The sequence below is a fragment of the Francisella uliginis genome, from assembly GCF_001895265.1.
GTDB classification, from domain to species: Bacteria; Pseudomonadota; Gammaproteobacteria; order Francisellales; family Francisellaceae; genus Francisella; species Francisella uliginis.
Genome location: NZ_CP016796.1, coordinates 1,384,114 through 1,441,784, shown reverse-complemented (window position 1 = coordinate 1,441,784; position 57,671 = coordinate 1,384,114). Strand labels below are relative to the sequence as shown.

The following is a 57,671-nucleotide window of genomic DNA, read 5'->3' as shown; positions in this document are numbered from 1 at the left end:
GCTTATAGAAAAAGAGACTGGTAAAAAAGTTTATAATATTCTGCAATTACGGCTACATGATTCTATTATCGCGTTAAAGGAAAAAGTTACAAAAGAGCTAAAAGAGAATCCTAACAAAATATATGATATAGATTTAACATACTTAACAAGTCGTGGTAAATGGTATTTTGAATCTTGGAAAAGTAAAGAAGATAAGTCTGGAGGTATAGCATCAAATATAGGTGTTCATTTTTATGATATGCTTTGTTGGATATTTGGAGAAGTAGAAGAAAATATCGTTCATATTAAGCAAGTAGATACAAATGCAGGATACTTCAAATTAAAGAATGCTACTGTTAGATGGTTTCTTTCTGTAAACTATGACTATATTCCAGAGGATGTAAAAGCAAAAGGTCTTAGAACATATCGCTCTATTACTGTAGATGGCGATGAAATAGAGTTTAGCGGTGGTTTTACTGATTTACATACTAAAAGCTATGAGCATATTCTAGATGGTGGTGGCTTTGGTCTTGATGAAGCTTATGGATCTATTCGCACTGTTTCAACTATTAGGAATCTGCCTGCTGTTGGCCTTGAAGGAGAGTATCATCCGTTTTGTGAGAAGGTTGTAGAAGGTAGAAGGTAGAAGGTAGAAGGTAGAAGGGAAATGGCAAGTAGTTATCGTGATTTAGTTGTGTGGCAAAAGGCTATGGAACTTACAAAACAAGTCTATGTAATTACAAATGACTTTCCAAAAGAAGAAGTTTATGGTTTAACTTCTCAAATAAAAAGATCTTCAATATCAATTCCTAGTAATATAGCTGAGGGAAAAGGTAGAAATACGGATAAAGAATTTGTAAGATTTTTACAAATATCTTTGGGCTCATTATATGAACTACAGACTCAATTAGAGTTAGCAAAGAGTTTTAAATATATAAACGATATAGAAAATATTCTAAAATTATCAATAGAGATTGAAAAAATGTTAAACAAGTTAATAACAGTAAAAGGAGGCAGAAATGTCTAATAAAAAATCTTCTTCCTTCTTCCTTCACCCGTCCTCCTTTATGGATGATAATGTAACAATTGGCGAAGACACAAAGATTTGGCATTTCTGCCATATTCATTCAGGTGCTAATATTGGATCTAAATGTTCATTAGGTCAAAATGTAAATGTTGGTAATAATGTCAAAATTGGTAATGGTGTTAAAATACAAAACAATGTTTCTGTATACGAGGGTGTAGAGCTTGAGGATTACGTATTTTGTGGTCCCTCAATGGTTTTTACTAATGATTTAACTCCTAGGGCAAAATACCCTAAAGGTAAAGAAGCATATAAGAAAACATTAGTTAAATATGGTGCATCAATAGGAGCAAATGCAACTATAGTCTGTGGTAATACTGTAGGTAGGTGGGCTATGATAGCTTCTGGAGCGGTTGTTACAAAGGATGTAGCTGATTATGCTTTAGTTGCAGGTATACCCGCTAAGCAAATAGGCTGGGCTTGTAAATGTGGTAGTGTACTTGAAAACATAAATAAATGTGATGATTGTAACAGAAAATATAAATTAGAAGATAATAAACTGGTGCAAATATAATGGAATTTAGAGACCTAAAAGCACAATATAAGTATTTAAAAAAAGAGATTGATACAGCTATTTTTAACGTTTTAGAATCTGGACAATATATTGGTGGGACTGAGGTTAAAGAGCTTGAGAAAGAACTAGCTGAATATGTCGGAGTTAAGCATTGTATTACATGTGCTAATGGTACGGATGCTTTGACTATATCACTTACAGCGTTAGGTATTGGTAAAGATGATATTGTTCTAGTACCTGATTTCACATTTTTTGCATCTGCAGAATCTGTAGCTTTTGTAGGAGCTACTCCGGTGTTTGTGGATGTCGATGAGCAAACATATAATATTTGTCCACAGAAAATTGAGGAAACTATTTTAGAGTTACAGCAAAAAGGTTATGGCAATCAAATAAAAGCTATAATGACTGTCGACTTATTTGGACTACCAGCAAATTATTCAGAGATCCAAAAAATAGCAGATAAATATAACCTTTTTATAATAGAAGATGCTGCTCAAGGATTTGGCGGTAGTATTAACGGTCAGAAAGCTTGTAGCTTTGGTGATGTTGCTACCACTTCATTTTTTCCAGCTAAGCCTTTAGGGTGTTATGGTGATGGTGGGGCTATATTTACTAATAATGATGAGTTAGCTACTTTTATACGCTCGTATGTGGTGCATGGTAAAAATGGCGATGATAAGTATGATAATATTCGTATAGGTGTTAATTCTAGGTTAGATAGTATTCAAGCTGCTGTTTTACGAGTTAAGCTAGAGGCTTTCAAAGATTATGAGCTAGATTCGGTAAATAAGTTAGCAGATAATTATAATCAAGAGTTAAAGGCTAAAGGCTATCAATTACCATATATTCCAGAAAGATATATTTCTAGTTTTGCCCAATATACTATTAGGTTAGAGTCAAAAGAAGCTAGAGATAATTTACAAAAAGAGTATGCTAATAAAGATGTACCAACTATGATTTATTATAATAAGCCGATGCATAAGCAAGGAGCTTTTAAAAATAAATTGATAGAGTTGGATTGTTTTACAGGTTCTCAAAACTTGTGTGATACTGTTTTGAGTTTGCCGATTAATTTATATTAATAATTAAACTATTTGTTTGAAGGTATCATAATGGATTTAAAAAGAGAAAAGGAATACTGGGATAATTTTTATAAAAGTAAAACTTTAGGTATTGAAAATATTCCATCGCAGTTTGCTGCCTTTGTTATGAGTGAATATAACTATGTTAATAAAGTATTGGAGATAGGCTGTGGAATGGGTAGAGATACATTTTTCTTTGGTTCACTTCATAAAAAAGTATTAGGTTTAGATGCATCTTCAAATGTAATTCAGTTATGTAATAAAAAAGCTAAAAATAAAAACATAGACGTTGATTTTCAAGAGTATGATATTTCAAGTCAAGACTATGAGTACTTAAGAGAATGGTTTAATAAAGAAAATGAAGCTATCAATATGATATATGCTAGATTTTTCCTGCATGCTATTGACGATGAGTTAGAAAAAGCCTTTTTTAAACTATGTAAATCTATTTGTAGAAATAATGATCTTGTTGCTTTAGAGTTTAGGACTAATAGAGATGAAAGTCAAAGTAAAGAGACAGATCTACATTATAGACGATATATATCTCCTCTCGATTTTATGAATCGTGTTATCAAATATGGTTTTAAAGTTGATTATTTTGTTGAAGGTTTTGGTTATGCTAAGTATAAAAGTGATGATGCTCATGTAGCTAGATTTATTTTAAGAGTTGATAATGAGTAATTTAGTAAAAAAAACTATAAAAAAGATATTAATCGTTCAGATTAAATATTTTTTAGGAATAGTCTCAATTTTTATTCCTCAAAAGAAAAATCTTTTTATATTCTCTATGCGGAATGATAGATACGCTGATAATCAGAAAGCTTTGTTTGAGTATATTTCAAAAGAAGAAACGAATATAGAAGCTGTATGGCTTTATGATAGATTAAAACCAAATATTGATAATAAAAGAATAGAGCCAAAACTTAAGTTTGTTAAAAAATATAGCCTTTATGGTTTTTACATGATATCAAGAGCAAGCTTAATTGTCATGTCGCATAGTTTTGGTGATTATGGATATTACTATTTTATAGTTAGACAGAAGAAAGTATTGATGCTTTGGCATGCAGTGACTACAAAATCTTGTGGTTTATTGGATAAAAAGTTCGATTCTGATAGAAAAAATCGATATATTAATCGAGAAACAAAGTATTATTCTGGAATTATTGCTTCGTCAAAAATAGATACATATTATACTTGTGCATATACAGGTTGTAGTATAGATAATGTTTACATTACTGGATTACCTCGTCATGATAGGATTGAAACAAGTTATAATAATAGAAAAACAGTAACTAGAGTGCTTTACGCTCCTACATTTAGAGATTATGATATATTAGGGGAAAGCTTATTTTTTCCTTTTAAAGACTTTTTATTAGATAGATTTATTAAATTTGCGAAGAGTAATGATTTAATCTTTATTCTTCGTCCCCATCCTAGTGATAAATCGTCAATAGATCATTTAAAAGAGTTAGTTAGCTTATATCCTCAAGTATTTGAAGATGGGTCTTCAGATGAGTTCGATGATAATATTGTTCTTATAAATGAATCAGATGCTGTCATAACTGATTATTCTTCTATATATATAGATTTTTTAGTAGCTAATAAACCATGTGCTTTTATACCTTTTGATTTTGATATGTATATGGAAAAAAGAGGTATGGCATATGACTATGAATGTATAAGTCCTGGCCCACTTATAAATTCATATAAAGATTTTGAGGGAGCATGTTTATCAATTATACAAAGATCTCCAGAATGGGAAGAAAAAAGAAACCATGTTAAGCAGATGTTTTTATCGTATGATGATAAGTTAGCTTGTAGTCGAGTTGTAGAAATAGCAAATAAAATAGTAATGGATAATTGATTCTTTATATGCATATTTTAGTATTACCATCTTGGTATCCTTTGTATGATGGAGATTTCTCAGGTTCTTTTTTTAAGGAACAAACCATAGCTTATAAAAACTATTTTCCTAATGCTAAAGTAGGTGTTATATATCAGCATTTTTATAGTTTAAGAAAGATAGGTCATAAATTAAATATTAATGATATTGATAATGGTGTATTAACTATCATAAAAACAGGAGTTTCCATCCCTAAGTTACGGCAATTTCAGGCAAAAAGATATGTAAATAAAACGCTCAATATATTTAAAGAATATGTAAAGCAAAATGGTAAACCTGATTTAATTCATGTACATTCTGCATGGCAAGCTGGACTTACAGCTTTGCAAATTTATAAAAAATATAATATTCCATATATTGTAACGGAACATAGTTCAGCTTTTCAAAGAGAAAAGTTTTCACAAAAGCAATTGTGTTTGATTAATATGGTTTTTAAATATAGCTCTAAAAATGTAGCTGTATCAAGTAGCCTTGCAAATTATCTTTCAAAATCTTTTAACAGTAATTTTATTTATATTCCAAATAGTGTTAATCAGATGTTTTTTGAAAAATTAAATAATGATAGAAATAGCAATTTTTTTGATTTTCTTAGTCTTGCGGGATTAAATTTAAATAAAGGTTTTGATATTTTAATTGATGCCTTTTGTAAAGTTTTTCAAAATATTGATAATGTTAGACTTATAATAGGTGGTGATGGAGTAGAAAGGAATAGTCTTGAAGAGTTATCTAAAGACTTGAAAGTATCTGATAGAGTAGTTTTTTTAGGTAAATTATCTAGAAAAGAAACTTTAAGTATAATGCAAAACTCAGATGCTTTTGTATTAGCTAGTCGTTATGAGACTTTTGGTGTTGTTTTTGTAGAGGCACTAGCTTGTGGTTTACCTATAATTGCGACAAAATGTGGAGGTCCTGAATCTATTGTCAATGAGGATGTAGGGTATTTAGTGGAGAAAAATAATATTGACGAATTAGCTAGTGCTATGCTGGATTTATATAACCATAAACGACAATGGTCTAATAAAAAGGAATTTATAAAAAAATATTGTAAAGATAATTTTTCTCAAAAAGTAGTAGCAAGTAAGTACCATCAAGTTTATAAGAGTGTATTGGAAAATAATGATTAAAAAATTTCTAACTTATGGAATTGGGTCAATAGGTTCGGCTGCTATTAGCTTTCTTACAGTTCCTTTTATAACTAGGGTTTTATCTCCTGATAATTATGGTATAGGCACACTATATATAACTATTATTACACTCTTATTTTACATATCTAATGCTGGTTTAGATATGGGATATATGCGTTTTTTTTATGAGCGTAAGACTAAAGAATATCAAATAAAACTTTTTTATCAGTGTCTTTTTATAGTTTTGATTTTAGCTCTTTTTGTTTCTGTAGTATTTTTCTTTACTAGAGTTTATATTTTAGAGTTTTTCTTTCAGTCAAATAGTTTTGTGTTATATCTAGCAATTATATATGGTTTGGCTCTTTTTATATTAAATCGTTTTGTAATGCTATCTATTCGTATACAGCAAAAAGCATTTCTATATTCATTAGCGCAGATTTTAAATTCTATAGGTTATTTAATAGGATTATTTGTTTTTTATTATATTTTCAAAATCTTTAGCTTTAAATTAATTATATATTCTCAAATAACCTCATTATCTCTTGTTTCACTATTTTTAATTCTGTTAGATTTGGATAAATGGAATTTGGTTAAATATCTTGATTCATCAGTATTTTACAAAGGATCATTAAAAGAAATATTTAAATATAGCTGGCCATTTATATTTTCTTTTATAACTATTTGGGGAATGCAATATATAGATCGATTATTTTTAATAAAATATGGTAGTTTTTATGAGTTAGGTATATATAGTGCTAGTTTTACATTAATTGCTCCTTTGGTTATCTTGCAGTCAACTTTTAGTACTATGTGGACTCCTATGGGTAATAAACTTTTATTGCATACTCCTAACAAAGCAAAAGTTATTTATTCATTTTTATACCAAAATTTAATGTCTTTATTCTTTGTTGGTATACTTTTTGTATTTTTGTTTAGAGAACCGTTGTCTTTTATATTAGGTGAGAAGTTCCGCGAAGCTATCAATATTTTTATGTGGCTTTTATTTATTCCATTTTTTAATCTTCTAGGGCAATTACTTAATGCAGGTATCATTAAAACTAAAAAAACTGTGTGGAATATTTGGGCAAGCGTTTTAGGATTCTTAGCTAATATAATAAGTTGTTTTATCTTTATACCTATGTTGGGAGCTGAAGGAGCTGCTTTGTCTTTGGTAATAGGGTCTTTGTTATTTTTCCTTGTAAAAATGTATAGTAATCAATATCTTTTTCCATATAGGTTGAATAATAAATTTTCAATTTTAAATATAGTATTATTCTGTATTCTATTTGTTATAAGTAGAGAGGAAAATTTAGGAGTAATAATTTACTTTATATGTTTTCTAATTTTCTTATTACAATTAACATTTTTATTTAAGAAAAAAAATATTCAGAGGTTTAAATTACTGAAGAAAACTTTGAATAAAATTTAGGTATTCTCATGTGTAATAATATTGTTATACTTAAGATATTTTTATTTAAATAAGGTTTTGTTTGTATGAAAACCTACATATTCGACTTAGATAATACACTTTATCCATACAACAATGGTTTATTTGATAACCAAATGGCGAGAATGAGTGATTATATTAAACTTAAACTAGATATCTCAGATACTGAAAAAGCTGATGCCATTCGAGATGAGTTATATTATGAATTTGGCTCTACTATGCTTGGTATGATGCGCTATCATGGCATTGAATCCAGGGAGTTTCTAGATTATATAGATGATATTGAGATTAGTCACTTCAAGCCAAATGAAAGGCTAAATAAGTATATAAATGATCTAAGAAAAGATAATCGTACTTATATTTTCACCAATGCTTCTAATTTTCATACAGATAGGGTACTTAAACAGTTAGGCTTAGATAACAGTTTTGATGGAATTTTGACTATTGAGGATACGGGTTTAGTCTCTAAACCAAAAACAAAATACTTTGAGATAGGCAGAGATAAGTTCGATATTGATTTTACCAATGCTATTTTCTTTGAAGACTCTTCACACAATTTAGTGCCAGCTAAGCATTTAGGAATGGAAACTGTATTAATTCATGCCGATGATCATAAGTCAGAGGCTAATTTCTATGATAATCAGGAAATTGATTATTATGTGAAAGATGTGGAGTCTTTTTTTGAAGGTAACTATTTAGCTAGAAGATAGTGAAAAAAGAATACAGTTATCTTGAACTGGCTGCTGAGCGTGGTTGAAGTACAGGATCTCCTAGATATGGTGATAGGTATAGAGATTCCGGATCAAGTCCGGAATGATCAAGAAATGTATAGTTATACCCGCGCACATTCGACTCCGCTCAGTGACCGAGGGGATCTTTTAGCTGATGGTTATGATTTATGAGATTCCCTCCTACGAGGGAATGACAAAGAATCTATGGTATTTACCAAGCTGTAACAGTTATCTTTTTATCTAGACCACAGTTCATTTTTGACTTGATTCTTTCTAGGCTTTCAGATGTTTGTAGTCCAGATTTTGCATCAGAATACTGAATTACATGACTAGCATTAATTAAAGCAAATTTTATAGAATCCTCAACGCTGTTTCCTTTGTAGATATTTGCACAGAATGTTGAACTAAATGCATCTCCAGCCCCAAGTGTATTTAGGACATTTTTGATACGCAATGATTCACTATGATATATTTTATCTTTAGTTGCTGCATAGACGCCATTTGAGCCATCAGTTACCATGATTAGTCTAACTCCTAGATCTAAACATATTTTAAAAAAGTCTTTTAATCTAAAAGTAGCGTTTAGAAAGTCTCTTCTTTCTTCATCATGTACTGTTTCTAACCTATCTTTTGATTCTGCTATCTCTTCATCATCTGAAGAAAGTAGAGAAAGCATAAGTTTTTGAGCTTCTTGATAATTTAAAACTAATATATCAATACCAAACATCGAATCTTTTATAAAGCTCTCACCAACACTTAGTTGACTTGAGCCTGGATTAATAGCTACTTTTGTATTATTTTCTGAGGCAAGTTGTACTATCTCAGGTAGTCTAGCAGCTGAAGATTTACTTAAAGATGTTATATATATAAAGTCACTGTCGATGATTGCTTGAGATGGTAGGTCATCTTTCAGTATATCTTTATTGGCACCTCTATAAGCAAAAATAGTTCTATCACCACTTAATGTTGGGATTACGTAAGATGTAGCCGTACCGTAATTATTAGAGTATCTTATATTTGATATATCTATACCAAAGTCTTTAAGCTCTTGAGCTATCTTTTCACCTGTAATATCCTTACCTATTTTTCCAAAAAAGCTAACATCAATATTTTGCTTTTTAAAAGAAACAGCTGCGTTAGTAGCTCCACCACCAGAAAAAGAGTTATGTTCTTTTACTTCTATTTTTGCTCCTTCTTCAAGTAACATAAAAGATTGAGTGGTATCTTTCTTTTGCATGTTCATGGTGAACATCTCTTCATACTCGATAATCGTATCTAGTGTCGCGCCACCAATAGTTAAAGCTTTAAGAGTTTTCATTTTAAGGTTTTATAGCTAAATAAATTATTTGCTAGATAGCATATCATCAAATAAAAGAGGCGTAAATGTTTTAAATACCTTAAAGATTTGAAAAAATAAACCTTTTTTATAGAAAAATTATTCATTAATTAGTATTATTTCACCAAAATGTTATTTTTTACTATAAAGATTTTTTAAATATTAAAGGAGATTTTAAAAATGCCTTCTAAACCAGTTAAAAAGGATCACCGTGGATTTATTATGCCTATCGGGGGTGGAGAAGATAAATTCGCAAGTCCTACAGTGTTGGAGAAGTTTATAGAGTTATCAGGTGGAGAAGATGCAAAAATAGCTGTAATACCTACAGCATCTAAGCTGCCAGATACTGGTGATATTTATGTTGATATTTTTAAAAAGATGGGTGTCAAAGATGCTTATAATTTAAAAATAGAAACTCGCCTTGAGGCTACTACAAATAAAGAGTATCAAGATTTACTCTCTCAGTGTACAGGTATATTTATGACTGGCGGTAACCAACTGTTACTTTCTACAACTCTTGGTGGTACTCCAATAGCTCAGCTTATTCGTAGATTAAATGCAAAAGGTGTTAATGTTGCAGGGACATCTGCAGGAGCAGCATTTATTTCTGGCTTTATGATTGCTGGAGGTCAAGCAGGACTTATGCCTAGATGTAATATGGTTAACTTAGCTCCAGGTCTTGGCTTAACAAATAAGCTTTTAGTAGATCAGCACTTTTCTCAAAGAGATAGATTAGGTAGACTTCTAGCAGCATTATCATATAATCCTTATATGGTTGGTGTGGGTATTGATGAAGATACTGCTGCATTATTGAACTCTGAGAATGTTATCGAAGTTGTTGGCTCAGGTATGGTAACAGTTATTGATTTCTCTCATTTAAAACATTCGTCATTACATAATGCTCGTAACAATGCGCCAATTAGTTTAGTAGATATTCGTATGCATATGTTATTAGAAGAACAAAAATTTGATCTAAATACTTGTTTAGTTGAATACTAATCTTAAAATTTCTTTTATAATCTTTATAAGTCAGTCAGACTAAACTTATTAATACTACTTTAACTTTTAATAGGATTTAAATATGCAGAAAATTATAATTCATGGTGGTTGTGGTGCTAGAGAGGATAAAAATACTTCCTTTGGCGATTATCATCAACATTTATTGCCTATAGTTGAAAAATCTTATGATTATCTCAGACAGGTAGATGATGCTAATCAAGCAGCAATATTTGCTGCAAAGCTTTTAGAGGATAATGAGATCTTTAATGCTGGTACGGGTTCTAGAGTTCAGCAAGATGGTCAAATAAGGATGTCTGCCTCAATAATGGATAGTCAGCATAAGAAATTTGCCGGCGTTATCAATATTCAGAATGTTAAAAATCCAATTGAGGTTGCAAGTAGGCTAATGCAACAACATCATAGTGTATTATCAGCGGAGCAAGCTACTACATTTGCTCATGATGTTATGAAACTTTCGAAGTATAATCCTATGACAGAAAAAAGATATCAAGAGTATCTTGAGCTTAAGAAAGGTTATACTGGCACTATAGGTGTAGTGGTTTTGGATTCTAAAGGAAAAATATGTGCTGTAACTTCTACCGGAGGAGCTGGCTTTGAGTATCCTGGTCGAGTGGGAGATAGCCCTACAGTTGCTGGTAACTTTGCAAATGATGAAATGGGAATATCTTGCACTGGTATTGGTGAACATATTTTAAATCAAGCAGTAGGAGCCAAAATTGCTACAAGAGTAAAAGATGGTATGAATTTATATGAAGCTGTAAATAAGTCGATCACAGAGAGTGATGAATTCGGTGACTATGTTGGTCTAATAGCAATAGATAAAAAAGGCAATATTTGCTCTGGATCTACATCAGTAGCACAGACTTTATATGCATATGCAGATGGTGAAAAGATAAAAACTTTTTATGATGAAAAAATCTTGTAAAAATGTGTTGACTTAAAGGCAAGATTACGTAATAATATACGTCATTGGCCTGATAGCTCAGTCGGTAGAGCAGAGGATTGAAAATCCTCGTGTCGGTGGTTCGATTCCGCCTCAGGCCACCATTATTTAGAAATTGTCGGAGCATAGCGCAGTTTGGTAGCGCATCTGGTTTGGGACCAGAGGGTCGGGGGTTCAAATCCCTCTGCTCCGACCATTATTTGTGCGTCCGTAGCTCATCTGGATAGAGCATCGGCCTTCTAAGCCGAGGGTAGCAGGTTCGAATCCTGCCGGACGTGCCATTACATAATTGATTGCAATTTGTAATGGTGGTTGTAGCTCAGTTGGTAGAGCCCCGGATTGTGATTCCGGTTGTCGTGGGTTCAAGTCCCATCAATCACCCCAGATATTGCGGACGTGGCGAAATTGGTAGACGCACTGGATTTAGGTTCCAGCGGGCAACCGTGGGAGTTCGAGTCTCCCCGTCCGCACCACTCTTTATCTTCATATTGTTTCAAAAAAATTAACTTGCAAAGATACTTCTCAAAGTATAAAGTTAGTTCTTTATTATATTTTCTAATTTTAAATTTTTAAGCTTGATGAATAAACTTTCAAAAAAACATATTTTATTTGCATCAGCTAGCACTATAGTTGAATGGTATGATTTTATGCTTTTTGCATATTTAACACCTGTTATTGCTCATATATTTTTTCCAGATGTTGGTAAGTATACTGCTATATTAATGACTTTTGGAGTTTTCGCCGCTGGATTTTTTATGGGGCCAGTAGGAAGTGTTGTAATGGGTAGCTTTGGTGACCGATTTGGTAGAAAGAAAGCATTAATTTTATCTATAACTATGATGATAGTACCAATGTTTGTCATAACGTGTTTGCCTGTATATAGCTCTATAGGAATTTTAGCACCACTAATATTAGTATTAATGAGACTTCTTCAAGGGTTTTCTATAGGTGGATCTTATGGAGGAGTAATGGTTTTTATGATTGAATCTGCTAAACCGAATCGCAGAGCCTTTGTCGCAAGTTTTGCTACTATGTCATCTGGAACAGGTGTTTTTTTAGCTTCTTTAGTTGTGATGTTGCTGTTTGGTATATTTAGTCAAGAAAGTATAAATTTATGGGGATGGAGAGTTGGATATATTATTGGATTAGTTTTAGCAATAATATCTTTGTTCATGAGGTTATCAATACCTGAGAGTTATTCTTTTGAGGAGTTGCAAGCCGAAGGTGAAGTATGTGCAACACCCGTTCGAGAAATGTTTAAAAAACAGACAAAGCCTTTATTTTTTGCTATTGCTTTATCAGCATATGCCAATATTATTTATTATTTAGTTCTTTCATATTTACAATCACATTTTACTGAATTGGATTATTCTGAATTTTATTCTTTAGCCATAGTTACTATTTTTAGTTTACTTTTTTCATTTTCAGCTCCTTTATGGGGATTTTTAAGTGATTATATAGGCAGAAAGCCTTTAATAAAGTTTTCTATATTTATTTATATATTCTTATCATATCCTTGTTTTATGCTAATGGGACAAGGACTTGTTTACCTTGTTATTTCTATGATCATTTTGAGTATCCCTTTAATGGCTGTTTGGGGATCTTACGGAGCTTTTGCGCCAGAGTTGTTTAAAACAAAATATCGCTATAGTGGTAATGCCTTAAGCTATAACATAGGTAACTCTTTCTTTGGAGGAACAATTCCTTTTATTGCAACTTCATTGGTAGTTTTAACAGGGAGTATGCAAGCACCAGCATGGCTCTTAGTTATAGCTTCGATTATAATGCTTCCAGTAGTATATCTCATGCCTGAGACTAGATAATATTAAACTTTAAATATAAATAATTTATAGGCTTTTATATAATATTTTAAGTGCTATAATTTAATAGATGTCTTAGGTAACAAGGTGGCTGCTTTGGATTTTTGGTTAATTATAGGTGTTTTTGTAGTTTTATGTTTATATTTGATAATAGAGAATATAATTCATAATATTAGTATCAAAAGTATTCCAGTTAGAATTCATGTCAATGGTACTAGAGGAAAATCTAGTGTTGCTAGGCTTATTGCTGCTGGTGTTAGGGCTGGTGGATATACAACTGTAGCGAAAACTACTGGAACTTTAGCAAGATATATCGATGTTGATGGTTCAGAAACCCCAGTATTTAGGATAGGTTTTAGTAATATTGCCGAACAAGTTAAAATTATGTTTAAGGCAAAAAGGGCAAAAGCAGATGCTATTATTATAGAATGTATGGCGTTACAGCCTTTACTACAATCTTTATGTGAACTTAAACTCATAAAAGCAACACATGGTGTATTAACAAATGCACGACCTGACCATTTAGATGTAATGGGGCCAACAGAAAGAGATGTTGCTAAGGCATTAGCAGGGACAGTTCCAGTTAATTCTAAATATTTTACAGCCGAAGATATTCATTTAGATTTCTTTGATTACGCATGTAAAGACAGAAATACTCAACTAATAGCAGCTACAGCTGATGATGCTGAAAAAATATCTGATGATGAAATTAATAAGTTTGTGTATTCAGAATTTAAAATCAATGTCGCCTTAGCTTTAAAGGTTACTGATGATCTTGGCATTCCTCGAGAAGTTGCACTTAAAGGTATGTGGGAAGCAACTCCAGATCCAGGGGCAATGACTGAGTATAATTTTGATGTCAAAGATTCTGAGATGAATTTTGCTAATGCATTTGCTGCTAATGATCCTGTATCTACTAAAATGCTGTGGGATAAGCTTTATGAAAAGTATCAAGAATGTGAAAAGAAAGTTCTTGTTGTAAACTGCAGAGCAGATAGGGAAGATAGATCTAAACAAATCGCAGAGGCTATTTTAGGTTGGGAAAAACCTGATTTAGTTACTCTTATTGGCACAGGAACAGATGTGTTTGTATCTTTTTACAAAAAATATGCTAAATCTCTAGGTGTAAAAACTGCAGAAGTTATAGTATGTGAGGATATGAAACCTTTAGAAATTCTTGAAAAAGTTTATGCAACACAAAAGGCTGAATCCTATATGCTTGTAGGGGTAGGTAATATTAAAGATATAGGTATGGATTTAGTAGATTACTGTGATCAAAGCCATAAGAATAAACATGATTTGTAATTTTTTAGAATATAAATAGGAGAAAATATGGATCCATTAACGCTCTCGATTGGGATCGGTCTAATAGTTGGACTGGTTTTTGTATCACTTTTAGGTTTATCTACTGGTGGTATGGTAGTACCTGGATATTTTGCTTTAGAAATGGGGGCTCCTGATAGGGTTATAGTCACTATTTTAATATCAATAGTAATATTTGGTATAGTTAGATTAATGTCAAAATTTATGATTATATATGGTAGAAGAAGAATTGCTATTACAGTATTGCTATCATTTATACTAGGTACTATATGTAATGCTTTGTTCTCACAATATCTAACTACTAGCTTTTATTCTAATAATCTTCAAGTAATAGGATATATTATTCCGGGACTTATAACTTTGTCTATAGATAGACAGGGACTTATTGAGACAATAGGATCTTTATTAATAGCTTCTATTGTTATACGTTTATTATTAATAGTTTTAATTGGACCTCAAATAGTAGGGATATAGTATGAAGACGATGTATTGGCACCGTAAATTTTTATCACGTTATATAATTTTGTTTTTAACAGTATTTATGATTATTTCATTATATATAGTTGAGGGCAATTTAGTTGTTGAAACAAAAGGATATACACAGAAGATACAAGCAGCAAAAATGACAGATAGAGCATTTGAGCTGACTGAAAGATTTTTTATGTCAAAAGGTTACCTATGTCAGAAAATGGGAGATATTTCTTGCACTGGCTTAATAGGCTTGTCAATGACAGAAATAACTACTGATTCTGGCGATTTATATGCAAAAAGATCTTCAGTAAACCCTAATATGTCAGCACTCTTTGTTGATTGGTTAAGTCAGCTTAATCTAAAAGAAGGCGATACTGTTGCTATCCAAGAGACAGGTTCTTATCCAGCTTTAGACATAGCGATGTTAGCAGCAATAAAAACACTGAAATTAAAGCCTTTAGTTATTTTTTCTGCTGGTGCTTCGCAGTTTGGTGCAAATAGACCAAACTTTACTTGGCCAGATATTTATCATAATTTGGTTGAGAAAAAATTATTTGATTTTGATGTGTTAGGCATAACTTTAGGAGGTTCTCATGATAATGGTTATGGTATGACTCCAAGAGCTATCTTAAAACTTAATGATGCGATTAAGAGAAATGGTTATAAGGTTATTAATGTACCTTATAAAGATGCTACTAACACTTCTATCAAAAAACGTATGGAAATTTATAAAAAAGCCGCAGGTGATAACAAGATTAAGGCTTATATAAATGTTGGTGGTAATATGGCATCTATAGGCCTTAAACAGCTGGATACAAAAAAAGTAGACAAAAAAGACACTGATAAGAACAAAGATACAAATAAAAAGGTAACTGAAGATAAGAAAAAGTCAAAAGAAGATAATTCTTCTAAGACTACTATTAAGTTGCATAGTTTCCCTGCTGGAGTTACAAAAAGTTTACCACCTGAGTATAAGACTGTGAATTCTGTTGCAGTTAACTTTTTGAAAGAAGATATTCCAGTTATAAATGTTAGAGATATAAATACTTCGATAATTAAAGATTATGGTTTAGTATATAATCCAAGTAGTATTGTACCACCTGGACAAGGTGCTGTTTTCTCTCAGAAAAAATATAATACAACTTTAGCTGCGATCTTACTAATAATAGATATCGCTTTAATAATATTTATGGCGTTTATTTCAAGAAAATACTTAATTTCTTTTAAAACAAAGTAGTTATAAATTGCTTTGATTTTTATTTCAATTTATCATTTAACTAATATATATAAATTAATTTAGTTAATATGTTTTGTTATTATGAACTCAATAAACTCATCTCAAGATATCTTCCAGTTGAAGAAAGATTAAAAATAGCTCAAGCCTTTATATTTGGAGCTGATGCGCATGAGACACAAGTGAGAAGCTCAGGTGAGCCTTATTTTACTCATCCAGTTGCAGTAGCTTGTATATTAGCAGATCTTAAAATGGATGTTGATACAGTTATAGCAGCACTCTTACATGATGTTGTTGAGGATACTGAGTATACAGCTGAGGATATAACAGAGCGCTTTGGTGAAAAAGTTTCTCAACTTGTAGAGGGAGTAACAAAACTTACCCAAATAAGACACAAGAATAAAGTTGAACAACAAGCGGAAAATTTCCGTAAGCTGCTCTTATCGGTAACAAAAGATGTTAGGGTTATTTTCATAAAACTTGCTGATAGATTGCATAATATGCGTACTTTGGCACCTCTGAAACCCGAGAAAAAAAGAAGAGTATCTAAAGAAACTCTAGATGTATTTGCTCCTTTAGCTCATAGATTAGGTATTAACACTTTAAAAGAACAGCTAGAAACGCTTGCTTTTGAAGGAATGCATCCTTATAGGTATCATATCTTAGAAGAAAAGGTTAGAAAGGTAGAAAAAAATAAAGAAAAAGTTTTTTACCAAGTTAAAGAAGCATTGATTGAAAAGTTAGGAGATTTAGTTACTCCAGATGATATAAAATCTAGAAAGAAAACCTTATTTAGTATTTATAACAAAATGCGCAAAAAAGGAATTTCTTTTGATGAAATTATGGACATGTATGCTTATAAAGTTATTGTTCCTAATAGGATTGACTGTTATGTTGCCTTAGGCAAGGTTCATGAATTATATAAGCCAATCCCGCAGAGATTTAAAGATTATATCGCAACACCAAAGGCTAATGGTTATAGATCAATACATACTGTTGTTTCAGGACCTTATAACATTCCTCTAGAAATACAAATTAAAACTGAACAAATGGATCGCCAGGCTGAATATGGTATTGCTGCTCATTGGAGTTATAAAATAGGCGAAAAAACAGATAAAGCTTTACAAAGATGGCTTAAGAAAATATCAGATATTAACGTTTATACAGCTAGTTCAGTTGAGTTTTTGGAAAATGTTAAAGCAGATGTGTTCAATAATGATGTTTTTGTCTTTACGCCTCAAGGAGAGATTATTGAATTACCTATAAATTCAACATGTGTTGATTTTGCTTATTTTATACATACTGATATTGGTAATAAATGTGTCTCTGCAAAGGTTAATAGGAAAGTGGTTCCTCTTAATTACAGGCTTAAACAGGGTGATCATGTTGAGGTAATTACTTCAGCTGTTGCTGATCCAAATCCTAGTTGGTTGAATTTTGTTGAGACTGGTCGTGCTAAGTCAGCTATCAAAGAATTCTTAAAACAACAGTATAAAAATACAGACTATATTAAAGGTAAAGAAATCATCGAAGATAGACTTAAATCATTAGATGTAGACTTAAAAGAAGTACCAAATGAGATTATAGATGGAGCTTTATTTAATTATGAGGGTATTGACACTATAAATCGTTTTTATCTAGATACAGGCTTAGGTCTGATAGATCCAAATAACTTTATTGAGTTTGTAGCTAAATATTTTGACGATATGCGTAATTCTTATAATAAGTCTTCAGTATCAAAAATACAGATCAGGTATGGGGATGATCCGCGTATTGCTGATTGCTGTTTGCCGATACCAAATGATGAGATTACCGGAATTGTTAATGATGATGGAAATGTTGAAGTACATAGAAAAAGTTGTAATGAACTATATGCAAAATTAACAAGACAAGATGCTAAACAGATTGAAGCAGATTGGTTTGTAAACAATGATGATGATCCAAGCTTTAAAACACGTATTATTATTACACTTAAAAATATACCAGGTTCAATTGCGAAAATAACAGCAACCCTTGCTAGAGAAGGTGTTGATATTCGAACTTTTGATATGATATCAGTAGATAATAAGCATGCTAAGTTAGCCTCTATTGTAATTGTTAGAAATAGAAGAGAGCTTTATTTATTAACTCGTTTGATAAGAAAAATAGATACTTGTGAAAATGTAGAAAGAATTCTTAATATAAATAAAGATTAAATATTAGTTCTTGCATTAAATGCATGCAGTAATGTTTGTTGATCTAGATACTCTAATTCTCCTCCAAAAGGAACTCCTAAGCCAATTCGAGAAATTTTAATATCACTTCTAATCATTTGAGAAATAAAGTGAGCAGTAGTTTCTCCCTCAACTGTCGGACTTATTGCAAGTATTATTTCATCAATTTCACGAGATTCAATTATTTGAGATAAAATATCTAACTTAAGTTCGTTAGGCCCAACTCCATCTAGAGGTGATATTCTTCCATTCAATATGAAATATTTACCTTTAAAAAAGCCAGCTTCCTCAATAGCTATCATATCAAGCATACTTTCAACAATACATAACTTTGTATCATTACGACTTGTACTATTACATATATCACAAACAGAGTTTTCTGTTAAAGCTTGGCATTGCTGACATTTTGTAATCGTTTGAGTTGCTTCTAAAAGCGAATTAGCAATAGCAATAGCTGTCTCAGGAGATTTATCTAGTAAATGTAATGCAAGCCGCTGTGATGATTTTTTACCAATAGTCGGCAATTTACGTAAAGATTCTATTACAGCTGTAATTTTTGGCGAAAATATTTTATTATTCATTATTTAGGAAAGTTCATGCCACCTGGTATATCGATACCAGCATCTTTAGCCATTTGTTGAAGGTCGCTTGAAGAAGAGTTTTCTTCTATTTTTTTAACAGCACTATTTACAGCAGCTGCGATTAAATCTTCTAACATTTCTTTATCTTCTTTCATTAAAGAATCATCTATATTTACAGATTTAACATCATATTTACCAGTCATAGTTACTTTAACAAGGCCAGCTCCAGATTCACCATTAACTTCCATATTATCACGTTCTTCTTGAGCTTTTTTCATTTGTTCTTGCATCTTTTGAGCTTGTTGCATTAGCTTTGACATATCAAAGTTCATTTGTAATCCTTATTTATTCTTATTTAAAATTTCTTTTACACAACTTAATATTTGTTCACTTGAGTCTTTTATCAATGTTTTTTTTGCAATTTCTGATATTTTTTCAAGTTTGGCTTTGTTTTGTGCTAGAGGTTTTATTATATCGATTAAATTTTCTAAAGTCATCTCTTGTTGTCTTAAGCAAAAGCCGGCATTATTTTTAACGATATTTTGAGCATTGAAAAACTGATGATCGTCTACAGCTGATGGCAAAGGTATAAATATTGTAGGTAAGCCCGCAACAGCACATTCTGAGACTGTTAGTGCACCAGCTCTACAAATTATTAAATCTGCCCATTCATAAGCCTCTGCCATATCAAAGATAAACGCTGAAATATCCTTGATATTTTTTGCAGGAATATTTTTATAGTTATCTTTAGTTTGCTCAAGTGTTAGCTTACCTGTTTGGTGCCAAACTTTGATATCTATATTTTGCTCAACAGCTTTTGTGATTAAGGTTGGGATAATTTCATTTATCGCTTTTGCTCCTTGACTACCTCCAAGAATTAAGAGTTTTAGTTGATGATTAGAAAAATCTTTTACTTTATCGTTTAAAGCGACAATATCTTTTCTTACAGGATTACCAACAACCTTTGTTCTCGCAAGTTGTTTTTTAGAAAAATAGTTTTCGATATTATCAATATCAAAAGCTAAGCATATTTTACTAGCTAATTTAGCTAAGATCCTGTTAGTTAGACCAATTTTTGCATTTTGTTCATGGATTATGATAGGGATCTTTTTTTGGACAGCTGCAAGACATATTGGCCCAGAAACATATCCTCCAAAACCAATAACAAGATCTGTTTTGAATTTTTTTAATATTGATCGTGCCTTAAGAGTACTAATTATTAACTTTATAGGGAATGTGATTTTCTTTATTATTCCTTTTCTTCTAACTCCAGATGATTTTATAAATTGGATATTAAAGTAATCAGGAACAATATTTGCTTCCATACTATTAGGAGTACCTACCCAAATTACATTAGCTTTATTTTCTTTTAATAACTCTGCTACAGCTAAAGCTGGATATATATGTCCACCTGTTCCACCTGCAGTTATAATGATATTTTTGTTTTCAAGATTCATATACTTTGATGACTAAAAATTTGTTTTTTACAAATTAATTTTAAAGGATTTTTATGCTATTATCATCAATTAGATAAAATAAAAAAATTCGGTTTGTCAAAGAGGAAATATGTCAGAAATTAATCAAAGTTATTTATATACTGAATCTAATGAGTGGGTTGAGGTTAAAGATAATATTGCAAGAGTTGGTATAGATGATTATTCTCAAAATGAGTTTGGTGAGATTGTTTATGTTGATTTACCAAAAGTTGGTCAAGAATATTCTAAAGATGATGAGGTTTGTGTTATAGAATCTGTCAAAACAGCATCAGATATTTATTCGCCATTATCAGGGAAGATTGTTAAAGTTAATGAAGAGTTAGTAAATAATCCTAAGCTTATTAATGAGTCTTGTTACAGCGATGGTTGGATATTTGAGATACAAATTGATAATAATGAAGAATTGAGTAATCTTTTGAACCCAGAAGATTATAAGAATCATGTTGAGTAAAAATTACTTTGTATTAGTCTTTTTATTTTTTTTATCTTTTAACACATTTGCCTCACAAAAATATCTTGATTATTGTAAAATATATAATCCTAAGAAAGGTATTGAGTATGAAACGCATACAAAAATATCCGTAGATTTTTGTAAATACTATCTAAGATTATGTAACGAAAAATATAATAACAAATGTAGAGCAGTAATGAATGGTTATCAAGGTCTTTATAATACAAATAAAGTGATAGCTACAATGCATGTACTTTATAATGATGATTTTGATAGGCGAGATAACTAAATTTTCTAGAATAAATCGCGCTAAGATCGTCTTTGGTTCTAATAGTATAGTTAATATTCTCAGGGGATTGCTAGCTTAGCCACCTTTATCTATAAATTCTCTATCTTTCAAGATAGAGTTAATCCAAAAGAAATATGCCATTCTACGACTTGATCGTAGAATCTACCGTCTTGAAAATCAAGCACTAAATTGCATATTTTGCTTAACCATAGCATTGAGAGTTACAAGCATTTTTCTCATAACAGCAACTATAGCAACCTTTTTGATTTTACCATTTTCTAATAAACGATTATAAAAATCCTTCATCCTAGAGTTAAACCTAGTAGCTACTAATGCAGCCATATACAATGTTTTGCGTACTTTAGAGCGACCATACTTAATTGCAGAATAGCCGCTTTTCATACCACTCTGATTTGTAATAGGTGCTACACCAACTAAAGCAGCTATTTCTTTATTGTTAATTCTGCCAATTTCAGGTAAATCACATACAATACAGCAGGCAGTATTTGCACCAATACCAGGCATCGATGTTAATATGTCAAACTTGTTAGCTAGTACTTTATCTTCATTTATGATTGCCATCATGTGTTGCTCTATTTTCTCTATCTCTTTCTTCAGGTATTTAAGCATTCTTTCACTCGATGATTTCAAGATTTTATCTTTAACCAAACCTAAACGACAAGCCTCTTGATGATGAGTCTCTTTAAGCTGACCTAGGCGAGAGCTTAGTGCATTCAACTCTAGATCTTGATCGCTAGGTAAGCCTCGTATATCATCGTCTTTAATAAACGCACCATAAGCCTTTAGTACTTTTGCATCTATAGCATCAGTTTTTGCTAAACATCCCATGGCTTTAGCAAATGAAACCACCTTGTTAGGGTGAGCTATGTGGACTTTTATGCCAAAGCTTTCTAAACATTTTGCTGGCAGAACTTCATAACCTCCAGTACTTTCTAATACTGCTAAAACAGCTTCGTTTTCTTCAAAATGCTTTTTTATGAAAGAGTTGATGCTACTCTTTTTCATGGCTATACGCTTAACTTTGCCTTTATCGCCATAGCAAACATCTATCCACTTTTTTGATATATCTATTCCTAAATACTTTATTGTTTTATCTGTCATGTTTGGTATCCTTTTTATTAGGCTCATAATCGCGGGATTGTACATTCGGTCTTTGATGACCTTTCTACCGTTCGCGTTTTAAAGTCGTGATTGAGATGAGCTTTTTGATTCTCACGGTTTTCAATAACCAATCCAAGGTCAAAGTCTCATCTCTTTCTTATATTTTATCAAGGATGATAGAATACAAGATTAATCACTGTTTATAAGATACAATCCAAGTTTAAAGCTCATAATAAAATGGATCCTATGGTCAAGCCATAGGATGACAAAAATGGCTTCAAAAGTTATTCGGATTAGCTATACATGTTATAAGTTTTTTGTCAGGTTGTTAGCTTATCCTATCTATTACTACTATATGTTGGTAGCAAATAGTTGATATCAAACCTGTTAATAGAAAACTATTCTTGATTTATAATAAAAGAATCCTTACTTAATATTTTAAGTAAGGTCAAAAACTTGTGTATTAAATTAGGCTTATAATTAATTTATAGTAGAAGGTTTTATCGTTAAATAACGATATTATTGTTATTTAAGGTCTTTTTTAGATGAATATTTTATAATTTTTCCCAAGCAAGATTTCCATTTGCACCATTTGGCTTATATCGAATTGATGCAACTGAACATAAAGAAGAGATGCAACGATAATGATTGCCACCATTATATGTGACTATGTCACCAATACTGTAGTTTTTGCCCATTACATAAGTTGGATATTCAAAGGCTTGAGGCTCATCAGTAGGTTCCTGAACTTCAGGCTTATTAGCATCTTCTTGAGCTTCTGGGTCATAAACATTCCAAGCATCATCCCAAGCTCTACCAGTACCAGGTGCATATACTGAAGGATCTTGATTACACCATCCTTGTACATCACATACGTAAAGTTCATTACCTTCTCTAACTACATCTCCATGACTATATGTAGTTGTTTCAGAATACTCAGGATATTGAGCTACTTCTTCGCTTATTTCCTCTTCAGGATCATCAGCAGGTTTTGAGCTTCTGGGCCATAAACATTCCAAGCATCATCCCAAGCTCTACCAGTACCAGGCGCATATACTGAAGGATCTTGATTACACCATCCTTGTACATCACATACATAAAGTTGATTACCTTCTCTAACTATATCACCTTGGCTATATGTAGTTGTTTCAGAATACTCAGGATATTGAGCTACTTCTTCGCTTATTTCTTCTTCAGGTTCATCAGCAGGCTTTTCAGATTCTGGAGTATATTCTTCCCATGCTTTTGTCCAATCACTACCAGTACCAGGAGCATATGCCCAAGCTACTCCAGAACACCATCCTGCCTCTGTACACTGATAAAGCTTGTTTTCATTTCTTACGATATCACCATTTTGATATTTAGTACCTTCTTTATACTCAGGGTATTTAGCAAGATCTTCATCTGTAGCACCTGTATATTCATTAACTGTGATATTTAAATCTTTTTGCCAAGCGTCAGTTCCTGTAAGCTGACTATATATGACAAGGTCATAATCTCCCGCAGCTAAGTTCTCAACTTGCATATCTAGATCATAGGTATTCATAGGAGCAATTTTAATATCATCTTTTCTATATACTTGATTGCCATCTTTATCTAGTAATGTAACAGTAACATTTACTTCTTCAGAACTATGAGACATTATTTTTGCATTAATATTTAAGTTTCCAGAGGAGTCTAAAGTATATACTTCATTAAAGTCCATTAAGTGTAGTTCATTTACTAAATTATGATCAGCAATATCTTGAATGAAGCCAACATGATTATAAAGTTTATCTGCTGTTTGGTAAACATATAAAGCACTTGTGCTAGGAACAACAGCTCCTTCAGCATTTTTCTCTCCAGCGATAAGAGCTTCATTTAACTGTTGTGAACTTATTTCATTGATTTTCTCAGCTAATGTAGTTAGAAGAGTCTCTGAAGACATGTTTGCAGGTACATCTAGAAGTTTTATTTTTTCTATAGTAGTATCAGATGCTTTTGATAGCTCTAAGCTTATTATATCGCCTTCTCTAACCTTAGATGGGTTTAGACTAAATCTAGTTGCTTCAATAGGGTACCTATCATTAGGATTAACAGGAGTATCTTCTTCATAATCACCAACATATATCCAAGCACTATTTTCACCTGGAGGAGCTTCGCCTGGGTTTACCCACCATTGATTTTCATAGATTTTACCATCATATACTACTTGTATACCACTACCTGGATACTCCTTATTTGGATCATATGCAGATATGCCAGCTTCACCTGTTCCTCCCTCTGGAAGGATAAGAGTGCCTGCGGTATGCTCATTTGTAAAATCTAGATCTATAAGGTTATAAAAGCTTGCACCAGTATCATAAACATCCCACTCAGCCATAATTACTTGATAGCCAGTTCTTTCAGGCATTGTACAAGTAAATGTTAAATCATCAGGAACAACATCAGGGGCTTGCCAGAAAGGCTGAGGATTATAGCAGTTTAATGGTTGATCTTCAAAACTATCTCTAGTTAGTAGCTCATTTGGATTCCAATCTGGTTTAGTTATATAGAATTTAAAATGTTTTCCTCTGTGTGCTGCTGTGAAGTGCCATTTGAAAGTTAATGTTTGACCTGGAGATACAGCAGTCTTAGCCCATCTACTTTCATTTTGTTCATCTAAACTTTCAGCCCAACCATGTCCAACAGAACCCATTTTATTATCTAGTCCACCATTATCAAATAAACCATCGGCTGCTTCAAGGGACTGAGCATCACCTACTACATCTGAACAATTAGTATTTTGGTGTTTGTCACATAAGTATGAACGAGAACTAGGACTTTCAACATAGCCGTGAGAATATGCTTGTGAACTAGCTAATAATGCTAAGCTAGTTAATAATGAGATCTTTTTTAGTTTCATCTATATAAACTCCTTAAATTTATTTAAATATATGCATTTGAGTAAATTAAAAAATACTTCATAAAAAAGCTGTCTTTATAAAGTACATGGAATAAAAGTATCATTAATTATCAGATTTTGGTTTAGTTATTTTCAACAAGCCTTGTTAAAAAAAAATAGTTTTATTTATTTATATTTATTAGTTAAAAGTCTGAATTATATATGTAGAATTAGAATCTTATGAAGTTTTGTAGAAACTCCTTTAAGAAAAATTATGCATTTCTTATTGTTTGATTTAAATCAGCCTAATGGTGTCGATTTATATTAGATGCAAACTAAGTAAGTTAATATAGTTGACCAATCTAGATAAGTAATTTACATAGTTAATGCTATGCCATATAATATAGCTCGTGCGTAATTTTATATTAATTTAAAAAAGAAGAAAAATATGATAAATATTACATTTCCAGATGGTTCTATAAAAGAGTTTGAAAAGGGTGTTAACTCATTACAAATTGCAAAGTCTATATCTCCTGGTTTAGCTAAAGCGACCGTGGGAGTGTATATAAATGGTCAGTTAAGAGATGCTAAAGATATAATAGAGAGTGATTGTGAGCTAAAACTTATTACGACAAAAGACTCTGAGGGGTTAGAGATCTTACGTCATTCATGTGCTCATCTTTTAGCTCATGCTGTTAAAGAACTGTATCCTGCGACAGAAGTTACTATAGGACCTGTTGTTGATAATGGTTTTTACTATGATTTTTCTTTTAAAGAGAATATTGGTGAGTCAGATCTTCCAAAGATAGAGAAGAAGATGAAAGAGCTTGCTAAAAAGGGTGCTCCCGTTAGCTATAGAGTCGTTTCTAAAGATGAAGCAATAGAGTTTTTTAAAGCTCAAGGTGAAAACTATAAAGTTGATATTATCGATAGTATTCCAGCAGATCAGCAGATTAAAATCTATACGCAAGGTGAGTTTAGTGACTTATGTCGTGGTCCTCATATCCCAAGTACATCAGTTATAAAAGCATTTAAATTGACTAAACTAGCTGGAGCATATTGGCGAGGTGATTCTAGTAATGAAATGTTAACTAGAATTTATGGTACTTGCTGGGCTACAAAAGAAGATTTAGAACAATATTTACATATGCTAGAAGAAGCTGAAAAGCGTGATCATAGAAAAATTGGTAAAGCTTTAGATCTATTTCACTTTCAAGAAGACTCTCCAGGAATACCATTTTGGCATGATAATGGTGTGAGAATTTGGCGTCAAGTGGAAGACTATATGCGCGCTTCTAATAATAAATATGGTTGTAGTGAAATTAGAACTCCTTTGATTGCAGATTTTAGTCTATGGGAAAAGTCTGGTCATGCATCAAAGTATGCTGAAAACATGTTTGCTACTAAATCTGAGAATAGAGATTTTGCAATTAGACCAATGAACTGTCCTACTTGTGTACAGGTATACAATACAAAACTTCATAGCTATAGAGATTTGCCTGTTAGAATGGCAGAATTTGGAATAGTGCATAGAAATGAGCCATCAGGTTCTTTACATGGATTGTTAAGAGTAAGAAGCTTTACTCAAGATGATGGTCATGCTTTTTGTACGCCTGAGCAAGTTGAAGAAGAAGTTATCCTAATGGTTAAGCAATGTTTTGAAGTTTACAAAGATTTTGGCTTTAATGATTTTGATGTCAAAATTGCTCTAAGACCAGAAAATAGAATTGGTGATGACGAGACTTGGGATAAGTCTGAGCAAATGCTTAAGAATGCTTTAGAAGCTAATGATGTTAGCTATGAATTGTTACCAGGTGAAGGAGCTTTTTATGGACCTAAGATAGAGTTTCATTTAAAAGATGCCATTGGCAGAAGCTGGCAATGCGGAACAATACAGTTAGACTTCTCTATGCCTCAAAGACTTGGTGCTACTTATATTGATAAAAATGGCGATAAGCAAGTTCCTGTAATGTTACATAGAGCTATAGTTGGTTCTTTAGAGAGATTTATTGGTATGCTTATAGAGCACTATGCTGGTAATTTACCATTATGGCTAACTCCTACTCAAGCTGTTGTAACTGGAATTAGTAATTATCAAGATGAATATTGTAGAGAAGTCTTTGAAACTCTAGAAAAAAATGGTATTCGTACTAAAATAGACTTGAGAAATGAGAAAATAGGGTTTAAAATACGTGAGCATACTCTTTTGCGTGTTCCTTACCTTGTTATCCTTGGTAAAAATGAACAAGAGCAAAAGGTTGTAAACATAAGAAAACATAATGGTGAGGCTCTAGGACAAATAACTGTGGAAGAGTTTTGTGTTTTTTTAAAAGAACAAATTGAAGCTAAAAAATAATAATTTCTGTGGAGGAAAAAAGTTATTAAGACGGATAAAAAAGCACCTATAAATGAGCAAATTAAAGCTAAAGAGGTGCGTCTAGTTGGTGTTGATGGAGAGCAAATCGGAATTGTATCTATCAATGAGGCTTTAACATTAGCTGAGCAGGCTGATGTTGATTTGGTTGAAATGGTAGCAAATGCTAAACCACCAGTTTGTCGTTTGATGGACTATGGTAAATACTTATTTGAACAAGGTAAGAAAAAAGCACAAGCTAAAAAGAACCAAAAACAGACACAGGTAAAAGAAGTAAAACTTAGACCAGTGACTGATGTAGGGGACTATCAGGTAAAACTACGCAACCTGATAAAGTTCTTAGAAAAAGGCGATAAAGTAAAAGTTACGCTGAGATTCAGAGGTAGAGAAATGTCACACAAAGAATTAGGTATGGAAATGCTTAAGCGTATGGCAAACGATGCTGCTGAACACGGTGTAGTGGAACACCAACCTAAAATGGAAGGTCGCCAAATGATTATGGTTTTAGGACCAAAGAAAAAGTAGTAAATAAAAATAACAATTAATACAATGCGGAGTATTTAAAAATGCCTAAGTTAAAAACTAAGAGTGGTGCTGCTAAGCGCTTTAAAAAGACTGGTAAAGGTGGTTTCAAACACCGTTGTGCAAATCGTGCTCATATCAACACTAAAATGACAACTAAAAGAAAACGTCATTTAAGAGGTATGAATCAAGTAGCTAAGGTCGACGCACCTAGCTTAGTTCAACAAATGCCTTACGCATAGTATTGAACCTAGATTTGTTTATCAATTTTTAAAGTGGAGATTAAATTATGTCAAGAGTAAAAAGAGGCGTAACAGCACGCGCACGTCATAAGAAAGTTTTAAATCAAGCTAAAGGTTACTACGGTGCTCGTTCAAGAGTATACAGAGTAGCTAAACAAGCTGTAATTAAAGCAGGTCAATATGCTTATAGAGACCGTAAAGTTAAGAAAAGAACATTTAGATCACTTTGGATCGTTCGTATTAATGCTGCTGCTAGACAACACGATATTAGCTATAGCCAATTAATTAATGGTCTGAACAAAGCTGGTGTTGAGCTAGATAGAAAAGCATTGGCTGAATTAGCAGTATACAACAAAGATGCATTTGCTGCAGTTGTAGAGAAAGCAAAAGCTGCTTTAGCTTAATCTTTATATAACACATTCTAATATTTCATAAAATCTAAGTGAAACACATAAATCCACTACTTATAAAAAGATTATTTCTTGTATTTTTTTTTAGTTTTGGAGTCTTTCTATTTTTTATTCTAAACGGCTATAAGTATTTTGATCTTAAAGAGCTTCAAGCAGCGTATAATAGAGCAGATCTATATGTTAGTGAATATATGACTATGTCTATTTTTATATATGCGATAACATATATATTAGCTGTTTTTTTTTCAATACCAATTAAGCCTTTTTTAAAAATATTAGGAGGGCTTTTGTTCGGTTTATGGTTAGGTTTTATAGTCTCTCTGTTTGCTGCAACTATAGGTGCTACAATGACTTTTTTAGTTATAAAATATAGTTGGGGAGAGAGTTCAAATCACTCTAAAATTAGGATTATTTCTAAATTTAAATCTCTTGTAGTTAAGCATCCTATTTTAGTACTGTTTGTTGCTAGATTAACACCGATACCTTTTTTTATACCTAATGTTTTAGCAGCTATATTAAAGGTTAGAAATAGTATTTTCTTTTTTACTACTTTCTTTGGAATTATACCTTTTACATTTATATATGTTTGGTTTGGAGTACATCTAAAAAGTGCAGTATTAGAAAATACAGTTGATAGTTTTGTTGATTATAAGTTTATATTGGCTGTAAGCATATTAGGAATAATGTCTTTGTTGCCTTTTATATTTAAGACTTACTATCATAAAAAGAAAAAATAGCAAATATTTAAGCGTATTTTGTTAAGCCTTTTATTTTATAAACTTTTAGCTTAAGGTAACGTACTAAAGATTTATCCTGAACATGTAAGACTTCTTTTGCATTTTTTGGTTTTACTTTATCGATATCTATTATAGATCTATTTAACATTAGGCCATGAGTATGAGTCAAAAGTTTATTTTTATTAGCAAAAGGATTATGATAAAGTACAGATGATAATTCCTTATTAACTTCTGTTAGTCTTTTATCATCAGGATTGCTAACTACCCCCATAATAGCAAAGTTTACATCATTGTCTTCATATTTTTTTTCATCATAATAATTTTCTGAATTACTAAAGATATTCTCTTGATTTATAGGAGCTTTAGTTATTGCTTCAGCATTAATTGTAGAGAATTGTACACAACCGACCACAGCAAAAGGTCCCTTCAATTGTTTATATATATGCTTGTATATATCAGCTAGAGAATATTCTTTGTCAAAAGAAAAATACTTAACATAGTAGTTAATAGGTGTATTTTTAGGAATAAGAAAAATACCCGTTGTAACGAATTCGGGGCCCCACATTAGAGGATCTCTTTCTGTGCGACTTATATCTGTTCGTGAAGAATAAATCATATTATTAAGTAAAATACACTCACCTAGGTTATAAACACTTTGAGGCGAGCCAAGTTCAAAACCATAATCAAAATCACTAGCAAGAAAACGCTTGTGTTTTAGTTCTTCTGGAACTATGCCTTGGATGACATTATCAACATGGCCAATATATGCTAGAGTTTGAGCGTTATCATTTTGCTTTTCTAAAAAAATCATAATTAATTACCTAAATTTTCCTCATGCGCTTTAACAAATAAGTCAATATTATCAGAATAATCTATCTCTATATCGATTATAGTGGGTTTATCAATGTTTAGGGAATTATTATATACCTTTGTAATATCCTCAGGTTGTTTTATCTGATCTCCATTAGCACCAAAAGCTTCGGCAAATTTTGGTATATCAATCTTTCCAAGTTCAACAGCAGATTCTCGCTTATATTTCATCACTTGTTGTTCTTTTACCATGTCATAACTACCATCTCTCCAAACAAAATGGATAATATTAATATTTTCACGAATTGCAGTTTCTAGTTCCATTGCTGAAAATAAGAAACCGCCATCACCAGAAATACTAATAACTTTTTTATTTGGATTAGCTAGTTTAACAGCTATTGCCCAAGGTAGCCCAACTCCTAAGGTTTGTTGTCCATTACTAAAGAGCAACTGATGGGGTTTATGAGATATTAGATATCTAGCTAGCCACATATATACAGTTCCAACATCACAACAAATAATAGTATCATCGTCGATAACTTTATTAAGTTCATATATGAATCGTAAAGGATGGATGGTATTATTTTTACCAATTTTATTTTTACCCTGTCTGATTTTGTCAAAGAGCTCATCTTGAAGGTTTTTATATGAATGAATACTAATATCTATTATGTGTTTTGCTAAACTTTTAACGTTTTCTTTTATATTACCGAGTAGCTCGCACTCAGGTTGATATGTTGTATGTATATTTGCAGGGTTATAATTTATATGAATTATCTTTTTGGATGAGTTCTCATTCCAAATTTCTGGATCATATTCACATAGATTAAATCCTACAGTTATTACTAAATCAGATTTTTGAAGTAGCTTATCACCTGGCTGATTTTTGAATAACCCAACTCTACCATAAAAGCAAAACAGAAGATCTTTAGGGATAACTCCTGCTCCTTGATAAGTTGATATTGCAGGAATTTGATATTTGCGTATAAGTTTAATAATATCTTCTGTGTTTTCAGGTCTTGATGCTTCTTGACCTAAGAGTAGAATAGGTTTTTTAGCATTTGCAATATATTGACAAGCTTTTTCAATTGCTTGTTTATTTGCATGACCATAATTGATTTTTAGCAAATTAGAGCATGGTTTAGCTTGAGTTTGGTTGGTAAGTATATCTTGCGGAAGACTTATAAAGCATGCACCAGCTTGAGGCGATGTTGAAAGCCTAAAAGCATTAGCTATGGCTTCGGGAATTATATCTGCAGTTGTTACTTCAATAGATGATTTTGTAATACTCTCAAGAAGCTTTACATTATCAGTATTTTGATGAGTTTCTCTAAACTTCATATTTAACGGAACGTTACCTCCTAGGGCAACAATAGGATCACCTTCTGTATTTGCTGTTAGAAGGCCAGTAGCTAAGTTTGCTACGCCAGGACCTGATGTAACTAAGACAACCCCTGGTTTACCCGTAACTCTACCATATGCAGCAGCCATAAAAGCAGCGTTTTGTTCATGCCTACATAGTATGACTTTAATGTTTGAATCTACTAGAGCATCAAAGACTGCATCAATTTTTGCACCGGGTATACCAAAGACATATTCTACATTTTGACTTTCTAAACATTTAACAACAATTTGAGCCCCTGATAACATAGTAATTTCCAGAAATAATTAACTAATACATAATAAGATAACTTAAAATAAATATATATACTATAGACAAGTTTATTTTAAAATTTAGAAAGGAATGCTGATATGCCTAAATATAGTTTTATGGATGATTATAGTGAGGGGTGTCATCCTAATATTCTTAGAGTATTAAATGATACTAATTTGATTCAACAAACGGCTTATGGTAATGATGAATACTCAAGTCAGGCAAAAGAATTAATATGTAAACATCTTAATAAAGATAGTACGGATGTATATTTTGTAGCAGGAGGAACTCTTGCCAATTTGATATGTATTTCAAGTATTTTAAAGCCATATGAAGCTGTAGTTTCTGCTAGTAGTGGGCATATTGCTTTACGAGAGGCTGGAGCAATTGAAGCGACAGGACATAAGATTATTTCAGTTTTTTCAGATAATGGAAAATTAATCCCCAATGATATTGAAGAGGTACTTAAAAGCAATTCTCATGCCCCACATATGGCAAAACCTAAATTAGTATATATATCAAATTCAACAGAACTTGGAACTATATATACAAAAGCTGAGTTACAAGAGTTATCAAAAGCATGTAAGCGTAATAATCTATTATTATTTATTGATGGTGCAAGATTAGGAGCTGCCTTGACAGCTAAAGATAATGATTTAACTTTAGCTAATATTGTAGAATATGTAGATATATTTTGGATTGGTGGAACTAAAATAGGTATTTTATTTGGCGAGGCTATAGTTATTCCAAATAAAAGGCTAGCTTATGAATTTGATTTTAATATTAAACAACGCGGAGCTTTGTTAGCAAAAGGTAGAGTTTTAGGGCTTCAATTTAGAGAATTATTCTCTAATAATCTTTTCTTTGATCTAGCTATTTATGCTAATAAAATGGCAGAAAAGCTTTCACAAGCAATAATTGACGCTGGTTTCAGATTATTACAACCTACACAGAGTAATCAGGTTTTTGCTATTTTTCCAAATACTCTAATAAAAGCTCTTCAAGAGAAGTTTTCTTTTTTTGTTATGGATGAAATCGATGAGCAAAACTCAATAGTACGACTAGTTACTTCTTGGGCTACAATAGAGGAAAAAGTAGATGATTTTATAAAGGAAATAATTAAATGAATAGTAGGGTGGTCTATATGAGAATAAAACATATAATTAATGCAAAGGTTAATAATATCGGTAGCTTAGAGGTTAAACGAGTTTTACCAACAGCAAAGCAAAGAATGGTTGGTCCATGGATATTTTTTGATCATTTTGGTTCAGTTGAATTATTGGCTGGTGATTGTATGGATGTTAGGCCACATCCTCATATTAATCTGGCAACAGTTACGTATTTATTTGAAGGAGAGATTTATCATAGAGATTCATTAGGGACTGCTAAGTTGATATTGCCAGGAGAAGTAAATCTTATGGTAGCAGGTAAGGGGATAACACATTCTGAACGTGAAAGAGATGAAATTAAACTAAAAAAGCGTATTCTTCATGGTATACAACTTTGGTATGCTTTACCTGAATCTTATGAAGAGGTTGAGCCTGCTTTTTATCATTATTCTAGTGAGGAGTTACCAGAGTTTAATATTAATAATATAAGCTTTAAACTTTTAATTGGCGATGCTTATGGCTATAAATCTCCAGTAAAAACATATAGTCGAACTTTATATCTTGAGATCAATACTCCTAAGGCTAGCTCTATTACATTACCAGCTGAAGAAGAGTTAGCTATCTATGTAATTAAAGGTAAGATCGAGTATGATAAAAAGATTATAGAAAATCACACGATGCTTGTGATAGATAGTGAGGAAATGTCTAAATTAACTGCTTTGTCTGATTCACAGATTATTATAATTGGCGGAGATAAACTTTCTCATAGATTTATTGAATGGAATTTTGTTTCAAGTAGTAGAGAAAGAATTAATCAAGCAAAAAATGATTGGGTAAATGGTAAGTTTAAAAAGGTATATGGTGATGAGAAAGAGTTTATCCCACTACCAAAATAAAAGATTAAAAGCTCTCAATCTCGCCATTTTTCTTAGCCATAATAACAGTATCAGCGGGTTTAAGAGCAAAAATGCCATTAGTTACAACACCTGTGATTTGATTTAACTCAGTTTCAAATTTTAAAGGGTTGTCAATTTTTAGATTATATACATCTAGGATAACATTACCATTATCTGTAACTGTTTGTTCTCTATATACAGGTTGACCACCTAACTTAACTATTTCTCTAGCAACATAGCTTCTAGCCATAGGTATAACTTCAACAGGAAGAGGGAACTCACCAAGCGTAGTTACTTTTTTAGACTCATCAATAATACAGATGAATTTTTTTGCAGCCGCAACACATATTTTTTCACGCGTAAGGGCAGCACCACCGCCTTTGATAAGCTCTTTGTGGTTATTACATTCATCTGCACCATCAATATATAAATCAATATCTCCAGCATAGTTAAGATCAACAACTTCAAAACCTAACTCTTTAAGTTTTTTTGTTGAGTCTTCAGAACTTGATACAACCGCTTTTATTTTGTCTTTATAATTTACCAGTTCTTGTATAAGAAAACCAACAGTGCTTCCTGTACCAACACCTAAAGTGATTTCTGATTTTATATATTTTGCAGCTTCAATAGCAGCAGCTTTTTTTAGATCATCTTGATTACTTTTTTTATTAAAAAACATTTTAAAATTTTCTCTGATTAAGTATGTTACTAAAAATACTTCCTTTTACAATGTATATAATTATACATGCAAGAGTAGCTATGAATTGCCACATTATTGACATTGGTAAAAATATATAGCCGATAGCTACAAATATACAGATAAAAGGAATCACTATACGCAATATTATATTAAATAAAGGTGAAAGTTTTGTACCAGAATACTTTAAAATTTCATAACTTAATTTTTGAGCATCATAAATCCAACCAATAATGAAAACATCAAATAGGAATAAAAACATTATTAAAAGGTGAAGCCCAAACATATCAGAAAAGTCTATATATGCTATTCCTGTTTCAATAAGACCAATAGTCATTATCAAAGGAATTATTAAAAAAAGCAGTTTTGTATAGATGTTATTTCCTAATCTATAGATATATTTTAAAGCAGAGATAAATACCACAAGGTTTAATGTTGTAAATACAACTTCAAGTAATAAGTAGTATGTTGGTGAATTTGCTTTAACAATCTGAAATACCAGTTCTATTGGCATTGATTCATGAGGTTGTAGATAGGTTCTATAGTTACCCAACATTGAATATATTGTTATGCATATAATAAATGAGAAAACAATATTATAAAAAACGCTTTTAAAAGATGCGACTTTAAGCTTTTTATAATCGTTATCAACTATATTTATTAAGTTTTTATAAAATGCTATAGATATAAAGTTACTTAATATTGCATATACTAATGCAAGACCAAGCATACTACGTAACTGTTCAGTGCTTTGATAATTTAATTGAAATAGGAAATCATAAATACCATTTATACTTTGTGGCAAATAGATAACCATCAGCATTAAAACTATAACTAAGTATAAAGATATATGAGCTGCTGTTTTAAGTAAATTATTAAGATTTATCTTTTCTAGGTTAGCTAAAACAAATAATATAAATATAACAATGAAAACAGCTGATAGTGACGAATAAATTGGTAAGTCTGTATCAAATTTTAAGCTTGCATCACTAAGTTTATCAATAGCAGGAATATTATCAAAAAAGTCTAAAACATATGTCGACATATTAAACATTACTAATGAAACTAAAAGAATCATCGCACCAGCAAGTAGAATACTTATAGGTTTAAGTTTTGATGTTCCAGTAATTTTTGCGATTAAGCTGCTATGTGAACCTATCTCAGGTAAAGTTTTTTGTAAATATATAGCAACTAAATTCATTGGGTAGCAAAGTAATATTAGAAAAGCTATATAAGCATAAAAGAACTCAAGTCCATTATACTTAAAAACATTTGTAAAAAAACTAAAGCTAAAACAAGTAGCTGTTGAAACAAGGCCTATAACTAAAGGAGTTGATGTTTGCTTAATATTCATTTATTTTCCTAATTTTTTAGTTTATTGCGCAGTAGTTTCCACGAAAAGTTATATTTTTAATAATTTTTGTATCTTTATTTACAGATACCCATGTTGTGCACATTAGGGCTCCAAACTGTACAAATTGAGGGTTCCTATTTGCCATAATTAGACTATTCATAGGATTACCAGCTTGTTGCATTGAGCCTGCATTTATAGCTTTCCTAACATAAACATATGTTTCAATATCTGGGTTTGGCGCAACCTGAATTACATTTTGAGGATAACCAAACTCTTTTATATATCCTTGGATACTTTTACCGATCCATGCTTTTTGCTGATCTATATATTTTTGTCTAGTAGCGCATGAAAATAGAGTAGCTATCAAGCAAGTAAGAAAAAATATTTTAAAAACTCTTTTTGTCATAGCTACTCCTACTATTTTATAAATCCAGTCTTTTTCATGTAAATAGTTAACAAAGATATAGCAGCAGGTGTAATACCTGGTATCCTTGATGCCTCACCTAATGTTGTAGGTTTTTGTTCAGTGAGTTTTTGTAAGACTTCATTTGATAAGCCATTAACTTGGGAATAGTCAAAGTCTAGAGGTATTGGTTTTTGTTCAAAAACTGATAGTTTTGCTATGTCTTTACTTTGACGTTCTATATATCCTGAATATTTAGCTGAGATTTCTATTTGTTCTATCACAGCTTCATTATTTAGATCTAAGTTTAACTCAGGTATTTGCTGAAGTTTCCTATAATCTAGTTCTGGACGTTTTAATAAATCAAAAAGTGTACTTTCTCGAGTCATCTTTTTATCTAAGAACTTTTCTAAGTCTCGAGCTTTTTGTGTTTGAGGTCCTATCCAAGTATTTTTCATCATTTTGATATTTTCATTGATAGCATTTTTCTTATCAAGGAAGTACTTTTCATCTTCTGAATTTAAAAGACCAAGCTCACAAGCAGCATCTGATAGACGTAAATCAGCATTATCTTCACGTAGTATAAGTCTATATTCGGCACGAGATGTAAACATTCTATATGGTTCTTTTGTTCCTTTAGTAATAAGATCATCGATAAGAACACCAATATAACTATTTGCACGAGTTGGATACCATGATTTATCACTATCAAGACTTATGGCAGCATTAATACCCGCAACAAGACCCTGAGCTCCGGCTTCTTCGTAGCCTGTGGTACCATTTATTTGGCCTGCAAAATATAAATTTTTAATGTATTTAGTTTCTAAGGTTGGTTTTAAATCTCTTGGATCAAAAAAATCATACTCAATTGCATATCCTGGTCGCATAATAAAAGCGTTTTCAAAGCCTTTTATTGAACGGATATATTCACACTGAACTTCAAATGGAAGGCTTGTTGATAGACCATTTGGATATAACTCTATACTATTTAAACCTTCTGGTTCAACAAAAACTTGGTGTCTTTCTTTATCTGCAAATCTAACAACTTTGTCTTCTATGGATGGACAATAACGAGGTCCAATTCCTTCAATTAGTCCACTATACATAGCAGATTTATCAAGGTTACTAGTTATAATCTCATGTGTTTTAGGATTTGTATAGGTTATATGACAAGGAACTTGCTCGGGATGGTTTATTTTATCTTTTGAAAAAAATGAAAAGTAAGGTGCTGGATTATCGCCAGGCTGAGTATCCATTACACTAAAATCAACCGATCTTCTATCTATGCGTGGAGGAGTTCCTGTTTTAAGTCTATCAACTCTAAAAGGTAGTGCTCGTAGACGTTTTGCTAAAGCGTTTGAAGGTTGATCTCCTGCGCGACCACCAGAATTTGATACTTTACCGATATGTATTTTACCACCAAGGAAAGTACCAACAGTTAGAATGACTTTCTTAGCTTTAAATGTAATACCAGTTTTTGTTATTGCGCCTGTAACAATATCATTATCAACAACAAGGTCATCGACAGAATCTTGGAAAATTTCTAAGTTTTCTTGATTATTAATTAAAGAGTTTATCGCTTTTCTATATAAGACCCTATCAGCTTGAGCTCTAGTTGCTCTGACTGCAGGACCTTTACGAGAGTTAAGGGTTCTAAATTGGATACCGGCCATGTCAATAGCTTTAGCCATGATACCACCCATAGCATCTATCTCTTTAACTAAATGTCCTTTACCAATACCGCCAATGGCAGGGTTGCAAGACATTTGGCCAATAGTATCAATGTTATGTGTTAGCAAAAGAGTTTTTGCACCTACTCTTGCAGCAGCGGTAGCTGCCTCAACACCTGCATGACCACCACCAACAACGATAACATCATAAGTATTATTATAAATCATATTTAAATATAAGCACATTTTATATTATTTTTATCAATTAAGATTTTACTACATTTTATTATAAAAATAACTACCTTGGTGATATTAATTAGCTAACTTTTACAATATAATTTTAATAAGTTTTTAGTTTTTTAAAGTAGATCTATAGTGCTTCTTAGGCTTAATGAAATTTATCATAAATATACAGATCAAGATCCTACTAGAATTTTTCGTAATGCAGCATTAAAATCTGCACTAATATTGTTTGCTTTTTTGACAATAACTATATTTTTAGAAGTTAATAAAAATGTCATAATTTTGGGAATTTTATTTATTGCTAATATGACAGCAGCTATATTAACTGGAAGTATTGAGTCAAAGAAAAAGGCATTTTTTTTATATGTATTCTTTTCTGTGATAGCGATAAATGCTTCACCTTATGTACATGTGATTTTAGATAAGAATATCTTGTTATTTTTGCCTATTATCTTCGTAGCATTTTGGATGCGCCGATTTGGCGAAGCTTTTTTAATTTTTCCAGTTATGCTTGTTATTATGATGAGTATTTGCTTTTTTAGGTTCCCTTTGGAAGCAGATAAGCATATTGAGTTTACTTTAACGGCTTTTTTAATTGTTATTGCTTTTTATATTTTGATTATAAGCCAATATAAAGTTATGACTTATAGTGAAATGCAGATAATAATAGACAGCTTTTTTAAAACTTTTAATAAGAGCTACATTGAAGAGTTTGAAAATGTCAAATATCGTAATTTTACAAAGGCTAAAATAATGAGATTTAGCCAAGAAAAGATGAAAACTATAACTTCTTTACAGAATCATGGACTTATGTCTTTAAAAAGATCAGATCATGAGCGTTGGCGATACTTTTGTCATAATATAATACTTTTAAACAGGCTGTTTGAGAAGTTTATACTTGGCTATAAAAAGATTAGTTTGAAATATATGAGTTTAGCTTTTAATGAAACAAAACAAGAGCAAGCTCTTATAAGTAAATTAGAGGGACTATTTAAGGAGACTATTGTACTAACTAATTATGTAGTTTACGATGAAAAGATATTAGATAGAAAAATTTCCAAAGTGGTTGCTCTACAGTCTGATTTTAAAAACGTTTATACAAGTAAGTATCTTGATAATAGAGATAAAACCAAATTACTATTTGATAGTATTTTGCTGTTAGAAAATATGTTAATTGGCTTACAAAATATAAAAGAGGCTTATTTTGAAATTATTGAAAATCAGGTCTAACTTATCTGATACAACTTTATTAGCAGTAAGAGTTTTGATAGCTACAGCTATAGGCTTATCATTTTCTTATGTGCTTTTTACTTTGATAGGTCAAAATGAGTTTTTAGTAAGGATATATTGGGTAGTTATTGCTATAGCAAGTGTATCAGCAAGTAGCAGTACAAATGTTATATACACAAGGGCAAAGTATATAATTATGTTTTGTATTCTAGGAACTTCATTTGGATCAGCAATACTTTTCCTAATACAAAAAGACATTCATGGCGATTTTTATTTTCTTACAGTTGCTATTTTGTGCATAATAGGACTCTGCTTAAATATGTATACAGCATTTCTAAATTATGCGACTAGCGTGTTTTTTATTCATATCTACATTGTGATGTTTTTTGGTCTATTAGAAAGTTGGAGTAAATATACGTTTTTAGCTAGAGTATTGTGTATCCTGATTGGAACATCAAGTATTGTATTAGTTACATATCTTACACGAGGACGTAAGTTCTTGCATATCGTTGTTAAGGAAATGGAAGATTCATATCTGAGATTAAAAAATATAGTTGAAAACATTGATAACACTATATCAAACCGTGAGATTATGCCACTGATAGAAAGAAGTATTAAATTAAATGATTTACTGTATGATGCAAAGTATGAGTTCTTAAGCAAGGAAAATTATCGTGAATGTAAAAGGGTTTTGTTACTTATGGATGAGTTATTATTGAGCTTAAGAAGCTATCGTGTTTTAGATCTTAAAAGAGAAAATTATGCACCTGATTTATATAAAGATATGAATGAATATACTAGAGAAAAAATTAAAAGAAATTTCAAAAACATAACTATTAGATATCAAAGGTTAACTAAAAAAGGTTAGTTCTAAACAATTTAAGTCAATAATTCAGAATATTTTTCATTAAAGTTTTGCTTTATATATTTAATCAGTGAGCTTATTCTCTTAAGTTGATATTTTACAGGTAGCGATACTATAGATAACTGCGTAGTTTCGGTATATTCAGGAAGTATTTCAACTAGATTTTTATTTTTAATATCAGATTCTACATATATGTCTACTAATCTAGTAACACCGAGACCTAATAAAGCAGCTTGTTTCATTATTCTACCGTTAGTAACATGAATACCATTATTATGGATGTGTAGTGTGTAGTTATCTTTATCTGAAATAAAAGACCATTGTTTAACACTTCCATAAATTAAAGGAACTTTTTCAAGTTGTCTTGGGCATGTAATTTGACCATATTGTTTTATAAAATCATTGCTGGCAATATATTTTGTTGAGACTTTTCGTAGTGGCGATATTATCAAATTTGAATCAGGTAAATTGCCCATGCGAATAACTAAGTCATAATCACTATCTAAAAGATTTATTCGATTGCTTGAAAAATCTAGATGTATATTTATGCCTGGGTTTTGTTGTTGAAACTTAAGTAATATAGGAGCTATTACATCTTCGCCAATAATACCACCTACACAGTTTATATTAATACTTCCATTTAATTCGCTATTTTCTTGTGTAGCAAGTTGTGTTGCTATATCTAAATCATAAAATGCTTTTTTACATTTTTGATAATACTCTCGTCCTATTTCGGTAAGTCGAACATGTCGCGTACTTCTATATAGAAGCTGGACTTTTAACTGACTTTCTAAGTCCTTTATACTTTGACTAAGGTTTGATTTAGCAATACCAAGTATATCTGCTGCTTTAGTAAAGCTTTCTTGTTCAGCCACATAAATAAAAGATTGAATACCTCTCCATTGGATATTGTTCATTATTTCATAACAATGTTTTATGATTATTGGTATTTATTAGTCTAATAGCTTTCTATAGAATTTACAATCAACAAAACGATACAAAAACAAGTTAATTAAAAAGGAGAAATAAAATGACAAAATCATTAGTAGTAATAACAGGAGCTAGTTCAGGAATCGGTGCTGCAATTGCTAAGCGTTTTTCAGAGGCAGGCCATTCACTTTTACTTATCGGTAGAAGAATAGAAAAGATTCAAGAGTTAAACCTACCTAATACAATGATTCGTAAAGTAGATGTAACAGATTCTCAAGCTTTGAAAGCAGCTATAAAAGATGCTGAAGCTGAGTATGGACCTGTTGATTGTTTAGTAAATAATGCTGGATTAATGCTTCTAGGTCAGGTTGACACTCAAGACCCAATTGAATGGCAAAAAATGTTTGATGTAAACGTATTAGCTCTACTTAATGGTATCCAAGCAGTGTTGGGTGATATGAAAGCTAGAAAAAATGGAACAATTATAAATGTAAGTTCTATAGCAGGTAAAAAATCATTTCCAAATCATGCTGCTTATGTTGGTACAAAGTTTGCAGTTTCTTCTATGAGTGAAAATGTGCGTGAAGAGGTTGCAGATGATAATGTAAGAGTTATGACAATTTGTCCAGGGGCTGTTGAAACTGAACTTTTAAGTCATACAACTTCTGATAAAATTAAAGAAGATTATGAGAGCTGGAAAGAGTCTATGGGCGGTGTATTAGTTGCAGATGATATAGCTAGAACAGCTATGTTTATGTATAGTCAGCCTCAAAATATTAATATCCGTGAAGTAGTAATTGCTGCAACTAGACAGCCGGCTTAATTATTGCTTGAGTTATCTTGGAGAGATTTATAGATTTTATTTAGAACTACAGGAATCTCTAAAAATGCTCTAACTAGACCTAAGCTAATAGAGAATTTTAGCAGATAGACTATACCTGTAATAACAAAAGTATCTGTAGATATTACTCCAAGCTTGAACATACTACTTAACACATACAAATGTAATACTAGAAATGCTGTTATTAAGACAAAAATAATTTTAAATAGATTGCTTATATATTTTTCTAGATCAATATTTGAAAAGTTAAATAAATTAATAGCGCAACACTTAAGTTTCATAAAACGACTCCTTTGTTTTTTCAATCAATTATTACTATATATAATTTACCAATATTGTATCATTTTTAAGTTTTTTTATCTTGGATTAATTTTTTTAAATTAATAAGCCTAAATAAATGGTTTATAAAATGAATATTTTGCTTAGCTAATTATTTCAATTAACTAACTGTAAAGATATGTTAAAATCGTAGAATTGAAATAAATTAAAAGTAATATTAGATAGCCCATATATTATGTTTGATAATCAGACTTTCTTATTCTATGACTTAGAGACAAGTGGTATAAATAACTCATTTGATCAGGTTTTACAGTTTGCCGCGATTCGGACAGACTTGGATTTTAATGAGATCCAAAGGTTTAATTTTTTTGTTAAACTAAACCCAGATACTACTCCATCACCTATGGCGACAATCACTCATCATATCTCGATTGCCCAAGCAAATACTGGGATATCTGAATATGACGCAATTCGAAAAATTCATAAAATAATAAATACTCCAGGAACTATTAGTATTGGTTATAACACTCTTGGTTTTGATGATGAGTTTTTAAGGTTTGCTTTTTATAAAAATATGTTGCCACCGTACACGCATCAATTTAAGAATAATTGCTCAAGAGCTGATTTATTTCCAATAGTTGCTTGCTATAGTGCTTTTTTCAAACAAGGACTAAAATGGCCTAAAGTTACAGATGATGAAGGCCAGCAAAAAATATCTTTAAAATTAGAGAATCTAAATCAAGAAAATAGCCTTTATAGTGGTGGTAGAGCTCATGATGCGATTACAGATGTAATTGTCACTGTAGAGCTTGCTAAAAAATTAAAATCAACAAATCCAAAAATGTGGCAATTTTTATTGGATAAGTTTAATAAACAAAATGATGAGAATACTTTATCTCAGTTAGATGTTGGTGTGGAAATAGGAGACCATGAGTATAGGCAGGCTATAGCTATAAGTGGTATTTTTGGTTCAAAAAATAATTTCACATCGGCAATTTTAGATTTAGGTCAGCATAGACATTATAAAAATCAAGAAATATTCTTACGTTTAGATAGTTATCTTTTTAGTGAGTTTATAGAAGAGTTTGGTAGTTTAGAGGCTGAGTATTGGCGTTTGACGATCAATAAAAAGTGGGGTGATATTCCATTAATTTTGCCTGCAAAGACACGCTTTGTAGGCAAGCTACCACAAGAAAGGTTAGAGCTTATTAAAGCAAATAAAGAATTTATAAAAAATAATCCTAAAACTTTTGCTAACTTTGTTGATTATGTATTGGAATATAAATATTCAGAGATTGAGAATATTGATGTGGATGCTGCTATTTACCAAAGTGATTTTATGACTAGTGCTGATGAGAGAGGTTGTGATAAGTTTCACAGTTCTGCTATATATCAAAAAGCCCAGATGCTTAATCAATTACCAGGTAAGTTCTATGATAGAGCAGTGCGTATAATTGGTAGGTTAGATTTCTCAAAATTACCTGAAAAATCTCAAATGGAATTTCAAGAGTACCTTAATAAAATTGTAAGTTTGGATAATGATGAGTTGTTAGTAGATCATCGTGGCAAGACTCGTAAGACATTAGAAGATATTTATCAAGAAATGCAAGATGTTCGAATCAATAAAGATCTGACAGAAGAGCAACAAGCTTTGTTATACGAATTAGAAGAATATTTGTTCTAAAGAAGTATCTAATTTTTGATATATATGAGGAAAAATAATAATGGTTAAACATCAAACGCAAAAACATCCTGTTGCTTTACCAGTCTGCTTTACTACTGAAATGTGGGAAAGATTTGGCTATAAGATTCTTTTAGGATTGTTGGTATTTGTATTATTAAAAAGATTTGGTTTAGATGATTCTCAAGCAGCTGTTATAGTAGGAGGATTTACAGGTCTTTTATATATAACATCGATAATAGCAGGATATATAGCAGATAAGTTTATTGGTTATTATAGATCTGTTTTATTAGGTGGTGTTATATTAGTAATAGGTTATGTAATTTTAGCGATAGCTCCTTCATTACTAATTTTAAGTCTTGCTCTGGGCTCTATTAGTGTAGGTACCGGGCTTTTAAAATCAAATATCTCTAGTTATTTAGGGGTTTCTTATGAAAAAGGAGATCCAAAAAGAGATAAAGGATTTACTATTTTTTATTCCGGAATAAATATAGGTTCGATGCTTGGTAATTTCACAGCCGGTTATTTTTATGAGCATTTTGGTAGTATTGTTAGTTTTTTTATTGCAGCATCAGGAATATTGCTAGGGACAATAATATTTTACTTTGGATTCAAGTTAGCAAATCTTAAGCCAGTCAAAACAAATGTAAAATTAAATGATTGGCTAAAGTCTTTAGCTTTTGTATTTATCAGCATACTAATTGCTACATTTGTAATATATAACCCTAATTTCTCTGTTATATTTTTTATTGCTGTGACACTTGCTAGTGTCTTTGTAATTATAAAAATAAGTAAAGATGATCAAAACCAACTTAAAAAAACAATAGCATATCTATTATTTCTAGCTATAGCCATAATATTTTGGGGTATATACAACCAGATGTTTTTATCCATGAATTTGTTTATAAATAGGTTGGTAGAGCATAGCTTTTTGGGTATACCGATGACGACACAATCATTTATTATTGCAAATAATGTTGGAGTTATATTATTTGGGTTTTCTGTTATTAAGTTATGGAACTATCTAGATGATGTGAAAAAATATATTTTAGGGATGTTTTTACTCTGCTTTGTATTTTTAATAGTCGTTATAGGGATTCATACATCAAATCAAATGATGAAAATAGCAGGGTACTGGGTGATACTTGCTTATCTAATGTTGTCTTTAAGTGAGATCTGTATATCTCCTATAGGGTTATCATTAGCTACGAAATTAGCTATGAAAAATAAATTTGGCATTTTTATGGGATTATGGCTAGTTTCAAGTGGTATAGGTGGCTTTGTTGCTGGTATTATTGCAAAATTTGCGGCTATTAATAGTAGTAAGCATTTGGGTATAGCAGAAATGAAATCTATATATAGCCATGCTTTTATGATTTATATATTAATAGCTATTTTTGCATTTATTATGACAATTGTTATAGGGAAAGTTATCAATAGGTTACTTGACTAATAGCAGGTTTATTAATATTTATTAGGATAAATATATTTAAATAATCTTTAATACAAGCTTTAAAAAGAAATGGATAAATTCAATTTAGTAACAAAATATAGTCCAAGTGGCGATCAGCCAGAGGCGATACAATCTCTAGTAGATGGGATTAACAATGGCTTGCATCATCAAGTTTTATTGGGGGTTACAGGCTCTGGTAAAACTTATACAATGGCAAATGTAATTCAGCAGACTCAAAAACCATGTCTAATTGTTGCTCATAACAAAACTTTAGCAGCACAATTATATTCTGAATTTAAGCAGTATTTTCCTGATAATGCTGTTGAGTATTTTGTCTCTTATTATGATTATTATCAGCCAGAGGCTTATGTTGCTGCATCTGATACATATATAGAAAAAGACTCATCAGTAAATGAGCATATTGAGCAAATGCGTTTATCTGCGACAAAAGCTATTCTAGAGCGAAATGATGTAATAATTGTCGCAACAGTTTCTGCAATTTATGGTTTAGGTGATCCTGAGCAGTATATGCAAATGCTCTTGCATTTAAAAGTAGGTGAGGAGTTAGGGCTTAAAAAAGCTCAAACAAAGCTAATAGAGATGCAGTATTCACGTAATGATATGGATTTTAGTCGCGGAAGTTTTCGTGTTAGGGGTGAAATATTAGATATATTCCCAGCAGATTCTGAAAAAGATGCTATTAGAGTAGAGTTCTTTGATGATGAAATAGAGGCAATTAGTATTATTGATTCATTAACTTCAAAAAAGATAAAATCTATCCATAGAGCAACTATATTTCCAAGTACTCACTATGTAGCCTCTAAAGAGCGTAAAGAAATCGTAATAGAGGAAATAAAAAAAGAATTAAAAGAAAGAGTCAAATATTTTGAAGAAGAAGGTAAGCTTCTTGAGGCTCAAAGAATTGAGCAAAGAACAAAATATGATATTGAAATGATTCAAGAGCTTGGCTATTGCACAGGTATTGAGAATTATTCAAGATTGCTTTCCGGTCGTGAACCAGGAGATCCACCACCTACACTAATAGATTATTTACCAGAAAATGCTCTTGTAATAGTTGATGAGTCTCATGCAACACTGCCTCAGTTTGGCGGTATGTATAAAGGTGATTTATCTCGTAAGTCAAATCTTGTTAATTATGGTTTTAGACTACCATCAGCTTTAGATAATAGACCATTAAAGTTTGATGAATTTGAAAAGCTTTTACCCCAAACAGTTTATGTTTCGGCAACTCCAGCAAACTATGAGTTAGATAGGTCTGAAAATACTGTTGAACAAATTATTCGTCCAACAGGATTACTTGATCCTGAGGTTTTTGTCCGTCCTGTTGCAATACAGGTTGAAGATGCTTTATCTGAGATAAATAAAGCAATTGCCAAAGGTGAAAGAGTACTAATTACAACTTTAACTAAGAAAATGGCAGAAAACCTTACTGAGTATTTATCTGAGCATAGTGTTAATGTTAGGTATTTACATTCAGATATAGATACAGTTGAACGTGTGCAAATTATTCATGATTTGCGTCATGGTGTGTTCGATGTGCTTGTGGGGATAAATCTTTTGAGAGAAGGCTTAGATATGCCAGAAGTTGGCGTGCTACTTATTTTTGATGCAGATAAAGAAGGTTTCTTACGTTCTGAAAAATCACTTATACAAACCATTGGTAGGGTCGCGAGAAACCAAAATGGTCGAGCAATTCTATATGCAGATGTAGTCACCAAGTCGATGAAAAAAGCCATGGATGAAACTTTGCGCCGGCGTCAACTTCAGGATGAATATAATAAAAAACATAATATAACACCTAAAACTATTATTAAAAATATTGATGATATGCTTGATAGTTCACCAGAGATACAAAAACGAGCATATAAAAATAATTCGCGTTTAAAGGTTGATGATGTTGATGTTTCGGCTATACTAGGTATGACAGAGGCTAGTAAGGTTATTAAAGCTTTGGAAAAGCGTATGCGTGCTCATGCAAAAGAGCTAGAGTTTGAAAAAGCAACCTTAATTAGAGATAAAATATCTGAAATAAAACAAAAGTTTATTAATTTATAACTCTTAAGAAGAAGTAATTATTATATTATGGCAATAGAAAGTAAATTAAAAAAAGATCGGCTTTTTTTGCGTTTTACTTGGGCAAGGTTAAGGAACTACTTGATCAGGGCAAAAAAAAGCTTATATTCATCGATTATACTTTGTGGTTTAATTGTGGGTGTTGATTTATATTTAGGTAATGTTGAGTTTGTAACTCAATCCTTACAAATTGGTTTTACCCTAGCAGTTATCTTATTTATATTTTTCTTTTTAATAACAAAGGATGACAACCCTGTTGATATTATTATTTCTGGTGCAGAAGGTGAAACTACAGTTTTAGATGAGTTAAAAAAATTAGATAATAATTTTGTATTGTTCAATAGAGTTGTTTTGCCGGATCAAAAATCTACTGTAGGAAATCGCGAATTAGACTTTATAGTAATATCACGTAAAGGTATATATATTGTTGAGGTGAAAAATAATCGTGGCTATATCCAAGTTGAGAATATGGCTGAAAGATGGCAAGTTTCAAAAACCTCGCAGAATAATAAAGTATATGCAAAAACTATAAAGAATCCAATCAGACAAACATTTGCTCAGAAAAAGGTATTGCAAACTTATTTGTATAAACAAAGAATCTATATAAAAGGTATACCAGTTGTGACCATTGTTATTTTTGCAAATGATGATGCTCAATTGAGTGAGAATTTTATTGCAGATGATGCAAACCAGGCAGTATTACCTTTAAAGAATTTATTACCGTTTATTAAAGCAAAAGAAGAATACTTGGAGAAAATTCCATCTCGCTCACGTAAGAAAATCATTAGAAAGCTTGAGAAAAAGTAATGCAAAATAACAGGCCTATAGGTGTCTTTGATTCTGGTATAGGAGGTTTAACTGTTGTTAAAAACCTAATGGAAATATTGCCTAATGAAAATATTATTTATTTTGGTGATATTGCAAGGATTCCCTATGGTACTAAGTCACGAGCAACTATTCAAAAGTTTGCAGCCCAAACAGCAAAATTTCTGATTGCACAAGAAGTTAAAGCTATAATAATAGCCTGTAACACAATATCAGCACTTGCTAAAGATATTGTTCAGGATATTGCTAGAGGTATCCCAGTTATCGATGTTATAAGTGCTGGAGTTAGCCTAGTTAATGATCTAGATACTGTAGGTGTTATTGCTACACCCGCAACAATAAATAGTAATGCATATGCATTGCAAATCCATAAAAATAATCCTGAAACAGAAGTTTATAGTACGCCTTGTGGGCTATTTGTGTCAATGATAGAAGAGGGGTTTGTTGAAGGGCAAATAGTTGAGTTAGTTGCAAAGCAGTACCTTGAGTATTTTAATGATAAAGATATTCAGGCACTTATTTTAGGTTGTACACATTATCCTATTATCAAACAAAGTATATCTGATATTTTAAGTGTTGATTTGATAGATCCTTCCCTGCAAGCTAGCAAGATTCTAAAGGAATTACTTATAGATAGTAGTATTTTAAATACATCTAAATTAGATCCAGAATATAGATTTTATGTTACAGATATCCCAGTTAAATTTAAAGTTGTGGGTGAGATGTTTTTACAAACACAGATGCAATATCTTGAAATAGTTAATTTAGACTTTTAATAAATTTTCATAGTTTTACCACTTACATTCTTGACATAGTCTTAGAGATAATATTTACTTTAGTCTTGAAGCACAGGGGTGCATAGTTTATTTAACTATGCTGAGAGGATTTTTTCTAACCCTTTGAACCTGGTCTAGTTAGTACTAGTGTAGGAAGTGTAATTTGATTTTGATTATAACTACTTATATCTATAGTTGTATCAATTATATTCTTAATACTCATCTACCTATACTAGTTTGAATTGATAAAATAGGAGATGAAAATGAATAACTCTAAAAATCAAGATATTCAAACTAATACAGAAAAATCAACGCTATCTATAGAGTATTTTAGTTCTGAGAAGTGTTATATTGAATATCCAAGTAAACCAATAAAAGTTCCATTTAGAAAGATTAAACAAACTGACACTAACATAAATGGAAATATTAATAAAAACCCTGATATCTTTATATATGATACTTCTGGTGAGTATTCTTCAGAAACTCCAGTTAATATAGAAAAAGGTTTAAGTAGGCATAGGCTAGAGTGGCTTGAGCAAAATAAAGATATAGATCAGTTAGATAGTTTCACTTCAGAATATACAAATTCTCAGTTTAAAGAAGAAAGGTTGAACTTTAAAAATAGACATATTCCTCTTAAGGCAAAGAAAGGTAAGAACGTATCACAGATGCATTATGCTAAAAAGGGTATCATAACACCTGAAATGTATTACGTTGCAATGAGGGAAAATATCCTAAGAGCAAATCTTCACCTTGATAGTGAGTATAAAAATCAACATCAAGGAATATCTTTTGGTGCAAACATTCAAAAAGAAATCACTCCAGAGTTTGTTCGAGATGAAATAGCAGCTGGTAGAGCCATTATTCCAGCAAATATTAACCATCCTGAGTTAGAGCCTATGATTATAGGTAGAAACTTTTTAGTCAAAGTTAATGCAAATATTGGTACATCAGCAGTGACATCATCAATGTTAGAAGAAGTTGAAAAAATGGTGATATCCATAAAGTGGGGTGCTGATACTGTAATGGACCTTTCAACAGGTAAGCATATTCATCAAACACGCGAGTGGATTATCAGAAACAGTCCAGTACCAATAGGTACAGTTCCAATTTATCAAGCCTTGGAGAAAGTTAATGGTAAAGTTGAAAATTTAACTTGGGAAATTTATCGAGATACATTGATTGAACAAGCTGAACAAGGCGTTAGTTATTTCACAATTCATGCTGGGGTTAGAAAAGCATTTGTAACATTAGCTAGTAATCGGATCACAGGCATTGTTTCACGAGGTGGATCAATCTTGGCTAAATGGTGCTTACATCATAATAAAGAAAACTTTTTATATACTCATTTTGAAGAGATTTGTGAGATTATGAAAGCATATGATATAAGTTTCTCACTTGGTGATGGGTTACGACCTGGGTCTATAAATGATGCAAATGATAGTGCTCAATTATCTGAGTTAAGAACTCTAGGAGAGTTAACTAAAGTTGCGTGGCAACATGATGTGCAAGTTATGATAGAAGGTCCTGGACATGTGCCAATGCAGCTTATCAAAGAAAATATGGATTATGAACTAAAAGATTGCTTTGAAGCTCCATTTTATACTTTAGGTCCATTAGTTACAGATATAGCTCCAGGGTATGACCATATCACATCTGCGATAGGTGCTGCACAAATAGCTTGGTATGGAACAGCTATGTTATGTTATGTAACACCAAAAGAACATCTTGGATTGCCAAATAAAGATGATGTTAGAGAGGGTATTGTTACTTATAAACTAGCTGCACACGCTGCGGATCTTGCTAAGGGTTTTCCAGGAGCTCAGATTAGAGATAATGCTTTATCAAAAGCAAGGTTTGAATTTAGGTGGGAAGATCAATTTAATTTAGGTCTAGATCCTGAGAAAGCTAGATATTTTCACGATCAAACGCTACCTAAAGAAGGACATAAATTTGCGCATTTTTGCTCAATGTGCGGACCTAGCTTCTGCTCTATGAAGCTTTCTCAAGATTTAAAGAACTTAGAACATACAAATGAGTAATATAGCAATTCTTGGATCTGGTGTAATGGGTCGAGTCTTGGCAGTATCTTTAGCTAAGACTTATCCTGAATTACAGATTGATATATATGATAAAGGTTCGAGTTATAAACATAGTTGTAGTTATTGTGCTGGGGGCATGTTATCGCCATTATCTGAGCTTATTAGCTGTGAAAAGCATGCTTATGAGATAGGGCATAATAGTTATGAGCTATGGAGCAGTTTAAATAGCTTTATTAATAAGCACTTAAATACTACAAGTAGGTTTGTAAAAAAAGCAAGTACTTATGTAATAGCTCATAACCAAGATAAGTATGAGTTAGATCTTGCGATTAGAAACATTAATTTAAGGGTCAATAAACTATCTAAGTCTCTAAGTCAAAAGGCTCATACAGATTTTAAAGTCTGTGATAAACAAAATATTCTTTCTAAAGAGCAAGGGATATGTCTATCTAATAGTATTAATGATAATGTAATAAAACTTAATGAAGCTTTAGTCAATGTGCTAGGGTTTCTTAAGTTGTCTGATCAGTTTTTTAAAGAGTATAAAAATATAAAAACTCTAAAATTATCCAAAGAAGACTTTTATGAAAACAAACTTGACGCGAGTTATCAACAGATATTTGACTGTACTGGTTTTATGAATAATCAACTAAATACCCTATATGGATCTAGAGGTGAGGCTATAGTCGTAAAGGCTACTAGTATTAAGTTAAATAGTGTCATTAGATTATTACATCCACGCCACTCTATTTATCTGATCCCAAGAGGAGATGGTATTTTTTACATAGGAGCTACATCTATAGAGAGTCATGATTACTCTGAAATTTCAGTTCAAGGTACTTTAGAACTTCTTAGCTCATTAATGATAATAGATAAGCGTTTTGCTGAGGCTAGAGTTATAAAAACATTAACTAATGTTCGTCCGGTAAGTAGTGATGATATGCCGATATTGAAGAGTGTTGGAAAGACAATATATTTAAATGGATTATCAAGACATGGATATTTATTTGCTCCAGCATTAGCTAATAAAGTGATACAACAATTTAGTAATTTTTAGAGGTGAAAATGCAGATTATTTTTAATCAAAAAAAATTAGAATTAGAAAATAGTTTAAATATTGAAGAGTTGTTAAAAGAACAAGAGTTCAAGGAATCGTGCTTTGCTGTAATGGTTAATAATAAGTTTGTTGCTAAAGATAGTTATGCTAGTACTTTTTTAAATGATAATGATAGTGTTGTGACTATACAACCAATGCAGGGAGGATAAGCTAATGCTAGATTTATATGGTGAAAAGTTTAGCTCGCGATTTATCCTTGGTACGGCATTATATCCAAATCTTGATGTAATGCTTAAAGCTATTTACCAGTCACAGTCACAGCTATTAACCGTATCTTTAAAAAAATCAGTTACAAATGGTGATTCTCAAAATCAATTTTGGCATAAATTAAGTCAAACTAAATGTAAATTTCTGCCTAATACAGCTGGGTGTAGGAATGCTAATGAAGCAATAGAAATAGCAGAAGTATCTCGAGAGATTTTTGAAACAAACTTTATAAAAGTTGAAGTTATAGGAGATGATTATAACCTTCAGCCAGATACTATAGAGTTAGTTAAAGCTTGTAAAGAGCTTATAAAAAGAGGCTTTTATGTCTTACCCTATACTACAGATGACTTAGTAGTTGCTAAATACTTAGTAGATGTTGGTTGTAAAGTCTTGATGCCTTGGGCAGCTCCAATTGGAAGTGGTAAGGGACTTGTTAATCCATATGCTTTAAAAGTATTAAGAGAGCGTTTTAGTGATATTAAACTCATAGTTGATGCTGGCATAGGAGTTCCTTCTGAAGCTTGTGAAGTTATGGAGATGGGTTATGATGGAGTTTTATTAAATAGTGCGGTTGCATTGGCTGGTGATCCTATACTTATGGCTAATGCATTTAAACTTGCGATAGAGTCAGGAAGAAAAGCTTTTGAATCAAAGAGAATGATTGAAAGAGATCTTGCCTCACCTTCAACAAATTTGTTTGAAACCCCATTTTGGCATCAGGATTAGATCTTATGAAAGATATTTTATTAACAATAGGGGGCTCAGATAGTTCATCTGGTGCAGGAATCCAAGCAGACATTAAAACAGCTAGTGATATTGGCGTAAACATAGCTACAGTTGTTAGTTGTATTACAGCACAAAACTCTATGACTATTTTAGATATTCAAGAGTTTAGTGCAAAGAGCTTTTCACAACAACTCAATACGATTGTAGATGACTTTCATATTAAAGTTATTAAGAGTTCTATTTTAGTTTCAATTGAACAGATTGATATACTTATAAACTTTATAAAGACATTTAAAGAAGTTATTTATATTTGCGATCCTGTGATGATTTCAACAACAGGAAAAGAGCTAGTTTCAAGAGATATTGTTGAGTATGCTAGGTTAAATTTATATCCTTTAGCAGATATTTTGACGCCAAATTTAGATGAAGCAAAAATATTATTAGAAGATACAGATTTTTTAGTTTTAGAAAGTCCTGATAACATAGCTGAAGCAATACAGAAAAAGTATCACTGTAAGAATGTTTTTCTCAAGGGTGGACATAATATAGAGAAAAATGTTTGTACTGATTTTTATTATAGTAATAATAGTTTTAACTATAGTTTAGTTTCATCAAAGTACCAAAAAAATATTAAAATCAGAGGAACTGGTTGTACATTATCAAGTGCTATTGCTAGTTTTCTAGTACAAGGGTTTGATATTAATAATTCTTTAGTCTTAGCTAAAGCATATATCACTAATGCTATTAAAAATTCTCAAAGAATAACTACAGGAGCAAATCACTTAGCCATTAAAGATTCTCTAAATTTTAATAGTGATTTTCCAAGGATTTATTTTGATAAGGCTTTTTCTAATTTAAAGTTTAGATCAATTAATAAAATTGGCTTTTATCCAATAGTTGATAATGCTGATAAAATTCCTCGTTTAGCTAAGTTAGGTGTTAAAACAATCCAACTTAGAATTAAATCAAAAGATATCGCTTATATAGAGAAAAATATTATAAAGGCTATTGAGTATCAGAATAGGTATCAATTACAGCTTTTTATAAATGATCATTATCAGATTGCTATTAATCATAATGCTTTTGGTATACATCTAGGGCATGAGGATTTACTTAAGTTATTTTACACAGATGGTGAGACCTTATTTAAAATTAGCAACTCAAATATAGCTTTAGGGTTAAGTACCCATGATTATTATGAGCTAGCAATAGCATTAGCTATTAAGCCTAGTTATATAGCATTGGGGCCTATTTATTCTACCACGACAAAACAAATGAAGTTTGAACCTCAAGGTTTGAGTAAGATCTACCAATGGTTAGATATATTAGGTGTGCCTTTAGTTGTAATTGGAGGCATCAAAAAGCAGCATTTAAAAGCTATAAAAAATATTGGGGTTGATGGTATTTCTGTAGTCAGTTTAGTAGATGAAATTTCAGATGATGAGTTAGGAGAAATAGTTAAATTTTTAGGGTGATATATGAATTTAAATGAAAAATTATCACAGCATGAGTCTGACTACTATGCAAGGCAGTTAATGCTAAAAGATTTTGGAGTTGAAGGTCAAATAAAATTGAAAGAAGCATCTGTTTTACTTATAGGGGTTGGCGGTGTAGGATCACCTGTTGCTACTTATTTAACTGGCTTAGGGATAGGCTCATTAACAATAGTGGATAATGATGTTGTAAGCTTTTCAAACTTACATAGGCAAGTGTTATTTGATGTTGATAATATAGGTAAGCTTAAAGCTGAGGTAGCTAAGAATAAACTAGAGAAATTAAATCCATATATCCAGATAAATACTATTACAGATAGATTAACACTAGAAAACTCTTCTGAGCTTGATATTCGTGAATTTGATTTGATTATAGATACGAGTGATAATTTTGAAACTAAAGTCTTATCAAATAAGCTTTCTATAGCTAATAAGGTTGTTTTGTTATCTGGAGGTGTTCAGGGATTTAATTTTCAAGCAGGAATTTTTAATATAAATAATCATACAGCATGCTTGAATTGTTTATATCCAGAGATGAAGCAATTAACAAATAGTAAAAGAGTTGGAGTATTAGGCGTTACAGCAGGGCTAGAAGGTATGATATTAGTTAATATTGTTACTAACTTTTTGCTAAATAAAGATAGTTTTTTTGATTCTACTTTATATACATATGATTTAAAGAATATAGAGTTAAAAAGATATAATTTATCTAAAAATAAAGACTGTGAGCTATGTTTGTTATAAAACTTCTAAATTAGATAAAAAACTTGTATGATGTTTCAAATACACCTTAAATAAGTTTACAAAATGTACGATAAAGATAGTAGAAATGTAATTCTTTTAGCTGGAATAGGAGCTATTTTAGAGTTTTATGATTTTGTTTTATATATGATTTTCTCTAAAGAAATATCAGCAACTTTCTTTGCAGAAATTACCAACCCAACAATTAAAGCTTTTTTAACCATACTAATATTTTCAATAGCATATTTAGTAAGACCTTTCGCAGGAACTATACTTGGTATTGTTGGAGATTTGATAGGTCGAAGAAGATTACTTTTATTTACAATATTATTAATGGGAAGTTGCTCATTATGTATGGGGTTAATGCCAGGCTATGCTCAGTGGGGGCTATTTGCTAGTTTTGCTTTTGTAATCTTACGTATATTACAAGGAATAGCTTTAGGTGGTGAGTTACCTGGCGCTTATGTTATTGTATATGAGTCTGTTAAAGGTAGAATAGGATTTGCTACCGCAATATTATTTACATTTGTAACTGGAGGATTCTTATTTTCTGATTTTGTAGGTTTTGCATTAGAGCATCTTTTTGGTAACTATGCCTGGAGAGCAGGATTTATAATAGGTGGTTTGTTAGGTTTTGTAGGCTATTATGTACGTAGAAATCTTCATGAAACTCCAGAGTTTGAAAATATTGATAGTCAAAAAAGACATTCTTTTAGCTCTTTAGTATCTACTTATGGAGCTAATCTTTTTGCAGGGATATGTATAGTTATTATAGTTGCTTTTGGTGGAGTGATGCTAACTTTATATATGCACAGATTTGTTGAAGACATTTTAGTTAATTATAATTCTGGACAGATTTCTCTAATTTTAACCCCTAGTGTTCTAGTTCTCACTTGTTTTACTTTTATATTTGGTTATTTTTCAGATAAAGTTGGTATAGCTAAAATGTTTGCAGCAGGGGCTATACTTGTTATTATCAGTTCTCTACCAATATTTTATTTGATGAGTTGTTTTGGGACAGTTTTTTATATTATAGTAACTTCAATTATCATTATGCTGTTTTATTCATTAATAGCTGCTAGTTTTATATTTTTATTATGTGATCTTTTCCCAACGGATGTGAGATTATCAGGAGTTGGCCTAAGTTATAATTTAGCTTTTGCAACAGTGGGCGGGATTGCTCCGTTAGTAAGTACAACTATTATTACATTAACACAATATCACTTTTTAGGCCCTGCTATAGTGGGCATGGTTTGTGGTTTAGTAGGCTTATTGGGAGTATTTATTTATCTTAAGAAAGGTGGCTATCATAAGAATAATAAAGATATGGTAGTTAAGTTATAGTGTGGCTTAGTTTATAAATAGTCTTTAATAATTCGGTATTTATTATTTATTAGTGCTAAATATGTTAATAAAATTAGCTTATGTTTATTCGTAGCCTTATTATTTTAGTTAAATGAATGTACTAATGTAATAAAGTATTTGACTCCATTAAGCATAGCATCATTTGATAAATTAAAAGATGGTTCATGAACCATCGGGTTAAATTCTTTCTCTCTGTTTTTAACACCAAATAATGCATAACAAGCAGGAATTTCTTTAGCAAAATATTAGAAATCAACTGATGCCATCCAAGGTATTTTTGAATCAATAATATTTTCATTACCAAAGACTTCCTTAGTAGCAGCAATGCTATTAGCTATTTCAAAGACTGTTGATTTAATCTGCCAATAAATTTATGAATTTTGTAAAATATAGCTATAGCAGTAGATATTTATATTTTAACAGTTATGGATTTTTTCTTTTTAGGATTAGAAGAATCATTAGGTAGTGATAATAAGTTTGTAAAGCTAAACAAGTTAGTTACCTTTGAAAAGTTTAGGAAAACACTTAAGGGTATCTATACTCAAGATATGACAAGGCAAGGTAGACCCGCCTATGATAGTATAATGATGTTTAAACTTTTGTTACTAGGGCAGTGGTATAGTCTAAGCGATAGAGAATTAGCATCTAGTTTAAGGCTAAGAATTGATTTCATGTATTTCACAGGTTTTACGCCAACGTCTAACTTACCTGATTATAGTACTATTAATAAGTTCAGAAACTTATTAATAGAAAAGAAAAAATATAAAAGGCTACTTAAAGAATTTAACAAACAGCTAGAAGCATTAGGCTTATCGATAAATAATGCCAAAGGTGCAATTATAGATGCTACCTTAGTTGA

56 protein-coding genes, 5 tRNA genes and 1 riboswitch (2 of these 62 only partly in view) are annotated in these 57,671 nt (G+C 31.4%); of the genes, 46 read left to right on the top strand and 15 right to left on the bottom strand.

All coding sequences use genetic code 11. The features are described 5' to 3' along the window. The 9 genes from F7310_RS06825 to F7310_RS06785 all read left to right on the top strand — a co-directional run. Positions 1–625 carry the 3' portion of a Gfo/Idh/MocA family protein gene (locus F7310_RS06825; RefSeq protein WP_072712732.1) on the top strand. 338 nt of this gene lie to the left of the window's left edge, so only the last 625 of its 963 coding nucleotides appear in the window; its start codon lies off the left edge, out of view; it ends in the stop codon at positions 623–625. A 21-nt stretch (positions 626–646) separates the two neighbouring features. After that, a complete protein-coding gene (locus F7310_RS06820) occupies positions 647–1,006 on the top strand; it encodes a four helix bundle protein (protein ID WP_072712729.1) in 360 nt (119 codons plus the stop codon). Further along, on the top strand, positions 999–1,577 hold the full coding sequence (locus F7310_RS06815; RefSeq protein WP_072712728.1) for an N-acetyltransferase: 579 nt from the start codon (positions 999–1,001) through the stop codon (positions 1,575–1,577). Before F7310_RS06820 ends, F7310_RS06815 begins: the two co-directional genes overlap by 8 nt. Further along, positions 1,577–2,659, top strand: a complete 1,083-nt coding sequence (locus F7310_RS06810) for a DegT/DnrJ/EryC1/StrS family aminotransferase (RefSeq protein ID WP_072712727.1) — start codon at positions 1,577–1,579, stop codon at positions 2,657–2,659. Before F7310_RS06815 ends, F7310_RS06810 begins: the two co-directional genes overlap by 1 nt. Positions 2,660–2,689: 30 nt before the next feature. After that, positions 2,690–3,340, top strand: a complete 651-nt coding sequence (locus F7310_RS06805; protein WP_072712725.1) for a class I SAM-dependent methyltransferase — start codon at positions 2,690–2,692, stop codon at positions 3,338–3,340. Beyond that, the gene (locus tag F7310_RS06800) at positions 3,333–4,523 is read left to right on the top strand and encodes a CDP-glycerol glycerophosphotransferase family protein (RefSeq protein WP_072712724.1); all 1,191 of its coding nucleotides are present in this window, start codon (positions 3,333–3,335) and stop codon (positions 4,521–4,523) included. The genes F7310_RS06805 and F7310_RS06800 overlap by 8 nt, the downstream gene beginning before the upstream one ends. A gap of 8 nt (positions 4,524–4,531) precedes the next feature. Beyond that, complete coding sequence (locus tag F7310_RS06795) at positions 4,532–5,686, top strand: glycosyltransferase (RefSeq protein WP_072712722.1); 1,155 nt, start codon at positions 4,532–4,534, stop codon at positions 5,684–5,686. Continuing rightward, positions 5,679–7,115 carry a lipopolysaccharide biosynthesis protein gene (locus F7310_RS06790; protein ID WP_072712720.1) on the top strand — a complete coding sequence of 479 codons (1,437 nt, stop codon included), beginning with the start codon at positions 5,679–5,681 and terminating at the stop codon, positions 7,113–7,115. The genes F7310_RS06795 and F7310_RS06790 overlap by 8 nt, the downstream gene beginning before the upstream one ends. Before the next feature lie 65 nt (positions 7,116–7,180). Continuing rightward, a complete protein-coding gene (locus tag F7310_RS06785; protein WP_072712718.1) occupies positions 7,181–7,843 on the top strand; it encodes a pyrimidine 5'-nucleotidase in 663 nt (220 codons plus the stop codon). Positions 7,844–8,075: 232 nt separating this feature from the next. On the opposite strand, the gene F7310_RS06780 is transcribed toward F7310_RS06785, so the two are convergent. Further along, a complete protein-coding gene (locus F7310_RS06780; RefSeq protein ID WP_072712716.1) occupies positions 8,076–9,182 on the bottom strand; it encodes a carbohydrate kinase family protein in 1,107 nt (368 codons plus the stop codon). A 198-nt stretch (positions 9,183–9,380) separates the two neighbouring features. Here F7310_RS06780 and F7310_RS06775 point away from each other — a divergent pair, with 198 nt between their 5' ends. The 12 genes from F7310_RS06775 to F7310_RS06720 all read left to right on the top strand — a co-directional run bounded on the left by F7310_RS06775 (position 9,381) and on the right by F7310_RS06720 (position 18,206). Further along, a complete protein-coding gene (locus tag F7310_RS06775; RefSeq protein ID WP_072712714.1) occupies positions 9,381–10,199 on the top strand; it encodes a cyanophycinase in 819 nt (272 codons plus the stop codon). A gap of 82 nt (positions 10,200–10,281) precedes the next feature. After that, entirely contained in the window at positions 10,282–11,145 is an 864-nt protein-coding gene (locus F7310_RS06770) for an isoaspartyl peptidase/L-asparaginase (RefSeq protein ID WP_072712713.1), read from the top strand. Positions 11,146–11,191: 46 nt separating this feature from the next. Then, positions 11,192–11,267 (top strand) — tRNA-Phe (locus tag F7310_RS06765). Positions 11,268–11,282: 15 nt separating this feature from the next. Then, positions 11,283–11,359, top strand: a tRNA-Pro gene (locus F7310_RS06760). An 8-nt stretch (positions 11,360–11,367) separates the two neighbouring features. Beyond that, positions 11,368–11,444: transfer RNA gene (locus tag F7310_RS06755), tRNA-Arg, on the top strand. Positions 11,445–11,471: 27 nt separating this feature from the next. Next, positions 11,472–11,547 (top strand) — tRNA-His (locus F7310_RS06750). Between the two features lie 6 nt (positions 11,548–11,553). After that, positions 11,554–11,636, top strand: a tRNA-Leu gene (locus F7310_RS06745). Positions 11,637–11,741: 105 nt separating this feature from the next. Then, positions 11,742–12,986 carry an MFS transporter gene (locus F7310_RS06740; RefSeq protein ID WP_072712711.1) on the top strand — a complete coding sequence of 415 codons (1,245 nt, stop codon included), beginning with the start codon at positions 11,742–11,744 and terminating at the stop codon, positions 12,984–12,986. An 84-nt stretch (positions 12,987–13,070) separates the two neighbouring features. Beyond that, positions 13,071–14,288, top strand: a complete 1,218-nt coding sequence (gene pgsB / locus F7310_RS06735; protein ID WP_145951737.1) for a poly-gamma-glutamate synthase PgsB — start codon at positions 13,071–13,073, stop codon at positions 14,286–14,288. A 27-nt stretch (positions 14,289–14,315) separates the two neighbouring features. After that, positions 14,316–14,780: a poly-gamma-glutamate biosynthesis protein PgsC gene (pgsC, locus tag F7310_RS06730; protein ID WP_072712710.1), complete on the top strand. Its 465-nt coding sequence runs from the start codon at positions 14,316–14,318 to the stop codon at positions 14,778–14,780. Between the two features lies 1 nt (position 14,781). Next, positions 14,782–16,014, top strand: coding sequence for a poly-gamma-glutamate system protein (gene pgsW / locus F7310_RS06725; protein WP_072712709.1), 1,233 nt, complete (start codon positions 14,782–14,784; stop codon positions 16,012–16,014). Between the two features lie 68 nt (positions 16,015–16,082). Further along, entirely contained in the window at positions 16,083–18,206 is a 2,124-nt protein-coding gene (locus F7310_RS06720) for a RelA/SpoT family protein (protein WP_072712708.1), read from the top strand. Here F7310_RS06720 and recR read toward each other — a convergent pair. The 3 genes from recR to murG are packed head-to-tail and all read right to left on the bottom strand — an operon-like array spanning position 18,203 to position 20,262. After that, complete coding sequence (recR, locus tag F7310_RS06715) at positions 18,203–18,805, bottom strand: recombination mediator RecR (protein WP_072712707.1); 603 nt, start codon at positions 18,803–18,805, stop codon at positions 18,203–18,205. The genes F7310_RS06720 and recR overlap by 4 nt on opposite strands. Next, positions 18,805–19,137, bottom strand: a complete 333-nt coding sequence (locus F7310_RS06710; protein WP_072712706.1) for a YbaB/EbfC family nucleoid-associated protein — start codon at positions 19,135–19,137, stop codon at positions 18,805–18,807. Before F7310_RS06710 ends, recR begins: the two co-directional genes overlap by 1 nt. 9 nt (positions 19,138–19,146) lie before the next feature. Then, entirely contained in the window at positions 19,147–20,262 is a 1,116-nt protein-coding gene (murG, locus tag F7310_RS06705; protein ID WP_072712705.1) for an undecaprenyldiphospho-muramoylpentapeptide beta-N-acetylglucosaminyltransferase, read from the bottom strand. Between the two features lie 109 nt (positions 20,263–20,371). Here murG and gcvH point away from each other — a divergent pair, with 109 nt between their 5' ends. After that, positions 20,372–20,752: a glycine cleavage system protein GcvH gene (gene gcvH, locus F7310_RS06700; RefSeq protein ID WP_072712704.1), complete on the top strand. Its 381-nt coding sequence runs from the start codon at positions 20,372–20,374 to the stop codon at positions 20,750–20,752. Next, complete coding sequence (locus F7310_RS06695) at positions 20,742–21,041, top strand: hypothetical protein (RefSeq protein WP_072712703.1); 300 nt, start codon at positions 20,742–20,744, stop codon at positions 21,039–21,041. Before gcvH ends, F7310_RS06695 begins: the two co-directional genes overlap by 11 nt. A gap of 177 nt (positions 21,042–21,218) precedes the next feature. Here F7310_RS06695 and F7310_RS06690 read toward each other — a convergent pair whose 3' ends face one another. From F7310_RS06690 to F7310_RS06685, 3 genes are all read right to left on the bottom strand, one after another. After that, on the bottom strand, positions 21,219–22,163 hold the full coding sequence (locus tag F7310_RS06690; RefSeq protein ID WP_072711322.1) for an IS110 family RNA-guided transposase: 945 nt from the start codon (positions 22,161–22,163) through the stop codon (positions 21,219–21,221). A 554-nt stretch (positions 22,164–22,717) separates the two neighbouring features. Beyond that, positions 22,718–23,182 (bottom strand): hypothetical protein, encoded by a 465-nt coding sequence (locus tag F7310_RS10475; protein WP_145951736.1) that lies wholly within the window; start codon positions 23,180–23,182, stop codon positions 22,718–22,720. Beyond that, positions 23,125–25,047: a lytic polysaccharide monooxygenase gene (locus F7310_RS06685; protein ID WP_072712702.1), complete on the bottom strand. Its 1,923-nt coding sequence runs from the start codon at positions 25,045–25,047 to the stop codon at positions 23,125–23,127. The genes F7310_RS10475 and F7310_RS06685 overlap by 58 nt, the downstream gene beginning before the upstream one ends. Positions 25,048–25,474: 427 nt before the next feature. Here F7310_RS06685 and thrS point away from each other — a divergent pair, with 427 nt between their 5' ends. From thrS to F7310_RS06660, 5 genes are read left to right on the top strand one after another with little or no spacing between them, the layout of a single operon-like run. Then, positions 25,475–27,382, top strand: coding sequence for a threonine--tRNA ligase (gene thrS, locus F7310_RS06680; RefSeq protein ID WP_072712701.1), 1,908 nt, complete (start codon positions 25,475–25,477; stop codon positions 27,380–27,382). A gap of 6 nt (positions 27,383–27,388) precedes the next feature. After that, positions 27,389–27,925, top strand: coding sequence for a translation initiation factor IF-3 (gene infC, locus F7310_RS06675; RefSeq protein ID WP_084645205.1), 537 nt, complete (start codon positions 27,389–27,391; stop codon positions 27,923–27,925). 41 nt (positions 27,926–27,966) lie between these two features. Next, a complete protein-coding gene (gene rpmI / locus F7310_RS06670; protein WP_072712699.1) occupies positions 27,967–28,164 on the top strand; it encodes a 50S ribosomal protein L35 in 198 nt (65 codons plus the stop codon). 47 nt (positions 28,165–28,211) lie between these two features. Further along, on the top strand, positions 28,212–28,568 hold the full coding sequence (gene rplT, locus F7310_RS06665) for a 50S ribosomal protein L20 (RefSeq protein ID WP_003025545.1): 357 nt from the start codon (positions 28,212–28,214) through the stop codon (positions 28,566–28,568). 38 nt (positions 28,569–28,606) lie between these two features. Beyond that, entirely contained in the window at positions 28,607–29,311 is a 705-nt protein-coding gene (locus F7310_RS06660) for a TVP38/TMEM64 family protein (RefSeq protein ID WP_084645202.1), read from the top strand. 7 nt (positions 29,312–29,318) lie between these two features. On the opposite strand, the gene F7310_RS06655 is transcribed toward F7310_RS06660, so the two are convergent. Next, positions 29,319–30,122, bottom strand: a complete 804-nt coding sequence (locus tag F7310_RS06655; RefSeq protein WP_072712697.1) for a hypothetical protein — start codon at positions 30,120–30,122, stop codon at positions 29,319–29,321. Positions 30,123–30,124: 2 nt separating this feature from the next. Then, positions 30,125–31,771 (bottom strand): acetolactate synthase AlsS, encoded by a 1,647-nt coding sequence (alsS, locus tag F7310_RS06650; protein ID WP_072712696.1) that lies wholly within the window; start codon positions 31,769–31,771, stop codon positions 30,125–30,127. Between the two features lie 102 nt (positions 31,772–31,873). Here alsS and F7310_RS06645 point away from each other — a divergent pair, with 102 nt between their 5' ends. Together F7310_RS06645 and F7310_RS06640 are read left to right on the top strand one after the other, a co-directional pair. Further along, positions 31,874–32,902: a threonine aldolase family protein gene (locus F7310_RS06645; RefSeq protein ID WP_072712694.1), complete on the top strand. Its 1,029-nt coding sequence runs from the start codon at positions 31,874–31,876 to the stop codon at positions 32,900–32,902. A 17-nt stretch (positions 32,903–32,919) separates the two neighbouring features. Continuing rightward, positions 32,920–33,780 carry a pirin family protein gene (locus tag F7310_RS06640; RefSeq protein ID WP_084645254.1) on the top strand — a complete coding sequence of 287 codons (861 nt, stop codon included), beginning with the start codon at positions 32,920–32,922 and terminating at the stop codon, positions 33,778–33,780. Positions 33,781–33,784: 4 nt separating this feature from the next. On the opposite strand, the gene rpiA is transcribed toward F7310_RS06640, so the two are convergent. Genes rpiA through mnmG form a run of 4 tightly spaced genes read right to left on the bottom strand, consistent with a single transcriptional unit; the run spans position 33,785 to position 38,132 of the window. Further along, positions 33,785–34,459, bottom strand: coding sequence for a ribose-5-phosphate isomerase RpiA (rpiA, locus tag F7310_RS06635; protein WP_072712691.1), 675 nt, complete (start codon positions 34,457–34,459; stop codon positions 33,785–33,787). Position 34,460: 1 nt separating this feature from the next. After that, positions 34,461–35,831, bottom strand: a complete 1,371-nt coding sequence (locus F7310_RS06630) for a hypothetical protein (protein ID WP_072712689.1) — start codon at positions 35,829–35,831, stop codon at positions 34,461–34,463. Positions 35,832–35,847: 16 nt separating this feature from the next. Further along, the gene (locus F7310_RS06625; protein ID WP_072712688.1) at positions 35,848–36,237 is read right to left on the bottom strand and encodes a hypothetical protein; all 390 of its coding nucleotides are present in this window, start codon (positions 36,235–36,237) and stop codon (positions 35,848–35,850) included. A gap of 11 nt (positions 36,238–36,248) precedes the next feature. Beyond that, positions 36,249–38,132, bottom strand: coding sequence for a tRNA uridine-5-carboxymethylaminomethyl(34) synthesis enzyme MnmG (mnmG, locus tag F7310_RS06620; RefSeq protein WP_072713557.1), 1,884 nt, complete (start codon positions 38,130–38,132; stop codon positions 36,249–36,251). Positions 38,133–38,279: 147 nt separating this feature from the next. Here mnmG and F7310_RS06615 point away from each other — a divergent pair, with 147 nt between their 5' ends. Both F7310_RS06615 and F7310_RS06610 read left to right on the top strand, forming a co-directional pair. Next, positions 38,280–39,377 (top strand): hypothetical protein, encoded by a 1,098-nt coding sequence (locus tag F7310_RS06615; RefSeq protein WP_072712687.1) that lies wholly within the window; start codon positions 38,280–38,282, stop codon positions 39,375–39,377. After that, on the top strand, positions 39,352–40,245 hold the full coding sequence (locus tag F7310_RS06610) for an FUSC family protein (RefSeq protein WP_236939854.1): 894 nt from the start codon (positions 39,352–39,354) through the stop codon (positions 40,243–40,245). Before F7310_RS06615 ends, F7310_RS06610 begins: the two co-directional genes overlap by 26 nt. Positions 40,246–40,256: 11 nt before the next feature. On the opposite strand, the gene F7310_RS06605 is transcribed toward F7310_RS06610, so the two are convergent. Further along, positions 40,257–41,159: a LysR family transcriptional regulator gene (locus F7310_RS06605; protein WP_072712685.1), complete on the bottom strand. Its 903-nt coding sequence runs from the start codon at positions 41,157–41,159 to the stop codon at positions 40,257–40,259. 113 nt (positions 41,160–41,272) lie between these two features. Here F7310_RS06605 and F7310_RS06600 point away from each other — a divergent pair, with 113 nt between their 5' ends. Beyond that, positions 41,273–41,995 (top strand): SDR family oxidoreductase, encoded by a 723-nt coding sequence (locus F7310_RS06600; protein ID WP_072712684.1) that lies wholly within the window; start codon positions 41,273–41,275, stop codon positions 41,993–41,995. Here F7310_RS06600 and F7310_RS06595 read toward each other — a convergent pair. Continuing rightward, positions 41,992–42,294 carry a hypothetical protein gene (locus tag F7310_RS06595; protein WP_072712682.1) on the bottom strand — a complete coding sequence of 101 codons (303 nt, stop codon included), beginning with the start codon at positions 42,292–42,294 and terminating at the stop codon, positions 41,992–41,994. The two genes, F7310_RS06600 and F7310_RS06595, sit on opposite strands and share 4 nt — an antisense overlap. A 233-nt stretch (positions 42,295–42,527) precedes the next feature. On the opposite strand from F7310_RS06595, the gene F7310_RS06590 reads away from it, so the two are divergent. The 13 genes from F7310_RS06590 to F7310_RS06530 all read left to right on the top strand — a co-directional run. Next, positions 42,528–43,976: an exodeoxyribonuclease I gene (locus tag F7310_RS06590; protein WP_072712681.1), complete on the top strand. Its 1,449-nt coding sequence runs from the start codon at positions 42,528–42,530 to the stop codon at positions 43,974–43,976. A 40-nt stretch (positions 43,977–44,016) separates the two neighbouring features. Continuing rightward, positions 44,017–45,426, top strand: coding sequence for a peptide MFS transporter (locus F7310_RS06585; RefSeq protein ID WP_072712679.1), 1,410 nt, complete (start codon positions 44,017–44,019; stop codon positions 45,424–45,426). Between the two features lie 69 nt (positions 45,427–45,495). After that, complete coding sequence (gene uvrB, locus F7310_RS06580) at positions 45,496–47,502, top strand: excinuclease ABC subunit UvrB (protein WP_072712677.1); 2,007 nt, start codon at positions 45,496–45,498, stop codon at positions 47,500–47,502. A 27-nt stretch (positions 47,503–47,529) separates the two neighbouring features. Then, positions 47,530–48,327: a nuclease-related domain-containing protein gene (locus F7310_RS06575; protein ID WP_072712676.1), complete on the top strand. Its 798-nt coding sequence runs from the start codon at positions 47,530–47,532 to the stop codon at positions 48,325–48,327. After that, entirely contained in the window at positions 48,327–49,121 is a 795-nt protein-coding gene (gene murI, locus F7310_RS06570; protein WP_072712674.1) for a glutamate racemase, read from the top strand. Before F7310_RS06575 ends, murI begins: the two co-directional genes overlap by 1 nt. Before the next feature lie 64 nt (positions 49,122–49,185). Further along, positions 49,186–49,294: riboswitch (TPP riboswitch) on the top strand. A gap of 90 nt (positions 49,295–49,384) precedes the next feature. Next, positions 49,385–51,163 (top strand): phosphomethylpyrimidine synthase ThiC, encoded by a 1,779-nt coding sequence (gene thiC, locus F7310_RS06565; RefSeq protein ID WP_072712673.1) that lies wholly within the window; start codon positions 49,385–49,387, stop codon positions 51,161–51,163. Beyond that, entirely contained in the window at positions 51,156–52,220 is a 1,065-nt protein-coding gene (locus tag F7310_RS06560) for an FAD-dependent oxidoreductase (protein ID WP_072712671.1), read from the top strand. Before thiC ends, F7310_RS06560 begins: the two co-directional genes overlap by 8 nt. Positions 52,221–52,228: 8 nt before the next feature. After that, a complete protein-coding gene (gene thiS / locus F7310_RS06555; protein ID WP_072712669.1) occupies positions 52,229–52,429 on the top strand; it encodes a sulfur carrier protein ThiS in 201 nt (66 codons plus the stop codon). 4 nt (positions 52,430–52,433) lie between these two features. Next, positions 52,434–53,213: a thiazole synthase gene (locus F7310_RS06550; RefSeq protein WP_072712667.1), complete on the top strand. Its 780-nt coding sequence runs from the start codon at positions 52,434–52,436 to the stop codon at positions 53,211–53,213. Between the two features lie 5 nt (positions 53,214–53,218). Beyond that, positions 53,219–54,688 (top strand): bifunctional hydroxymethylpyrimidine kinase/phosphomethylpyrimidine kinase, encoded by a 1,470-nt coding sequence (gene thiD, locus F7310_RS06545; RefSeq protein ID WP_072712665.1) that lies wholly within the window; start codon positions 53,219–53,221, stop codon positions 54,686–54,688. A gap of 3 nt (positions 54,689–54,691) precedes the next feature. Beyond that, positions 54,692–55,450 (top strand): HesA/MoeB/ThiF family protein, encoded by a 759-nt coding sequence (locus tag F7310_RS06540; RefSeq protein ID WP_072712663.1) that lies wholly within the window; start codon positions 54,692–54,694, stop codon positions 55,448–55,450. Between the two features lie 63 nt (positions 55,451–55,513). Next, on the top strand, positions 55,514–56,791 hold the full coding sequence (locus F7310_RS06535) for an MFS transporter (RefSeq protein ID WP_072712662.1): 1,278 nt from the start codon (positions 55,514–55,516) through the stop codon (positions 56,789–56,791). A 446-nt stretch (positions 56,792–57,237) separates the two neighbouring features. Then, a protein-coding gene (locus F7310_RS06530) for an IS5 family transposase (protein WP_072712481.1) crosses the window boundary here: on the top strand, positions 57,238–57,671 show its 5' end (the start). 559 nt of this gene lie beyond the right edge of the window; the window shows 434 of its 993 coding nt (coding positions 1–434); the start codon lies at positions 57,238–57,240; its stop codon lies off the right edge, out of view.

Coding starts and splice junctions, on each gene's coding strand:
- F7310_RS06820 (WP_072712729.1), top strand. CDS start 647: ATGGCAAGTAGTTATCGTGATTTAGTTGTGTGGCAAAAGGCTATGGAA.
- F7310_RS06815 (WP_072712728.1), top strand. CDS start 999: ATGTCTAATAAAAAATCTTCTTCCTTCTTCCTTCACCCGTCCTCCTTT.
- F7310_RS06810 (WP_072712727.1), top strand. CDS start 1,577: ATGGAATTTAGAGACCTAAAAGCACAATATAAGTATTTAAAAAAAGAG.
- F7310_RS06805 (WP_072712725.1), top strand. CDS start 2,690: ATGGATTTAAAAAGAGAAAAGGAATACTGGGATAATTTTTATAAAAGT.
- F7310_RS06800 (WP_072712724.1), top strand. CDS start 3,333: ATGAGTAATTTAGTAAAAAAAACTATAAAAAAGATATTAATCGTTCAG.
- F7310_RS06795 (WP_072712722.1), top strand. CDS start 4,532: ATGCATATTTTAGTATTACCATCTTGGTATCCTTTGTATGATGGAGAT.
- F7310_RS06790 (WP_072712720.1), top strand. CDS start 5,679: ATGATTAAAAAATTTCTAACTTATGGAATTGGGTCAATAGGTTCGGCT.
- F7310_RS06785 (WP_072712718.1), top strand. CDS start 7,181: ATGAAAACCTACATATTCGACTTAGATAATACACTTTATCCATACAAC.
- F7310_RS06780 (WP_072712716.1), bottom strand. CDS start 9,182: ATGAAAACTCTTAAAGCTTTAACTATTGGTGGCGCGACACTAGATACG.
- F7310_RS06775 (WP_072712714.1), top strand. CDS start 9,381: ATGCCTTCTAAACCAGTTAAAAAGGATCACCGTGGATTTATTATGCCT.
- F7310_RS06770 (WP_072712713.1), top strand. CDS start 10,282: ATGCAGAAAATTATAATTCATGGTGGTTGTGGTGCTAGAGAGGATAAA.
- F7310_RS06740 (WP_072712711.1), top strand. CDS start 11,742: ATGAATAAACTTTCAAAAAAACATATTTTATTTGCATCAGCTAGCACT.
- pgsC (WP_072712710.1), top strand. CDS start 14,316: ATGGATCCATTAACGCTCTCGATTGGGATCGGTCTAATAGTTGGACTG.
- pgsW (WP_072712709.1), top strand. CDS start 14,782: ATGAAGACGATGTATTGGCACCGTAAATTTTTATCACGTTATATAATT.
- F7310_RS06720 (WP_072712708.1), top strand. CDS start 16,083: ATGTTTTGTTATTATGAACTCAATAAACTCATCTCAAGATATCTTCCA.
- recR (WP_072712707.1), bottom strand. CDS start 18,805: ATGAATAATAAAATATTTTCGCCAAAAATTACAGCTGTAATAGAATCT.
- F7310_RS06710 (WP_072712706.1), bottom strand. CDS start 19,137: ATGAACTTTGATATGTCAAAGCTAATGCAACAAGCTCAAAAGATGCAA.
- murG (WP_072712705.1), bottom strand. CDS start 20,262: ATGAATCTTGAAAACAAAAATATCATTATAACTGCAGGTGGAACAGGT.
- gcvH (WP_072712704.1), top strand. CDS start 20,372: ATGTCAGAAATTAATCAAAGTTATTTATATACTGAATCTAATGAGTGG.
- F7310_RS06695 (WP_072712703.1), top strand. CDS start 20,742: ATGTTGAGTAAAAATTACTTTGTATTAGTCTTTTTATTTTTTTTATCT.
- F7310_RS06690 (WP_072711322.1), bottom strand. CDS start 22,163: ATGACAGATAAAACAATAAAGTATTTAGGAATAGATATATCAAAAAAG.
- F7310_RS06685 (WP_072712702.1), bottom strand. CDS start 25,047: ATGAAACTAAAAAAGATCTCATTATTAACTAGCTTAGCATTATTAGCT.
- thrS (WP_072712701.1), top strand. CDS start 25,475: ATGATAAATATTACATTTCCAGATGGTTCTATAAAAGAGTTTGAAAAG.
- rpmI (WP_072712699.1), top strand. CDS start 27,967: ATGCCTAAGTTAAAAACTAAGAGTGGTGCTGCTAAGCGCTTTAAAAAG.
- rplT (WP_003025545.1), top strand. CDS start 28,212: ATGTCAAGAGTAAAAAGAGGCGTAACAGCACGCGCACGTCATAAGAAA.
- F7310_RS06655 (WP_072712697.1), bottom strand. CDS start 30,122: ATGATTTTTTTAGAAAAGCAAAATGATAACGCTCAAACTCTAGCATAT.
- alsS (WP_072712696.1), bottom strand. CDS start 31,771: ATGTTATCAGGGGCTCAAATTGTTGTTAAATGTTTAGAAAGTCAAAAT.
- F7310_RS06645 (WP_072712694.1), top strand. CDS start 31,874: ATGCCTAAATATAGTTTTATGGATGATTATAGTGAGGGGTGTCATCCT.
- F7310_RS06640 (WP_084645254.1), top strand. CDS start 32,920: ATGAGAATAAAACATATAATTAATGCAAAGGTTAATAATATCGGTAGC.
- rpiA (WP_072712691.1), bottom strand. CDS start 34,459: ATGTTTTTTAATAAAAAAAGTAATCAAGATGATCTAAAAAAAGCTGCT.
- F7310_RS06630 (WP_072712689.1), bottom strand. CDS start 35,831: ATGAATATTAAGCAAACATCAACTCCTTTAGTTATAGGCCTTGTTTCA.
- F7310_RS06625 (WP_072712688.1), bottom strand. CDS start 36,237: ATGACAAAAAGAGTTTTTAAAATATTTTTTCTTACTTGCTTGATAGCT.
- mnmG (WP_072713557.1), bottom strand. CDS start 38,132: ATGATTTATAATAATACTTATGATGTTATCGTTGTTGGTGGTGGTCAT.
- F7310_RS06605 (WP_072712685.1), bottom strand. CDS start 41,159: ATGAACAATATCCAATGGAGAGGTATTCAATCTTTTATTTATGTGGCT.
- F7310_RS06600 (WP_072712684.1), top strand. CDS start 41,273: ATGACAAAATCATTAGTAGTAATAACAGGAGCTAGTTCAGGAATCGGT.
- F7310_RS06595 (WP_072712682.1), bottom strand. CDS start 42,294: ATGAAACTTAAGTGTTGCGCTATTAATTTATTTAACTTTTCAAATATT.
- F7310_RS06590 (WP_072712681.1), top strand. CDS start 42,528: ATGTTTGATAATCAGACTTTCTTATTCTATGACTTAGAGACAAGTGGT.
- F7310_RS06585 (WP_072712679.1), top strand. CDS start 44,017: ATGGTTAAACATCAAACGCAAAAACATCCTGTTGCTTTACCAGTCTGC.
- uvrB (WP_072712677.1), top strand. CDS start 45,496: ATGGATAAATTCAATTTAGTAACAAAATATAGTCCAAGTGGCGATCAG.
- F7310_RS06575 (WP_072712676.1), top strand. CDS start 47,530: ATGGCAATAGAAAGTAAATTAAAAAAAGATCGGCTTTTTTTGCGTTTT.
- murI (WP_072712674.1), top strand. CDS start 48,327: ATGCAAAATAACAGGCCTATAGGTGTCTTTGATTCTGGTATAGGAGGT.
- thiC (WP_072712673.1), top strand. CDS start 49,385: ATGAATAACTCTAAAAATCAAGATATTCAAACTAATACAGAAAAATCA.
- F7310_RS06560 (WP_072712671.1), top strand. CDS start 51,156: ATGAGTAATATAGCAATTCTTGGATCTGGTGTAATGGGTCGAGTCTTG.
- thiS (WP_072712669.1), top strand. CDS start 52,229: ATGCAGATTATTTTTAATCAAAAAAAATTAGAATTAGAAAATAGTTTA.
- F7310_RS06550 (WP_072712667.1), top strand. CDS start 52,434: ATGCTAGATTTATATGGTGAAAAGTTTAGCTCGCGATTTATCCTTGGT.
- thiD (WP_072712665.1), top strand. CDS start 53,219: ATGAAAGATATTTTATTAACAATAGGGGGCTCAGATAGTTCATCTGGT.
- F7310_RS06540 (WP_072712663.1), top strand. CDS start 54,692: ATGAATTTAAATGAAAAATTATCACAGCATGAGTCTGACTACTATGCA.
- F7310_RS06535 (WP_072712662.1), top strand. CDS start 55,514: ATGTACGATAAAGATAGTAGAAATGTAATTCTTTTAGCTGGAATAGGA.